Below are 57092 nucleotides of genomic sequence, written 5' to 3' on the forward strand. Positions count from 1 at the left end.
GCACGGTAGCTGTCCCGTACCACCGGCTCGTCGCCCTGCCGGGTGCCGCTGTAGCGCTCCACCGCCTCGCACAGGGCGCTCGTCCGGGCCTCCGTGCCGCTGAGCCCCTTGCCGCCGCTGAGTGCGCGCAGTCCGGAGCGGAGCCCGGCGAGGGTGTGCGGGCTGACCGCGAGATTGTGGCCGGACAGATAGCTGTTGACGAAGTCCGGGGTGTGCGGGGCGCGGCGGATCTCCTTGACGATCCCGGTGACCGGGCTGACCAGGTGTCCGTACCGGTCGAGCATCTCCTCGGGGGTCAGCGCCCGGTCGCCGCCCAGCTCCTGATCGGCCTTGGGCCGCGACACGGGTACGAAGGGGGCGCGTACGGTCCGGGCGACCGTGCCCGGGTCGCCGCAGACCGCGCACTGCGGCAGCCGGCTCACGGGGTGGGTGCGGACCTGGAGGAGCAGGGTGTCCAGGGTGTGGACGAGGTTCTGCGAGGGGTAGCGCATACCGGCCATCCACTTGGCCGTTTCGAGCACCGCGATGTGGACGGCGATGGAACGGCCGGCCGCCAGCGACGCGGTCGGCCGGGCGAGCGGCCCGTCCAGGCCCAGTGCGCGCCGGACGGGCCGCTCGGAACCGCGGTGGCAGCGCAGCCGGGCCGCGAGGCAGGACCAGCACGGGCCCCGGTCCGGCCGGAACACCGGCCCCACCCAGGGATCGGCGCCGGACATCTTCGCGATCAGCCAGGGTGTGCCGCTCGCCCGGTGTTCGGCGTCCACCTCGCGCAGCCCGGGCGCCAGGTAGTCGTCGCACAGGACGAGGGAGAACCCGGCGGGGGCGCCGGGGGCCGCCACCGTGATCCGGGAGTCCCGGCAGGCGTCCCCGACCGACTCGGCGTTCAGATCCCCGACCGTCACGATCCGCACGCTGGACTTCGCCAGTTCCGCGGAGGCCTGGCCGCCGTCGAGGCCGGCCAGGTCCCAGTAGGCCTCGGCCACCGGATCGGAAAGGGCCGCGGGGGAATTCCCGGACGGTGCCGGGCGGAAATTCAGCAGCCCCGAGCCGGTCAGTTCCCGTAACGAGTTGCCGGCCTCCTCGGCGGTGAGCGCCGGTGCCGCGGCGTGCAGCACCGAACGCACACTCCGGGTGCCGTCGAGCAACGGCACCAGAACCTCGGCGTGGACGCCGTGGAGTGCCGTGACATTCCGGGGGGACACCAGGTACGTCGCTTCCCCCGGGACGACGGTGGGGTGCAGATGACGCTTGAACCCCACCAGCGCGTCGTCCGGCATCGCTGCCAGGACGTCTCTTCCCCCCGGCGCGGTCATGCCGCGAGTGGCTCGATCGACTCGGTGCGGATGCACCAGCTCAGCAACGCGACGTGCTGTTCGGAGAAGAGATCGAGATGCTCGATCACAAGATTCCGGGGGCCGGAGCCGGCGGGCGGTGCGGTGATCTCGTCCAGGTTCCGAACGCCGGTCGATATGACGTTGTCCATGGATACACGAACCTTTCCTCTACTAAGGGATGAGGGTCTGTGCTGGAGATGTGAGCCGGTGTTGCTTCGCGACGATTCTGCGATAAAGCGCTCCGGGCCAGACAGTGGCCCCGTCATCCGTGGAGCGTGAAGTTCTCACGCACATGGGGCCGATCGGCCGAACGCCCTTTAGCGCCATCCAAGTCATGTGCGGCATCGTCGGCAGTCCGTCCGCGCCGGCAGAAGAGGTGAGCCCGTCGATGCGTCGTCCTTTGTGCGGATTCGGCGCCCGTCTGGTGCGCAGTTTCTACCGCGCGCTGATCGCGGCCGGCCGGATCTGGGTGCACATCCCCGATTGTCCGCCGCCACCGCCGCACCCGTGTGAACTGGAGCGGCTGCGGCCGGACATTCCGCTGAGCGCGGTGGAGATCGCACTCGACCGCCAGCTCAGCGATCTGGAGCGCTGAGCCGGCGGCCGTTGTGGTGGGGACGGGAGGTCAGACGCCCGCGGGTTCCTTCATCGGGGTGTCGGGGCCGGTGGCGGAGGCCGCCGGAGCCGTGGAGGCGGCCGCGACCGTGGAGCCGGCCGGCTCCTGCGAGACGTTGAACTCCGCCAGCAGGTCCTTGCTGAAGCCGAAGAAGTACGTGGCGACGAAGCCCGCCAGATAGCCGACGACCAGGCCGCCCGCGTAGATCGCGATGGTCACGCCCAGGCCGTGGTTGCCGTCGACTAGCGGGAACAGGGCCCAGCCGGACGGGCCGATGGCCGTGGAGCCCACCGCGTCACCGAGCTGGTTGAAGAAGCCGATGAACGCGCCGCCGAAGGCACCGCCCACGCACGCCGTGACGAACGGACGGCCCAGCGGCAGCGAGACACCGTAGATCAGCGGCTCGCCGACGCCCAGGAAGCCGGCGGGCAGCGCGGACTTGATGGTCCGGCGGATCGACTCGTTGCGCGGCAGACGGAAGTAGACCGCGATGGCCGCGCCGACCTGGCCGGCACCGGCCATGGCGAGGATCGGCAGCAGGACCGTGTAGCCCTGCTGCTCGATCAGGGTGGTGTGGATCGGGATCAGCGCCTGGTGCAGCCCCAGCATGACCAGCGGCAGGAAGAAGCCGCCGAGGATCAGACCCGCGCCCGCGCCGCCGTTGGAGAGCAGCCAGTCGGCGGCCGTGCCGATGGCGGTGGAGACCTCACCGGCCACGTACATCAGACCGAAGATCGTCACCAGGCCGGAGATCAGGACCGTCAGCGTCGGGGTGACGAGGACGTCCAGCGCCTCCGGGACCCAGCGGCGGCACCACTTCTCCACGTACACCGCGAGCACCGCCGCGCCCAGGGCGCCGAGGACGCCGCCCTGGCCGGGGGAGAGCTTCTGGCCGAACGCCTCGATGTTCGCGACGCCCGGGAAGACGATGATGGCCGCGACCGCGCCGCCGAGGATCGGCGTGCCGCCGAACTCCTTCGCCGTGTTGTAGCCGACGAAGACCGCGATCAGCGCCATGAAGCCGGACGCCATGGCCGCCAGGGCCGGGGTGACGGACGTCAGCCAGCCGAGGTTGACCAGCAGCCCGTTGAGGCCCGCGATGATGCCGCAGCCGATCAGGGCCGGGATCAGCGGCACGAAGATGTTGGCGATCCGGCGCAGGAACAGTTTGAACGGGGTGGCGTTCTTCGCCTTCCGGGCCGCCCTCATCTCGGCGCCCTGAGCGGCCAGCTCCTCCGCGGTGAGCGGGGCGGCGGAGGCCGGGGCCGGGGCGGCCGCCGGGGCCGCGGTCTTCCCCTCCTCGACGAGCTTCTCGAACTCGGGGGTGACGCGGGCGACCGTACCGGGACCGAGAACGATCTGGTACGTGTCGTCCTCGACCACACCCATGACGGCCGGAACGGCCTTCAGAGCCTCGTCCTGGACGAGCGAACGGTCATGCAGCCCGAGCCGGAGCCGGGTCATGCAGTGGGCGATGGAGCTGACGTTCGCGGCGCCACCGACGAGCGGAAGGATCGCGGCGGCAGTGGCGCGGTTCTTGTCTTCTGTAGCCATGGTGCGTGGTGCCTTGCTGTGCGGGGGAGGTGGAGCAGGGGGTCAGGTGGTGCGCGGGGCGGCGGCGAGCGCGGCCCGGAGGTGGCCGTCCGACGCGGACAGCAGCGTCGCGGCGGTGGGACCGTCGACCTGGCCGAGGATGGTCAGGATGGCGTTCTTCACCTCGCCGTCGGTCGCGGCGAGCGCGGCCTCGATCTCGGCGTCCGAGGCACCGGTGGCCAGCGAGACGATCCGGCGCGAGCGGGCGCGCAGCTTCTCGTTGGAGGCGCGGACGTCGACCATGAGGTTTCCGTACGTCTTGCCGAGCCGGATCATCGTGATCGTCGAGACCATGTTGAGCACGAGCTTCTGCGCCGTGCCCGCCTTGAGGCGGGTCGAGCCGGTGAGCAGCTCCGGGCCGACGACGACCTCGACGGGGTGCTCGGCGGCCGCGCCCAGCGCGGAGTCCGCGTTGCAGGACAGGCCGATGGTCAGCGCGCCCTTGGTGCGGGCGTGCTCGACGGCCCCGATCGCGTACGGCGTACGGCCGGAGGCGGAGATGCCGACCACCGTGTCGTCGGCGGTCAGGCCCAGCGCGTCGAGGTCGGCTGCGGCCAGCTCCTTGCTGTCCTCGGCACCCTCGACAGCGGTGACCATCGCGGACGGTCCGCCCGCGATCAGACCGACCACGTCGGCGGGGTCGGTGTTGAAGGTGGGCGGGCACTCGCTGGCGTCCAGGACACCGAGCCGGCCGGCGGTGCCGGCGCCCGCGTAGATCAGCCGTCCGCCGCGGGCCATGCGCGCCGCGGTGGCGTCGATCGCGGCGGAGATCTCGGGCAGCCGGGCGGCGACGGCGGCGGGGACGGTCTGGTCCTCGCCGTTCATGATCCGGGCTATCTCCGAGGTGGGCAGCTGGTCGATCTCGGCGAGCTCGGGGCGGAACGCCTCGGTCGTGAGGGTGGCGAGCTGGGCGCGAAGTTCGCCGTATCCGTCGGGAGCGGTGGCGTCGGCGTCGGTGAGGGAGGTCATGGAGAGCGGCTCTGCTTTCTTGAACTCGTGCGGTTCTGCGGGTGCGGGTGCGGGTGCGGGTGCCTCGGTGAGGTCAGCGGGTGCGCGGGTTGTGGCGGTGGGCCAGCGCCTCGTAGGAGGCGGCGAGGGCCGGGGCCGCCGTCTCGTACGTACGCTGCGCGACTCCTATGAACAGGCAGTCGACGACCAGGAGCTGGCTCGTGCGGCTCGACATGGCCGCCGGGCGCAGCTCGCTCTCGCGGGCGGTGGACGTGGTCAGCACGTGGTCGGCGTACTGCGTGACCGGTCCGTCGGGGCGGCCGGTGATCGCGATCGTGGTCGCGCCGCGGTCGAAGGCGACCCGCAGCGGCTCGATGACGTCGCCCGTCGAGCCGGAGTGGGTGATCGCGATGGCCACGTCGCCCGCGCGCATCTGCACCGCGTTGGTCACCGCGAGGTGCGGGTCCATGTGGGAGTGCGCGATCAGGCCGATACGGGCCAGCTTCTGGGCCAGGTCCTGGCCGACGAGCGAGGAGGCGCCCACGCCGTAGATGTCGATCCGGCGGGCGGTGGCGGCTGCGGCCACGGCGGCACCGAGCTGGACCGTGTCGAGCCCGGCGGCCGTGTCGGCGAGGGTCTGCTGCTCGTCGTAGGCCAGCTTGGCGACCACGTCGGCGATCGGGTCGTCGACCGCTATGTCGGCGGTCACGGCGGGGGCCCGGCCGGACTGCTGGTGGGCGGCGAGACCGGCGAGCGCGAGGCGCAGGTCGCGGTAGCCGGGGTAGCCGAGGAGGCGGGCGGTGCGGACCACGGTCGCCTCGCTGGTGCCGGTGAGCTCGGCGAGACCGGTGACCGTCAGGGCAGCGCAGCCGGCCGGGTCACCGGCGACGGCCTCGGCGACCCGCTGCATCGAGCGGGTCATGGACGGCGCGAGCGTCCGCACCTTGGCCGCGAGGGCTGCCGGGGCGGGCGGCGAATCAGCGCTGAAACTTTCCTTCAGGTCATTGGTCACCTTTGAAAGATATTTTCAACCCCGGGGTCCGTCAACCCCCCTTTGGTCCTGACCTCTGGCGGTTTCCGGCCTCCGGCGGCACGGGCGGGGGCTCCGGTGCGCAGGTGGACAATGGAGGTATGGAGCCGAACCCCCTGGAGCAGGCGCTGCACACCGCCCGCGCCCTTGTCATGGCCGACCTGGCCGCCGGAGACGTCGCCGAGGCGCAGATCGTCTCGATGGTCGAGGACGCCGTGACGCACCGGCGATGGTGGGTGGAGCAATGGCCGGAGGGGGTGGAGTTCGTCGTCGGCCTCGTCGCCCAGGACGTCCAGGACGCGCTGCTGGAGGAGTACGGCCGCTGGCCGCTCTGCCCGGTCTGCGACGCGGGCGACCCGCACGCACTCGACGTCGAGCCGGAGCTCGGTCCCGACCCGCACTGGGTCTGCACGAAGGCCACCGTCGCGGTCGCCCCGGTCGGATCGCTCGGCGGGATACCGCGCCCGTGACCGTCTACATCGATCCGCCGGACTGGCCGGGCCACGGACGGCTCTGGTCGCACCTGGTCAGCGACGTCTCGTTCGAGGAGCTGCACGCCTTCGCCGCGTCCATCGGCTGCCCGGAGCGGGCCTTCGAGCGGGACCACTACGACGTGCCGGAGGCCCGGTACGAGGACGCGGTCCGGGCCGGCGCCCGGCAGATCGGCTCCAAGGAGCTGGTCCGCCGGATCACCGATGCGGGCCTGCGCCGCCCGAAGGGCCGGCCGGCGCCGCGGTAGCGCCGGGGGCGAGGACGGCCGACGCCGGTAAGCCCCCATTCCCGAAATCTGACGCCAAGTTACCGGATCAGGGGTGGAATCGCCCGGCGACTTGTCGACCCCTCCAGGCAATCCCCTTTCTGAAGGCGGCAGTTCGGATGATTCGGCCTGCAACTCTCCAGGGCCGTGTCGGGCGTCACGTCCACAACCTCCGGCTTCGGCTGATCCTCCTGATTTCTTCTCTTGCTGCCGGATGTCAACTCCCCGTAAACAGACGGGCGGCGCGACACCCTGCAACCAGGAGATCAACAGCCTTTGAGCGGCAGCACAGTCAAAAGAAGCAGCACGGGAAAAAGAAGCAGAGCGGGAAAACTAAGCACCGTGCCCCTGATCGCGATCGGGGCAGCACTGGCCACCGCGGTACCGCTCGCGGTGGCCCCTCCCGGGGCCTCGGCCGCGGAGAGCCCCAGGTCCACGGCCGCGGCGATACGGCCGGCCGCCGAGGACATCGAGGCCTCCGACCTCGCCTGGGCCGCACGGCACTCCAGGGGCGGCATCCCGTGGGCGCTGGCAGAGGCCGCGAGGACGGGCAGGAAGACCCTCGTCCCGGACGAGACCACACCCACCAGCCTCACCTACGCCAACCCCGACGGGACGCTGACCTCAGAGGTCACCACCGGGCCCGAACGGATGCAGCGCGACGGCAAGTGGATCGACGTCGACGCCACTCTCACCGAGACCGGTGGCATGGTCGCGGCGAAGGCGCACCCCGAGGGCCTGCGACTCGCCCCGGGCGGTGGCACCCGCGCGAAATCGCTGCAGGCCGCCAACGACGCCGCAGGCCGTGACCTGGTCACCCTCGGCACCGGTGCCGAGCAGGTGACGATGCAGTGGAAGGGCGGTCTGCCCAAGCCCGTCCTGGAGGGCACCCGCGCCACGTACAAGGACGCCGTGCCCGGCGCCGACGTGATCGTGGAGGCCACCCGCACCGGCTTCGAGCAGTTCGTGCGGCTCGACTCCGCGCCGGCGGCCGGCGCCTACACCTACACGCTGCCGCTGAAGGCGAAGGGCCTCAAGGCGGCGGCGCAGAAGGACGGCTCGGTGCGGTTCACCGATGCCAGGACCGGTGCGCCCAAGGCCACCATGCCCGCCCCCGTCATGTGGGACGCGAGCGTGGACAAGATCTCCGGCAGGCACGAGAACCGTGCCCGGGTCGGCATGGAGGTCGTCGACAACGGCGGCGGGAACATCGACCTCGTCGTGACCCCGGACGCGGAGTTCCTCGCGGACCCGGCGACGGAGTACCCGGTCACCGTGGACCCGTCGACCTCCGCGCTCGGGAACACGTTCGACACCTATGTGCAGCAGGGCGAGACCACCGACCTGGGCTCGGAGACCGAGCTCGACTTCGGCAACCCCGGCACGGTCAACGCCGACGGCACGCCGCGTACCGCGCGGACGCTGATGACGTGGAACACCGCGCCCTTCGCCGACGCGCTCGTCTCCTCGGCGAGTGTGCAGCTGTACAACTTCCACTCCGGTGCCACCGACTGCAAGGCGCAGGGCTGGACGGTGTGGAACACCGGTGCCGGGTCCTCCGCCTCCCGGTGGACGAAGCAGCCCGAGTGGATGCAGCAGTACGCCACCGGCACCCAGACCGCCGGATACCCGGCGGGATGCCCCTCCACGGCGGACGGCTGGATCAAGGCCGATGTGACCGAGCTGGCGAAGGTGTGGGCATCGGGCAAGCAGACCGCCGGCCACATGGGCGTGCGTGCCGTGTCCGACGACACCAAGGCCTGGAAGCGCGTCAACAGCCGCAACGCGACGGCCAACCAGCCCAAGCTCACGGTCAACTACAACTTCCGGCCGGGTGACGGCAGCGCGCAGCAGGCCGGTGCGCCGTTCAAGTCCTACGCCGGGGTGTGGGCCGTCAACTCCACCACCCCGACCCTGCGGGACAAGTTCGCCGACGCGGACGGCGACAAGGTCAACGGGACCTTCCAGGTCTACGACGCCGCGACGAACAAGCCCATCACCACACCTGCGGGTGACGGCGCGATCGTCTCGGACTACGTCGCCCCCGGCTCCTGGGCGAGCGTGAAGGTCCCGGCCGGTCAGCTGAAGGACGGCAGGACGTACAAGTTCCGCACCAACGCCTACGACGGCACCCACTACAACCTCGGCTGGTCTCCGTGGCGCGAGTTCGCCGTCGACACCATCGCCCCCGGTGAGCCGGCCGCGATCGGCTCCGCGACCTATCCGGACGACGGACGCGGAGGCGGCACGGGAGTCCAGGGCACGTTCGACGTGGACACGGGCGACGACGGCGCGCAGCAGATCCGCTACCGCGTCGACGGCGAACTGCCCGAGGACGACGACCCCGGCCTGCTGGACGGCACCGACGAGTCCCCCGACGCGGAGGGCGGGGACTCTCCCAGGCCGCCGACCCGGCCCACCGCACGCGCGGTCGCCCCGGAGTGGCAGAGCGCGCCGACGACCGGCACCACCGGCTCGTTCACCGCGACCCCCGGCGCGGACGGCGCGCACCACGTCGAGGTGCAGACGGTCGACCGCGCGGACAACGTCGGTGCCACGGGCACCTACGGGTTCCTTGCCGGTGGCCAGGTCCGTACGAACCATGTCGTGGACATCACGCTGCCCGACAAGCCGGCGTACAGCGACGGCAAGTGGAAGGCCACCGGCGAGTGGCAGCAGATCCCCGGATGGGCGACCGCCGCTCTCAGGAGCACGGCACCGAAGTGCACCGACCGGGGTGACGGAACCGTCTCCTGCGGTGTGCTGAAGCCGCGTACGTCCAAGGGCGGTCCGGCCACCGAGCCGTCGGTCGTCACCGAGCGGCTCGACGCCGCACCGGTCGCACCGCGCGCCGGCACGGAACTGCTTCCGGAGTGCTCGGGGGTCAACCCGGACGGGACCCCGAACCCGGACAACGCGCAGTGGGGCTGGTTCAACCGCACGAAGATGTGCATGGCCGCGTACTACGAGTACTACACCTACGACAAGAAGACGAAGAAGCGCCTGACGCAGGCCGACTTCTTCATCGACGTCCAGATCAAGACCGACACCAAGTCACCGGACATCAAGTTCTGGTCGCGGATCCGCCCGAAGACGGCGCCGCCGCCCACCCCGGCGATGAAGAACGACATCGAGATCGGATTCACCCCCCGGTGCGACTTCGGCTGTACCGGCGTCCCGGCCTTCACCTGGGACGGGTCGACGACCTGGAAGGGCGCCAAGGAGTACGACAGCCATGAAGTGACCGGGACCGCCACCATGACGTACGACGTCAAGAACGACCAGAACGGCGGGGCCAACGGCAGTGGCTGGGACGGCAAGTCCCGCAAGGACAACGCTCGCTCCCGCACCATGCCGATCAGCTTCTTCGGCCCCGATTTCAACGGCGCCGCGGCCGACGAGGACTCCGACGTCGGCGTCAGCGGCGACAGCATCTTCGAGGCCGAGGCGCGCTGCGACTTCGCCGACATCGGTATGCCGCCCGGCTGTGTGTTCCCCGACTACGTGCCCGGCTATGTGATCAAGGGCAATGAGTTCCCGGCCGCCGCGGCGCACATCTGGCTGATCACCGGCAAGATCGGGCAGCGCACCGGCACCTACCCGGGCAGCTGGCCGTCCTCCCCGCTGCACTACCTGCCGATGACGGCGAAGGCGGAGCACAAGGCCAACCAGCGCAACGCGTACGACCGGGGGGCCAACGCGAACCGCAACAAGATCTGCGGCCGGAGCGGCGCCAACGGCTTCGAGCCGCACGGCCTGACCAGGAAGGCCGTGAAGCAGTACAACCACCCGAAGCGGGACACGCCGTCCTGCGACGAGTTCTCCTTCAACTCCACCTACGAGTCGGCCGGTATGCCCGCGAACATGGTTCCGTCGGGCATCACCTCGTACGCCGTCGACAACGGGGCCCAGTGCGTCCAGACGTACGAGGGTCTGGCCGACGACGGCAAGATCCATCTGCGGGACGACGGGCGCTACCCCGAGCCGGACTGGAAGAACATCAACTGCGGCCGGTCGTCGATGGCGCTGAGTGTGAACTCCGGCTCGATGGCGCCGTTCGGTGCGTTCGCCAAGGCACACCGCATGCTCGACCAGGACGCGTACTACGTGTACGCACCCATGGCCGACCTCGGCTGCGGGGAAGCCATCAAGAAGGACGTCGTCACGTGCGAGATCACTGATCTGGACCCGGACACCATTCCCTAGGCCCGGCGCACACACCAAGGGTGGAGCGGAACCCCGGCCGAACCGGGATCCGCTCCACCCGCGGTTCCGCCGGGGTGGCGACGGTCAGGGGTGCAGCGGCGTCCAGCCGGGCATCCACACGTCCCGCGGGTCCATCCACACCAGGCCGCCGTCCACGATCCCCGGGGCGCTGGTGCTGCCGATCCTCGGCCCCGTGCCCTCTCGCAGGGCTTCGACGATCTGTGCCAGCATGCCGGGCAGGGTCAGTGCACCACCGGACCCGTCGCCGTGCATCCCCGGTTCGTCCTCCATGTCCTCCATGCCCCAGGAACCGGTCGCTCCGGTGCCGCAGTGGATGAAGTCGCCGCTCCACGGCTCGTCCACCTCGTTCGCGGTGAACGGAAGCCACAGCGGGTCCCAGTCGGGCCAGGCGTCGGACAGGGCGCCGTGAGTGTCCAGGGCGGTCTCGATCGGCAGCGGCCCGTGCCCGTCCAGGAAGGCGCTCGCGCCGGTTCGGCTGTGGACGACGCCGTCGTTCAGTGTCCACAGGGCGCGCAGGGAGGCGGGCAGGGTGAAACCCAGCCGCTGTTCGGCCTGCGCCACGCGGTCATCGGACGCGCCCGGCCGCAGGGACGCGGCGGAGCCCGGGGCGTTCTCGCCCAGCCAGTCCGTGAGCCAGGTCCACGCCGCCCGCACCTGGGCCGCCTCGTCTTCTACATTTTGTTGATCCGGCATGCCGCCCACACTAGACAACGGGGGAGTCCGCCGGGCGGGCATGGCGACAAGAATCCACGGCCGCTGTCCCGCCGCCGCTCACACGGCCTTCTGGCAGGCGGCCTCCGCCGCTCTGCCCTGCACCCCGACGGCGGCCGGCGCACCCGCCACCAGCCGGGACGCCGAGGTGCGGGAGCGCTGCAGCCGCAGCGAGAACACCACCGTCACCAGCGCCACCACGGTCATCGCCGCCCCCGCCCACGCGGTCGCCGCGAAACCGAAGTCCAGGTCGATCACCGTGCCGCCCAGCCACGGGCCACCCGTGTTGCCCAGGTTGAACGCGGCGGTCGTCGTCGCACCCGCCAGGGTCGGGGCGGCGCCCGCGACGTTGAACATCCGGGCGTTCAGCGCCGGAGCGGTGAAGAACGCCGACAGACCCAGCAGGAACGCCAGCACGATCACCGCGACCTGGCTCGACGCGAACAGCGCCAGCGCGGCCAGGAACACCGTCGACGCCGTGATGCCGCTCAGCAGCACCCCGAAGAGGTGCGCGTCCGCGACCCGGCCGCCGATCGTCGTACCGATCAGCGCACCGACCCCGAACAGCGCGAGCACGGTCGGCACCCAGCCCGAGTCGAGACCGGCGACGTCCGTCAGCAGCGGCGCCAGATAGCTGAACGCGCAGAACACCCCGCCCGCCGCGAGCGCGGTGATCACGATGGAGAGCCACACCTGACGGTCGCGGTAGATGGCCATCTCCCGCTTGAGCTGCGGCTTCTCGTCCGGGAGCGGGATGCGGGGGATCATCGTCGCCACCCCGGCCAGGGCCACCGCGGAGGCCGCGCCGACCGCCCAGAACGCCGAGCGCCAGCCCAGGTTCTCGCCGAGGAAGGCCCCCAGCGGCACACCCAGGACGTTCGCGATCGAGAGCCCGCCGATCATCACGGCCATCGCACGGGCGCGCGAGTTCACCGGCACCATCGCGATGGCGACGGCGGCGCCCACCGCCCAGAACCCGGCGCAGGCGAAGGCGCTGATCACCCGGGAGGCGAAGAGGATCTCGTACGTCGGCGCGAGCGCGCCCGCGACCTGCCCGAGGCCGAAGACCGAGATCAGCGCGATGAGCGTGGTGCGGCGCGGCAGCCGGAGCGTGGCGACGGCGAGCAGCGGGGCGCCCACCACCATGCCTATCGCGAACGCGGATATGAGGAGACCCGCGCGCGGGATCGACACGTTCATGTCATCGGCGATGGGCGGCAGCAGCCCGGAGAGCATGAACTCGCTCGTACCGAGAGCGAAGACCGAGAGTCCCAGGATGTACACGGCCAGGGGCATGCGGGAGCGGCTAGCGGCAGAGTCGGGCATGACAGGTGCCAACAGCGGAACAGACCGTCGCATTCCCCGGCCCGTTCCCCGGCCTCGTTCACCGGCTCCTTCCGGCCGGCCGGAAAGAGGCCCCGCCCGCTCAGTGCGAGGCGAGCAGCTCCAGCTCCGTCAGCAGGTTGTGCCGCGCCCTCGGCTCCCACTCCGCCGCCCCGTGCGGCGTACGGAACAGCCGCGGCAGCTCCAGGAGCTGCCGCAGCACCGCCGCCCGCCCCTCCCGGAACGCCTCGTCCGGGACGAAGCCGTACTCCTCGCGCACCCGGGACGCGTACTCCGCGTACTCCTTCGGTGACGCGGCCAGGATCGCGAGGTCCGCGTCGCACAGCACCTCGCCGTTGGTGTCGCCGTCCGCCGGGTCGTGCGAGACCGTGAGCCGGACCAGCCGGGCGACCTCGGTGGTGGTCGTAGCGGGCACCCCGGCCTCGGGCAGGGCGCGCTCGGCGAGCACGGCGCTGCGCTCCTCGTTCTCGGTCCGGTCGGGCCGGTACACCGCGTCGTGGAACCAGGCGGCGAGCCGTACCGCGTCCGCGTCGGCGGCATGACCGGCGAGCGTGTCGATGCGGTCCAGGACCGCCGCCAGGTGCGCGGTGGTGTGGTACCTGCGCTGGGGTTCGGCCCAGCGGGCCAGCAGGTTGTCGGCGTACGGCAACGGGTCGGGGCCCGGCCCGCCGGCCCGCGCGGCGGTCAGGGAGTCGCGCCAGCGGACGCGGAGCCCGGCGTCGTCGGTGCTGCGGGTGCCCTGAGCGGTGTCGTCCATGGGGACGAGCGTAGGGGTGTCCGGTCGCGTCGGGGCCGTGCCGCCCGCCACATCTGTGCGGAACGCCGGTCCGCGCGGGCCCGCGGTGGTTGGCTGGGCCCATGGCTGACGAACGCGATCCCGAGCTGCCCGGTCTCCTGCTGCGCACCGAGCGGGACCTCCTCCTCCCGCTGCTGCGGTCCGCCGCGGCGAGCGACTTCACCCTGCGCACCGCGTGTCCCGGCTGGACCGTGCGCGATCTGCTCGCGCATTGCAGCTCCGCGCTGGACCGGGTGGTGGAGAGCCGGTTCGGGCCCGACGTGTACAGCCCCGAGAGCAACGACCGCGACATCGCCGAACGCGCCGGCTGGACGGACGCGCAGGTGCTGGACGAGCTGGAGCGCGGGATGACCGAGGCCGGTGCGGCGATCGCCGGGGCGGGCGGGGTGCTGGACGCGGTGGCGCTGGGGGAGTGGGTGCACGCCGGGGACGTACGCGAGGCATGGGGGCTCGACGGGGCCTACCGGGGCCCCGGACTCGGACACGCCCTCGGGCTCCTCGGCCCGCGCTCCCGCCGCGAGAAGACACCGCTGCTGATCGCGCGGTTGGAGGACGGCGGCGACGAGCTGGTCCTCGGCGCCGAACAGGACGGCCGCGCACCCGCCCGCTACCGGGGCGACGGAGCGACGCTGATCAGGCTGTACGCGGGCCGGCCGCTGGTGGGGACGCGGTACGAGCTGGAGGGCGCGAAGGAGAGCGAGCTGTGCGTCTTCTGACGGACGGCCGGCCGCGGTGAGCGCTAACGTGCGCAGCGTGACGAATCTGATGCAGCCGGCGGACCGGGGCGACGGACCGGCCGAGGCCGGCCCCATGGATCTCAACGCGGACCTCGGCGAGGGGTTCGGGCGCTGGCCCCTCACCGACGACGAGGCGCTCCTCGCGTGCGTGACCAGCGCCAACGTGGCATGCGGCTTCCACGCCGGCGACCCCTCGGTGATGCGGCGGGTCTGCGACACCGCCGCCGCCCGCGGCGTCCGGATCGGCGCACAGGTCTCGTACCGCGACCTGGCGGGCTTCGGGCGCCGCTCCATGGACGTGCCGTCCGACGAGCTGACCGCCGAAGTGGCCTACCAGATCGGCGCCCTGCGGGTGTTCGCCGAGGCGGCCGGTGCCACCGTCGCGTACGTCAAACCGCACGGCGCCCTCTACAACCGGGCCGTCCACGACGACACGCAGGCCGCCGCCGTGACCGAGGGCGTCCGGCTGGCGGGCGGGGACCTGACCGTGCTCGGACTGCCCGGCTCCCGGCTCCTCGTACGCGCCGCCGAAGCGGGACTGCCCACGGTCGAGGAGGCCTTCGCCGACCGTGCGTACACCCCGCAGGGCACGCTCGTGCCGCGCACCGAAGCGGACGCGGTCGTGCACGACGGGGACGAGGTCGTGCGCCGCAGCGTCGGGATCGCGGTGGACCGGAGCGTGATCGCGGCGGACGGCGTACGGATCCCGGTCGTGGCCCGGTCCCTGTGCGTCCACGGCGACACCCCCGGCGCGGCCCTGATCGCGCGGCGGGTGCGGGCCGCGCTGGAAGAGGCGGGCGTCGCGGTCCGGGCGTTCACGTGAGCACGCCCCGCCCGGACGCGGAGGGGCGCGGACCCGCGCCCCTCGTGCTGACCGCCGGGCCTGCCGCGCTGCTCGTCGAGCTCGGCTCCGGCGAGGAGACGGAGGCCTTCCACGCGGAGCTGCTGCGACGCCGCGGGAAGGGCGAACTGCCCGGCGTGCGCGAGATCGTGCCCGGGGCCAGGACGGTCCTGCTGGACGGCATCGCACAGGACCCGGCCGCGCTCGCCCGCGAGATGGTGACCTGGCGGGTGCCGCCGCTGCGTCGCGACACGGGCGAACCGGTGGAGATCCCGGTCGTCTACGACGGCCCGGACCTGGCCGACGTCGCCGAGGCGTGGGGCGTCGCCGCCGACGAGGTGGGCCCCCTCCACGCCGGGACCGCGTTCCGCGTCGCCTTCTGCGGCTTCGCCCCCGGCTTCGGGTACCTGACCGGGCTGCCCGAGCGCCTCCACGTGCCCCGCCGGGCCACCCCGCGGACCCGGGTCCCGGCCGGAGCGGTGGCCCTCGCCGGCCCCTACACCGGGGTGTACCCGCGGCTGTCGCCCGGCGGCTGGCAGCTCATCGGGCGGATGCCGGACCCGGCCGCGCTGTGGAACCCGGACCGCGAACCGGCGGCCCTGCTGACACCCGGGGCCCGGGTGCGTTTCGTCGAGGCGGCGGCATGAGCGGGCAACTGGAGGTCGTCCGCGCCGGCGTCCTGACCACCGTGCAGGACGAGGGGCGGTTCGGCCACGCGCACCTGGGCGTGGGACGGGCGGGCGCCCTGGACGCACCGTCCGCCCGGCTCGCCAACCGGCTGGCCGGCAACCCCGTGACCGCCGCGCTCCTGGAGACGACCGCCACCGGCTGCGCCGTCCGCCCGGACCGCGCCGTGCGGGTCGTCGTCGGCGGCGCGCCCTGCCGGGTGACGGTCGACGGGCGGCCGGTGGCGTGGGGGGCCGCGGTGCGGGTGCCGGCGGGCGCGGTGCTGGACGCCGGCCCCGCCGCGTACGGGCTGCGCGGCTACCTGGCGTTCGCGGGCGGCCTGCGGCCGCGGCCGGTGCTCGGCAGCAGGTCAGCCGACCTGCTCTCCGGGCTGGGCCCGGCACCCCTGCGCGACGGGGACGTCCTCCCGCTGGGCGCGCCCCCGTCCGGCCGCGTCCACAGCGGCGAGGCGGTGCCGTGGCCGGGCGTGCCCGACACACTCGTGCTCCCCGTCCGTCCCGGCCCCCGCCACACGTGGTTCACGCCCGCCGCCCTGCGTACGTTCACCTCCGCCGCGTACCGCGTCTCCCCGCAGAGCAACCGCATCGGCCTGCGGACCGAGGGCCCGTCCCTGGAGCGCGCCCGCACGGGCGAACTGCCCAGCGAGGGCATGGTGCTCGGCGCCGTCCAGGTGCCCCCGGACGGGCGGCCGGTGGTGTTCCTCAACGACCACCCGACGACGGGCGGATACCCGGTGGTGGGCGTCGTACCGGAATCCGCGCTGGCCGCGGCGGCGCAGGCGGTGGCCGGGACGGTGGTGCGGTTCGTGCGGGCATGAGACGGGACAGGCGCCGTCGCACACCGCGCCGGGCCCGTCCACGCCTGCCCGCAACGCCGGCCCGCGCTTATTCGCGCGACACGGACCGCCGCCTCTGGAACGCTACGTCGCGGACTGTGCCCGAGGACGGAAGCGGAGGGGTGCGCGATGGGGTTCACGCTGGAGGGACCGGTTCTGGAGGGCTCGCGGGTGCGCCTGGAACCGCTGGGGCACCGGCATGCGCGGGACCTGGCCCGGGCGGCGGAGGAGGACCGGGGTTCGTACCGCTTCACCTGGGTGCCCCGCGCCCATGAGATCGAGGGATACCTCGACGAACAGCTGGCCCGCACCGCCACCGGGAAGCTGTTCCCGTACGCGCAGGTGGACCGGGCGTCCGGCCGCGCGGTCGGCGTCACGGCCTACTGGGAACCGCGGCACTGGCTGGACGAGGACATCCTGAGCGCGATCGAGGTCGGCTTCACCTGGCTCGCCGCGTCCGCCCAGGGCTCCGGCATCAACGCCGAGGCCAAGTACCTGCTGTTCCGGCACGCGTTCGAGGTGTGGGGCGTGGCACGCGTCGACCTGAAGACGGACGCGCGCAACAGCCGCTCCCGGGCCGCCATCGAGGCGACGGGAGCGCGCTTCGAGGGCGTGCTGCGCAACTGGTCCCGCTCCTCGGTGCCCGGCGAGGACGGAATGCTGCGGGACTCCGCGATCTTCTCGGTCACCGCGCAGGAGTGGCCGGACCGGCGGAAGGCCATGGAGGAACGCGTCGCACGCGGGCGCAGGACCTGACCCACCGGGCCGGCCCCACTCCCGCGCACGACGGCCTGCACCCCTACGCGGCCGCCCGGAACCCGCGCAGCCGAAGCGAGTTGCCGACGACGAACACCGACGAGAACGCCATCGCCGCACCCGCGATCATCGGGTTCAGCAGCCCCGCCGCGGCCAGCGGCAGCGCTGCCACGTTGTAGGCGAAGGCCCAGAACAGGTTCGTACGGATGGTGCCCAGCGTCCTGCGCGACAGCCGGATCGCGTCCGCCGCGGCCCGCAGGTCCCCGCGCACCAGCGTCAGGTCACCGGCCTCGATCGCCGCGTCCGTGCCCGTGCCCATCGCGAGGCCCAGATCGGCCTGGGCCAGGGCGGCCGCGTCGTTCACCCCGTCACCGACCATCGCGACCGAACGGCCCTCCCGCTGAAGGCGCTTGACGACGTCGACCTTGTCCTGTGGCATGACCTCCGCGTACACCTCCTCGATGCCGACCTCGGCCGCGACCGCCTGCGCCACCGCCCGGTTGTCACCGGTCAGCAGGATCGGCGTCAGACCGAGTCCGCGCAGGCGTCGGATCGCCTCGGCACTGGTGTCCTTCACCGCGTCGGCCACCTCCAGGACCGCCCGCGCCTCGCCGTCCCAGGCGACCGCGATGGCTGTCCGGCCCGCGGCCTCCGCCGCGGCCTTGCGCCGGGACAGCTCCACGGGCAGGCGGATCTCCCACTCGGCGAGCAGCTGTTCGCGGCCGACGAGGACGGCGTGGCCCTCCACGACGCCCTGGACGCCGAGCCCGGGGATGTTGGCGAAGTCCTCGGGGGAGGGGAGCGGGGTGCCGGTCCGCTCGGTGGCTCCGGTGGCGACGGCCTGGGCGATGGGGTGCTCGGATGCGTGCTCCAGAGCGCCGGCGAGGCGCAGGACGTCCGCCTCGGTGGTGCCGTCGGCGGTGTGGACGTCGACGAGCGTCATCCGCCCGGTGGTGACGGTGCCGGTCTTGTCCAGGACGATCGTGTCCACCCGGCGCGTGGTCTCCAGGACCTCGGGGCCCTTGATCAGGATGCCGAGCTGCGCGCCGCGCCCCGTGCCGACCATGAGGGCGGTCGGGGTGGCGAGGCCCAGGGCGCACGGGCAGGCGATGATCAGGACGGCGACGGCGGCCGTGAACGCGGCTGTCAGGCCCGCCCCGTTGCCCAGCCAGAAGCCGAGCGTCCCGAGCGCCAGCGCGATCACGACGGGGACGAACACCGCGGAGATCCGGTCGGCCAGCCGCTGCGCCGCGGCCTTGCCGTTCTGCGCGTCCTCGACGAGCTTCGCCATCCGGGCCAGCTGGGTGTCGGCGCCGATCCGGGTGGCCTCGACGACGAGCCGGCCGCCCGCGTTCAGCGTCGCGCCGGTCACCGGGTCGCCCGCCGTGACCTCGACGGGCACGGACTCACCGGTCAGCATCGACGCGTCCACCGCCGAACTGCCCTCCACCACCGTGCCGTCCGTGGCGATCTTCTCGCCGGGCCGGACCAGGAACCGGTCCCCGACCCGCAGATCGGCCGTGCCCACGGTGACCTCGCGGCCGTCGCGCAGGACGGTGACCTCCTTGGCGCCCAGTTCGAGCAGCGCCTTCAGCGCGGCGCCCGCCTTCCGCTTGGAGCGGGCCTCGAAGTAGCGCCCGGCCAGGATGAACGCGGTCACTCCGGCGGCCGCTTCGAGATAGATGTTCCCGGCGCCGTCGCTGCGGCCGATGGTCAGCTCGAAGGGGTGCGTCATGCCGGTCATCCCGGCGGTGCCGAAGAACAGCGCCCACACCGACCACAGGAAAGCGGCCGATGTGCCGACCGAGATCAGCGTGTCCATGGTGGCCGCGCCGTGCCGCGCGTTGGTCCACGCGGCGCGGTGGAAGGGCCAGGCGGCGTACGTGACGACGGGGGCGGCGAGGGTGAGGGAGAGCCACTGCCAGTTGTCGAACTGGAGGGCCGGGATCATCGCCATCGCGATCACCGGCACCGCGAGGACGACCGCGGTGACCAGCCGCTGCCGCAGCGGAAGCAGCTCGTCCGCCGCCTCGCCCTCCCCGGGCCCGTCGTCGGCCCGTACGGCCGGGGGCGCGGGCTCCTTCGCGGTGTAGCCGGTCTTCTCGACCGTCGCGATCAGGTCCTGTACGGAGACGTCCGCGCCCCGGTAGCTGACCCGGGCCTTCTCGGTGGCGTAGTTGACGGTGGCCTCGACGCCGTCCATCCGGTTGAGCTTCTTCTCGATACGGGCCGCGCACGAGGCACAGGTCATGCCGCCGATGGCGAGCTCGACCTCTGCGGCGGCGCCGTCACCGGTGGGGTCACCGGGGACGGTGGTGCCGGTGGTGGCTGCGGTCTGCGCGGACACGGTGCCTCCTCGTTCACTGGATCATTCATACCCCCTAGGGGTATGCGATGCTGATTCAGGTATACCCCCTGCCCCTATCCGGACGCAAGGGTGATCGGCCGTGGGGCGGTGGCCCGCGCGCGTCCGATTGCCGGTCGGCCGTCTGACCTCGCGTATCTTCACGTTCACGGTGCGGCTGTGCCCCCGGCCGCCCGCCCCGTAGGCTGCCCATTGGACTAGACCTATAGCTGCTTCCTGGAGGATTGGGATCCCATGAGCAACCGTGCAGTCCTGGAGGTGATCGCTCTCGACGCGGAGGACGCGGTCGCTGCCCAGGCGGGTGGTGCCGACCGGCTCGAACTGGTCACCGACATGGCGGCGGACGGTCTCACCCCGTCCTGCGCGACCTTCGCGGCGATCCGGGCCGCGGTGGACATCCCGCTGCGGGTGATGCTCAGAGTGGCGGACGGTTTCGCGGCCGGCGACGTCGGCATACTCGTCCGCAAGGCGCGCGAGCTGCGGGCCGAGGGTGCCGACGAGTTCGTGCTCGGCTTCCTGGACGAGGGCGGCCACGCCGACCTCGTCGCGGTCGAGCGGATCGTCGCCGGACTGGACGGCTGCAACTGGACGTTCCACCGCGCGATCGACCGCGCCGCCGACCGGGACGCACTGCGCAAGTCCCTCGCGGACCTGCCGGGCCTGGACACGTACCTCACCGCGGGATCGCCCGCCGGGGTCGACGACGGCATCCCCACACTGCTGGTCGAGGCGGCACGCAAGGGTGAGCCGGGGTACGAGCCGCAGATCCTCGTCGGCGGCGGCCTGCGGCTGGAGCACCTGCCGGAGCTGCTGGACGCGGGCATCGACGCCGTCCACATCGGCGGCGCCGCCCGGCCGGGCGGCTGGTCGGGACCGGTGGACGCGGCGGCGGTACGGGAGTGGCGGGACGTGCTCGACGCGTAGGGCGGTCGCGTGCGAGGCGGGGCGGGTGCCGGGCGACGGCACCCGCCCCGCCGCCGTTTCCGGCCCGGCCGCACGGGCTGGTGCTGTCATGACCCTGGCGCAACAATCACCCCCGGCGCCACAATGAACCGGCGGTGTGGGAACGCTCCCACGATGCCTCCCCGGCCTTGCGCCTCGCACATGGGAGCGTTCCCACCACGCGCGCCATCTCCACCGTTTCTTTCCCGACGTTCCGCCCGCCCCCTACCGAAAGGCCCCCGGTGAACGCCTCCCCGCCCCCGTCCCCCACCGGCCGCGCCCGCGCCCCGCACGGCCGCCGTGTACTCGGCGCGTTAGCCCTCGCCGCACTGTTCGCCGGTGCCCTCACCGCACCCGGCGCCGCCGCCGATGACGCCGACCCCGCCCCGGAACAGATCACCAACGGCGACTTCTCCGCGGGCACAGCGCCCTGGTGGTGGACGGCCAACACCGCCGCCGCCGTCACCGACGGCCGGCTCTGCACCGACGTGCCGGCGGGAACGGCCAACCCGTGGGACGTGATCGTCGGCCAGAACGACATCCCGCTCGTCGCGGGGGAGACGTACACCCTCACCTACACGGCGACGTCCACCACCCCGCTCTCCATCCACACCAACGTCCAGCTGGCCACCGAGCCGTACACGACCGACCTCTCCGCGACCGACCCGATCGGCACCGATGCGGTGCCCGTCACCCACGTCTTCACCGCGACCGCCGACCGCGACGCCGCCCAGGTCGCCTTCCAGATCGGCGGCGGCGACGAGGCGACCACCTTCTGTCTCGACGACGTGTCCCTGCGCGGCGGCGCCGAACCACCCGTGTACGTCCCCGACACCGGGTCGCCCGTCCGCGTCAACCAGGTCGGCTACCTCCCGCAGGGCCCCAAGGAAGGCACCCTCGTCACCGAGGCCACCGCGCCCCTGACCTGGACCCTGCGCGCCGCCGACGGAACGGCCGCCGCCACCGGCACCACCGTCCCGGGCGGCGTCGACCCGACGTCCCGCCAGAACGTCCACACCTTCGACTTCGGGGCCGTCACCACCCCGGGCGACGGCTACACCGTCGAGGTGGACGGGCAGGTCAGCGAACCCTTCTCGATCGGGTCCGACCTGTACGACTCGCTGCGCGGCGACTCGCTGGCGTACTTCTACCAGAACCGCAGCGGCATCGAGATCGACGCGGACCTCGTCGGCGCGCAGTACGCCCGGCCCGCCGGACACCTCGGCGTCGCCCCCAACAAGGGCGACACGGACGTGCCCTGCCGGCCGGGGGTCTGCGACTACCGGCTCGATGTGCGGGGCGGCTGGTACGACGCCGGTGACCAGGGCAAGTACGTCGTCAACGGCGGCATCGCGGTCGCCGAACTCATGGACACCTACGAGCGGACCCTGACGGCCGACGGGGCGGAGTCCGCCGAACTCGGCGACGGCGCGCTGCGCGTGCCCGAACACGGCAACGACGTGCCGGACATCCTCGACGAGGCGCGCTGGGAGCTCGACTTCCTGATGCGCATGCAGGTCCCGGCCGGGCAGCCGCTCGCCGGCATGGTCCACCACAAGATGCACGACGCCCAGTGGACCGGGCTGCCGATGATGCCCGACCAGGACCCCCAGCAGCGCGAGCTGCACGCGCCGACCACCGCCGCGACCCTCAACCTGGCCGCCACCGCCGCCCAGTGCGCCCGGCTCTTCGCCCCGTACGACGCGGACTTCGCCGCCCGGTGCCGTACCGCCGCCGAGACCGCGTGGACCGCGGCGAAGGCCCACCCGGACGTGCTCGCCGACCCGAACGACGGGACGGGCGGCGGGACGTACAGCGACGACGACGTCTCCGACGAGTTCTACTGGGCCGCCGCCGAACTCTTCACCACCACCGGCGCCGGCACCTACCGCCAGGCCCTCCTCGGCTCCCCGCTGCACGGCGACACCGACGCGGCGTTCCCCGCCGACGGCGGCATGTGGTGGGGCGAGACCGCCGGGCTCGGCGTCCTGACCCTCGCCACCGTCCCCAACGACCTGACCGCCGCCCAACTGGGACAGGTCCGCACGGTCGTCACCACCGCCGCCGACCGCTACGCGGCACAGACCGAGGACCAGGCGTACGGCGTGCCCTACGCCCCGGCCGGCCAGAACTACGTCTGGGGCTCCAACAGCCAGGTGCTCAACAACATGATCGTGCTGGCCACCGCGGCCGACCTCACCGGAAGGGCCGCGTACCGCGACGCCGTCCTGCGCGGCGCCGACTACCTCTTCGGACGCAACCCGCTCAACCAGTCGTACGTCACCGGATACGGCGAGCGCAGCTCCGAGAACCAGCACCACCGGGTCTGGGCCCACCAGAGCGACCCGTCCCTGCCCCACCCGCCCGCCGGCTCCCTCGCGGGCGGACCGAACCTCACCGCCCCCACCTCGGGCGACCCGGAGGCCGCGGCCAAGCTCAACGGGTGCGCGGCGGCGATGTGCTACCTCGACGACAACGGCTCGTACGCCACCAACGAGGTCGCGATCAACTGGAACGCACCGCTGGCCTTCGTCGCCTCCTACCTGGACGACGCCGGAGCCGGCACGGGCCCGGCCCGCGCCTGCACCGTCACGTACTCCTCGCACCCGTGGCGCACCGGATCGACCACCACGGTCACGGTGAAGAACACCGGAACCGAGGCGCTCACCCCCTGGTCCCTGACCTGGCTGCTGCCGGGCGACCAGAAGCTCAGCCACACCTGGAGCGCCGAACTCGCCCAGTACGGACGGACGGTCACCGCGGCGCCGCTGTCCTGGAACCGCACCCTGGCCCCGGGAGCGGCGGTCGACTTCGGGTTCAACAGCAGCCTCTCGGGTCCGGCGGCCGACCCGGGAACGGTCAAGCTGAACGGGAGGGCGTGCACAACGGCCTGAACGGGAGCGGTGTGCGGGGGAGCCCCGCACACCGCCCCATCCCCTCAGCCCAACTGCGCGGGCAACGGGGCCGAGTGAAGGACGATCAGCCCGGACACGGCACGGGTCAGGGCCACGTACAGCCGGCGCAGCCCGGTCCGCTCGTCCGGCTCGCCGTCCACCACGGCCGCCGGCTCGTCCAGCACCACGTAGTCGTACTCCAGACCCTTCGCCAGCGACGCCGGCACCAGGGTCAGCCGGGACTCGGCGGTCGTCTCCTGACCGGGCGAGAGATACGTGTGCCCCGCCGCCGTCAGCGCCTCGGCCAGTGCGGGGATCCGCGCGTCCGCGGCGATCAGACCCGTCGACCCCTCCTGCCGCAGCGACTCCACGCACGCCGCGACCACCGCCGCGTCCAGCCCGTCCGCCGCCTCCCGCACCGACAGCGAACCGGGCGACTCACGTACCGACTCCACCGCGGCCAGACCCGGTGAGATCACCGGCAGCAGCCGCGACGCGTACGCGATCACCTCGCGCGGCACACGGAAGCCCGCCGTCAGCTCCTCCACCATCGCGTCCGGTTTCCCCAGATGGTGCAGCGCCTGCTCCCAGCTCTGCGTCGACCAGGGCGTCGTGCCCTGCGCCAGGTCCCCGAGCACGGTCGCCGAACCGGTCGAGCACCGCCGGCCCACCGCCCGGTACTGCATGGGGGACAGGTCCTGGGCCTCGTCGATGACGACATGACCGAGCGAGTGCGTACGCGCCACCAGGTCGTTCGCCTCGTCGATCAGCACCGCGTCCGCCGCCGACCACTTCGCGGACCTCACACTGCGGGCCGGCCTGGCCCACAGGATCGTCTTCTGCTCGTCCTCGGTCAGCAGCCCGTCCGCCTGCGCGGCCAGGAACTCCGGATCCGACAGCAGCCGCAGCACCAGCTTCGACGGATCGACCGCGGGCCAGGCCGCCTTCACCGCCGCCTTCACCGCGGGATTCCGCGCCACCGCGTTCTGCACCCGGTCGTCGGGCGCCTCGCCCGCCTCCTCCATCCGCACCAGCACGGCATGCGCGATGCGCTGCGGCAGAGCCTCGTGGGCGGCTCCGTACCGCATGTCGCGGTCCAGCAGCTCCTTGACCATCTCCTCGATCTCGTACGCCGGAACGCGCCAGCGGCGGGACCCCCGCACCACCATCACGGGCTCCGTCGGCATGGTCACGTGCGAACGGATCGCCCGCCGCAGCACCTCCGCCATCCGGGCATCGCCCTTCACCACGGCGGCCCGCGCCTCGTCCGTGCCCCGGACCTCGACCTGTGCCGTCACCAGGTCGTCGACGGTCGCCTGCTTCACCTCCAGCTCACCGAGCGCCGGCAGCACCTGCTCGATGTAGTGCAGGAACGACTTGTTCGGCCCGATGACCAGGGTCCCGGTGCGGGCCAGCCGCTCCCGGTGCGCGTACAGCAGATACGCGACCCGGTGCAGGCCCACGGCCGTCTTCCCGGTGCCCGGCCCGCCCTGCACGCACACCGTGCCGCCGAGCCCGCTGCGGACGATCTCGTCCTGCTCCGGCTGGATCGTCGCGACGATGTCACGCATCGGACCGACACGCGGCCGCTCGATCTCCGCCTGGAGCAGCTTGCTGGTCTGCGCCGCCTCCGAGGGGTCGGTGAGGTGCTCGTCCTCGTACGCGGTCAGCTCACCGCCCGTGTAGCCGAAGCGGCGCCGCTGGCCCACGTCCAGCGGATCCTTCCGGGACGCCCGGTAGAACGGCTGGGAGACCGGCGCGCGCCAGTCGATCACCATCGGGTCGCCGCCGGCGTCATGGACGTGGCGCCGCCCGATGTAGAACTGCTCGCCCTCCGCGCCCTCGGCCTGCTCGGCGCCGACCACGTGGAGGTAGTCCAGCCGCCCGAAGAACAGCGGGGTGTGGGCGAGGTCGGCGAGCGACTTGATGCGGTCGGTGATCTGCGCCTGAAGGACGGCGGCGTTCACCCAGTTCGCCGTGACGTCGCGGATGTCGAGGGCCTGGGCGTCCTCGCGCATCGCGCGCAGCGCGGCGCGCGATGCGGCGAGGTGGGCGCGCTCGTGCGCGAGGGGGTCGGTGGTGGTGTCGCTTTCGTGTTCGTGCGCGGGCACGGTGTTGCCTCCGGCATTCAACGCAGGACGGCGGACCGCATCGCCCCGTGTACGTGGGGTGCGGTCCGCTCGGGAATCGATCACTGGCTGTCGGCCGGTTTCCGTCCGGTCGGCGGCGCTCCCCCGGCTGCCGGACAGGCCCTTGCGGGCGGCCGGTACCACGGTGCGGGAGGCGGGCAGACCGGCGATTCTAGCGACCACCCGTCCCGGGCGCGAACGAATACCGGCACGCCTCCACCCCGTAGGGGACGCCGTGCGACCACAGAGGGAGACGGCCGCCCCCGGGCTTCCGTCTCCGGACCGACGCGGTGACGCGCCCGTCCGGAGCACCATGGAAGACATGAGCACCGTCACCCTGAACCCCAGAAGGACCGGCCCCGCGCACGGCGCCACCGCGGCCACCGGTCACCCCCACAGCCACCGGGCCGGAGACGCCCTGCGCGCCGTCAGGATCTTCGCCCGGGCCGCGTTCGGCGTCGTCGTCCTCGGCGAGTACGCGGAAGAGGCGGGCGTCCGCCGCTGAGTCAGCCCTCCGCCAGCAGCTCGTCCGCGTCCATGATCCGGTACGCGTAACCCTGCTCCGCCAGGAACCGCTGGCGGTGCGCCGCGAAGTCCTGGTCGATCGTGTCCCGCGCGACCACCGAGTAGAACCGCGCCTCGTGCCCGTCCGCCTTCGGACGCAGCACCCGGCCCAGCCGCTGGGCCTCCTCCTGACGCGAGCCGAACGTACCCGACACCTGAATGGCGACGGTGGCCTCCGGCAGGTCGATGGAGAAGTTCGCCACCTTCGACACGACCAGCACGCTGATCTCACCCTCCCGGAAGGCGCCGAACAGCTTCTCGCGCTGGGCATTGGTGGTCTCGCCCTTGATCACCGGGGCGTCCAGATGCTCTCCCAGCTCGTCGAGCTGGTCGATGTACTGCCCGATGACCAGCGTCTGCTCACCCTTGTGCTTGCGCACCAGCGCCTCGGTGACCTTCCGCTTCGTCGCCGTCGTCGCGCAGAACCGGTACTTCTCCTCCGCCTCGGCGGTCGCGTACGCCAGCCGCTCCGAGTCCGTCAGATTGACCCGCACCTCGACACAGTCGGCCGGAGCGATGTAGCCCTGCGCCTCGATCTCCTTCCACGGAGCGTCGAACCGCTTCGGCCCGATCAGCGAGAAGACGTCCGACTCGCGGCCGTCCTCCCGCACCAGCGTGGCCGTGAGCCCCAGCCGGCGCCGCGCCTGCAGATCGGCGGTGAACTTGAACACCGGCGCGGGCAGCAGATGCACCTCGTCGTAGATCACCAGACCCCAGTCGCGGGAGTCGAACAGCTCCAGGTGCGGATAGATCCCCTTACGCCGGGTCGTCAGCACCTGGTACGTCGCGATGGTGACCGGCCGGATCTCCTTGCGCGTACCGCTGTACTCGCCGATCTCCTCCTCCGTCAGCGACGTCCGCTTCACCAGCTCGTGCTTCCACTGCCGGGCCGACACCGTGTTCGTGACCAGGATCAGCGTCGTCGCCTTCGCCTGCGCCATCGCGCCCGCCCCGACCAGCGTCTTGCCCGCGCCGCACGGCAGCACGACCACACCCGAACCGCCGTGCCAGAACCCCTCGACCGCCTGCTGCTGATACGGCCGCAGCGCCCAGCCGCTCTCGTCCAGCTCGATCGGGTGCGCCTCGCCGTCCACGTACCCCGCGAGGTCCTCGGCGGGCCAGCCCAGCTTCAGCAGCGTCTGCTTGACCTGCCCGCGCTCGGACGGGTGCACCGCCACGGTGTCCGGATCGATCCGGGCCCCCACCAGCGGCTGGACCTTCTTCGACCGCAGGATCTCCTCCAGGACCGGCCGGTCCGTGGACGTCAGCACCAGCCCGTGCACCGGATGCTTGGACAGCGTCAGCCGGCCGTAGCGGTCCATCGTCTCGGCGATGTCGACGAGCAGCGCGTGCGGTACGGGGTAGCGGGAGTACTTCACGAGCGCGTCGACGACCTGCTCGGCGTCGTGCCCCGCCGCCCGCGCGTTCCACAGCCCGAGAGGGGTCAGCCGATAGGTGTGGATGTGCTCGGGCGCACGCTCCAGCTCCGCGAAGGGGGCGATCACACGACGGCAGGCGTCGGCCTGCTCGTGGTCGACCTCCAGGAGCAGCGTCTTGTCGCTCTGGACGATGAGGGGTCCGGTCACGCGCTTCGGCCCTTTCTGCGGGGCCGCCCACGGGGGCGGCGGGTTGGCCAAACCTCCAGTGTGCCGCATCTGTGGTCGTGGTGCGGGGTGCTGTGGTGCGGGGTTCCGTCCTCAATCGCCGGACGGGCTTGGTGTGTGCGGGTTCCCCGCGACCCGGGGGCGCCTGCCCGGTGGGTGGGGGTCCGGTGCCCCTCCGGGGCGTCTCCTCAAACGACGAACGTTTCCAGTCCCACGCGGCGGGAGCCCGGTATCCGTTCGTCGTCCTGCGGGGACTCCCCTGCACGGCCCCGGACCCGGCCGCCGAGCGTCTGCGGCAGTCGTCTCGTCGGCGTTCAGACGCATGGCGGGCCGGGTGGGGGCGTGCAGGGGGGTCCCCGCAGAAAAATGGCGTACTACCCGGCCCCTGCAACGTGTCGGGTTGCCACGCCAGTTTTTGAGGAGACGCCCCGGAGGGCCCCCACCCCCACCCACCGGGCATTCGCGCCCCACGGGGGACCCGCGCAAAAGCCTGTCGAGGGGGTCCCCCCATGCCCTTAAGGCTATGGGGGAGATTGAGGACGGAACCCCGTCAGCTCTGGTCGTCCGCCAGTTCTGCGACGCCCGTGATCCGGTGGAGCGGGTACGTGCGGACCTCGTCCGCCGTGTGGTCGTACGCCGTCACGTAGCCGCCCTCGACGCGGACCGGGGCGATCACCCGCTGGCTCGCCGCGCCCTCCGCGTTGACGTAGCCGATCCAGATCGCGGAGCCCGTCATCGCCGCGGCCTGGACGGTGACCAGGGTCTCCGCGGAGGTCGTGCGGGGCAGGGCGCCGGCGGGCGAGGAGGGGCCCGTCTCCTTGTGGACGACCGTGGCCGCCGTGTCCCCGGCCCGGATCGCCCGGACCGCCGCGCCCAGCAGCGTGGGGTCGGGCAGGGGCGGGCCCTCGGGGACGGGGACGGGGGCGGTGCGCGGCGGTGTGCGGCGGGCGCCCGCGCGGGTGATCAGGACGTCGCCGTCGGCGGACTCCGCGGCGGGCGCGTAGCCCATGTCGCGCAGGCCGTCGAGGAGGGAGGCCGGGTCGGTCTGGGCGGCCAGGGCCGTGGGCGCGAGCCGCCGCAGCCGCAGTGTGGCGGAGCGCTTGTCGGCGAGGATCTCGTTGAGGACGGCCTCGTCGTCGCAGCGTACGTACGCGGAGGCGGCACCGATCCGCAGGTGCCCGTGGCGCCGGGCGACGTCGTCGATGAGGTAGCTGAGCGGCTGGGGGACCGGCGTGCGGCTGTGCGCGGCGAGGAAGGCGTGCAGGTCGGCGGCGGACTGCCCGGCGTCGAGGGCGCGGCGTACGGAGCCGGGGGTGAAGCGGTAGACCGTCGCGCCGCCCTTGGACTCGACGTCGGCGAGGACGCCGAGCGTGTCGGCGAGGGGGCGTTCCAGCGGGCCGGGCGCGACGGCTGTCAGGTCGGCCTGGAGGAGGACGTGGTCGAGGGGTTCCGGGATGAGCGGGGCGAGCCGGGCGGCGGCCTCGGCGGGCCCGCCGGAGAGCAGGGCGCGGGTCTGCGAGGCAAGGGCGCCGCGGCCGGTGATGCCGAGGAGCTCGGACTCGTTCAGCGTCCACAGGGCGAGCCGGGACCGCAGGTCGGTGGTGTCCCCGGCGGAAGTGGAGGCGCCGCGCAGCGGGCGTTCCCAGCGGAGCCGGGCGAGGAGCGTTTCCGGGTCGGGGGCGGTGCCGGGCGGCAGCGTGGCGAGGAGGGCGAGGACCCGGTGGCGTACCTCGGGCGCGGCGGAGCGGTCCAGTTCGGGGCCGAGGGTGGACAGGGCGCGGCCCTTGGCGTCCTGGCCGCCGACGAGCCCGGAGGTGCGGGTGGCGGCGAGCCAGGCGGCGGCGAGCCGCACCCAGCGGTCCTGGGCGGAGAGTTCGGTCCAGTCGTCGTACGCGGGCGTCGGCGCGTACCGTTCGTCGGCCTCGCCGTCGGAGGCCAGCAGCCCGGCCGCGTAGGCGAGTTCGATCCAGAACGCGGCGAGGGGTTCGGAGACGTCGAGGACGGCGGCGGTCTTCTTGAGTTCGCGGACGCTGAGGCCGCCGGCCCGCAGTATGGCGGGGCCGCCGCCGTTCCAGCTCTTCAGTAGTTCCTCGACGGTGGAGACGGCGAGGAACGCCTGGCCGGCCGCGGCGCTGTCCACAGCCTGTGGATCACGTTCGGCGACGGCCACGACGGCGGGCGGCTGCGGTTCGGGCACGCGGTGGGCGCGTCCGGCCCGCAGGTGCAGGGCGGCCTCGCGCGGCAGGACGACGGTGCGGGTGGACACGGGCAGCAGGAGCCCGCGGTCGCGCAGCCACTTCACGGGCGGGGTGGGGTTCGGCGTCACCTCGCCGTACGGCGGGCCCCAGACCAGCCGGTCCAGTACGGCCAGCGCCTCCACCGGCGCGGTGTCGAGGAGTTCGCCCATCCGGGTGCGGTCGGTGAAGAGCGCGGACAGGGCGGTCACCGCGGACACCGGGTCGTAGGTGGCGGGCAGTCCGGCGGCCGTGAGGATCTCCTGGAGGCGGCCGGGCGACATGCCGGCCGTGGCCTCGGCGATGGTCGGCCCGAGGCCGGTGGGGGAGGGGTGCTGCGGCGTGGGCGACAGCAGTTCGCGGGCGGTGCGCACCAGGCGCAGCCGGTCGTCCTCCCCCCAGACGAGGGCCTGTTCACGCAGGGTGCCCAGGGCGCGGGGCAGCGCGGCCACGATCGCGGCGCCCGCGTCGTCCCGGTGCTCCCCGTCGTCGCGGCCGTCGCCCGTGAGCAGGCCGAGCAGCGTGTCGTACGGCGCCGGGTCGGGCGCGACGGCCAGCGCCTCGGCGGTCTGCAGGGCGAAACGGTCGAGGTGTTCCAGGGCGCGGACGACGGAGGCACGGGTGCCGGCGCGCGTCGCGAGCTGGGTGATGTCGCCGGGCACGGGGCTGAGGAGGTCGGGACGGGCACGCAGCAGCCCGGCCAGTGACTCGTCGTCCCGGGCGCGCAGAGCCTCGGCGAGCGTCCGCGGTGGTGTGGTCATCCCCATCCGTCCCACGGTAGTCGCTCCGGACAGGCCCGAGGGCGCTACCGTCGGTGCAGGGCCGTAGAGGGGAACCATCGCGTGGGGATCGAGAGCGACCAGCTGGTCTACGACTACCTGAGCCGGGTCGGGGACCTGGCGCAGCAGCAACAGCTGTCCTCGGGCACCCGGATGAGGCTCGTCTCGGCGTTGCGGAGCGAGATCGACCGGCAGCGGGTGAAGCAGGCCGCGGACACGCCCGGGGCGGTGCGCCGCATCATCGGGGGGCTCGGAACCCCGGACGAACTCGTCGCGGCGGCGGCCCTGTCGGGGGACGGTACGCCGTTGTTGCCGCAGGAGCCGGAACAGGGTGCCGCGAAGCCGGCGGGGGTCCCGCGCCCGCGCCGGGCGAAGCTCCGGAAAGACAGTTCGCGCAAGGGCGCGTCGGAGGCCGCAAGAGCGGTGCCGGCGCCGTCCCCGCCGCACCGTGCGGGTTCGGAGGAGCTCGGCCCGTCCTCGGGGGACGGCACGGACTGGTGGAGCGTCGCCCCGGGCCCGTTCGGCGAGTTCGGCGCGGGCACGGACGTGCCGGGTTTCCGGGGCGGGGTGGAGATCCCGGCGGTGCTGCGGCCTCCGGTGCCGGACGACGAGGACGAAGAGGAAGCCGAGGCCGAGGCCGAGGAAGAGGACGACGAGGAGTACGACGACGAGGCCGCGGAGGAGGCCGCCGTGCCGCGCCGGCGGCTGCCGCGGCTGCGCCGGGTCCGGGTCCGTGAGGAGGGGGCGCGGCGCGGCTTCTCGCACCCGCTGCTTCTGCTCGCCGCCGTGCTGCTGGTGGCCGGTGCGGTGCTGGACACCCCGCAGGCCGCCGTGCCGGTGCTGGCGGCCGGCTGGGGGCTCGCGTACGGCACGCGCAAGCTGTCCCGGGCGCAGGCGAAGTGGGCGGCGATGGGGCTGCCCGGTGCGGTCGCCGTGGCGGCCCTGGTGTGGCTGTGGGGCCGGATGGACGGCCGGTGGGGCGCGCCCATCCCGGAGGGGCAGATGGGCCCGGCGATCGGCCAGACGTGGCCGTGGGTGGTGCGGGGGGCGGCCGTGGCCTCCGCGCTCTACCTGGTGTGGCGGGCGCGGGGCCCTCGGCCGGGCGGGCGTTGAGGTCCAGCGGTGGGTGCTCCGGGGTTCGCCTCTGTCCGGTAGGTGGGGGTGGGGGCCCTCCGGGGCGTCTCCTCAAAAACTGGCGTGGCAACCGGAGACGTTGCGGGGGCCGGGTATTACGCCATTTTTCTGCGGGGACCCCCCTGCACGCCCCCACCCACTCTCACGTGCGTCTGAACACCGACGAAACGACTGCCGCAGACGCAAGGCGGCCGGGTCCGGGGCCGTGCAGGGGAGTCCCCGCAGGACGACGAACGGATACCGGGGTTCGTTCGCGTGGGACTGGAAACGTTCGTCGTTTGAGGAGACGCCCCGGAGGGGCCCCGGACCCCCACCCACCGGGGAACGGCGCACCCCGGGTCGCGGAGCACCCGCACCCAAGCCCGTCCGGCGATTGAGGACGGAACCCCGCACCACAGCACCCCGCACCCCGCACCCCGCACCACGGCGGCTACGGCCGCCAGGGCGCTCCCGGTACGACGAGCGGCGAGCCCGTCACCGGGTCGGGGACGATCACGGCCTCGAGGCCGAAGACCTCGCGGACGAGCTCGGCGGTGACGACGTCCTCCGGGCGGCCCTCGGCGACGATCCGGCCGGACTTCATGGCGACCAGGTGGTCGGCGTACCGGGCGGCCTGGTTCAGGTCGTGCAGGACCGTCACCACGGTCCGGCCGCGGGTGCCGTCCGCCGCCGGGGTGGCGAGCCGGCGGACCAGGTCGAGGACCTCCACCTGGTGGGCGATGTCGAGGTAGGTGGTCGGCTCGTCGAGCAGCAGCAGGTCGGTGTCCTGGGCGAGGGCCATCGCGATCCACACGCGCTGGCGCTGCCCGCCGGAGAGCTCGTCCACCGACCGGGAGCCGAGGGCGGTGATGTCGGTGCGCTCCATGGCCTCGGTCACCGCCCGCTCGTCGTCCTGCGACCACTGCTGCCACCAGTGCTGGTGGGGCTGGCGGCCGCGGGCGACGAGGTCGGAGACGGTGATGGCCTCGGGCGCCACCGGGGTCTGCGGGAGCAGCCCGATCGACTGGGCGATCTTCTTGGTGGGGATGCCGGACAGTTCGCTGCCGTCCAGGAGGACCGCCCCGCCGCGCGGTTTGAGGAGCCGGCCGAGTGCGCGCAGCGTCGTCGACTTGCCGCAGGCGTTCGGCCCGACGATGACGGTCACCTTCCCGTCGGGGACGGCGAGGTCCAGCTCGTGGACGACGGTGCGGTCCTCGTACGCGAGCGTCAGCTCCCGTGCCCGCAGCCGGCTGGGTACGGCGTCCTGCTGCCGGGTCGTGGTCATGCGTTGCCTCCCCTGCGGCCACCGTGACCGCGGATGATCAGCCAGATCAGGTACGGGGCGCCGACCGCCGCCGTCAGGACGCCCACCGGGAGTTCGGTGGGGGAGAAGAGTCTGCGGGCCAGCAGGTCCGCGAAGACGACGATCACCGCGCCGAGCAGCGCCGAGCAGAGCAGCGGGATCTGCGCGGTGCGGGTCATGCGGCGGGCGATCTGGGGGGCGAGCAGCGCGACGAAGTCGACGGGCCCGGCCGTGCCGGTGGCCACGGACGCCAGGATCACGCCGAGGGCGACGAGCCCGAGCCGGGTCCTGCCCAGCCGGACCCCGAGCGCGGTCGCGGTGTCGTCGTCCATGGAGACGCTGCGCTGGGCGCGTGCCGCCCACAGGACGGCGGGCAGCAGGATCAGCAGCGTCCAGCCGATGGGCGCGGCCTCGTCGTAGCCGCGGCCGTTGAGGGAGCCCGTCATCCAGATCTGCGCCTGCTGGGCGACGAGGTAGTCGCCCTTGGTCAGGAACAGGGTGGTGACCGAGCGCAGCGCGATCGCGAAGCCGATGCCGATCAGGACGAAGCGGGTGGCGTGCAGCCCGCCGCGCCAGGCGAAGAGGTAGACGAGCGCGGCCGCCGCGACCCCGCCGATCACCGAGAGGTAGGGCAGCACGGTGTACGAGGTGATGCCGTACGTCATCGCGCCGACGGTGAGCGCGCTCGCGCCCTGGCTGATGCCGATGATGTCGGGGCTGGCGAGCGGGTTGCGGGCCACGGTCTGGATGAGCGCGCCGGCGATCCCGAAGGCGAGGCCGACGAGGAGACCGACGACCATGCGGGGCAGCCGCAGCGTGCCGACGACGAGTTCGTCCGGGGACGGCCGCCCCAGGACGACGTTCACGACCTCGGACGGCGCGACGAAACTCTCGCCGACACAGAGGTACGCGACACAGACGACGGCCAGCAGCACGACGAGGACGGCGGCGACGACCGCGGCCCGGCGGTGCAGCAGGAACCGTCCGCGCGACCCGATCCGTACGAGGCCGTAGCCGGCGGGCCGCACGGCGGCCGTCGGGGCGCTCATGCGGGCACCGCCTTCCGGCGCACCAGCGTGACCAGGAACGGCACCCCGATCAGGGCCGTCATGACCCCGGCGGGCACCTCGCTCGGCGGGAAGACGATCCGGCCGATGACATCGGAGACGAGCAGCATCACGGGTCCGATCAGGGCGGCCATCGGGAGCACCCAGCGGTGGTCGCTGCCGACGATCGCGCGGGCGATGTGCGGGACGGCGAGCCCGATGAACGCGATCGGGCCGGCCGCGGCGACCCCGGCGCCGGTCAGGACGGTGGCTCCGATGCCGCCGACGATCCGTACGGTCGCGACCTTCTGGCCGAGGCCCTTCGCCATGTCCTCGCCGAGCGCGAGCGCGTCGAGCCCGCGCGCCACACAGAGCACGAGGACCGTCCCGATCAGGAGGAACGGCCAGATCTGCTGGGCGACCTGGGCCTCGCGGCCGGCGATCGAGCCGACCTGCCAGAACCGGAACTCGTCGAGCGCGGACGCCTTCGTGGTCAGCACGGCCATGGTCACGGACACCAGCAGCGCGTTGATCGCGGCGCCGCCGAGCGCGAGCTTCACCGGGGTCGCGCCGCCGCGCCCGCTGGAGGCGATGGCGTACACGGCGACGGAGGCGATGGCGGCGCCCGCGAAGGCGAACCACACGTATCCGGTGAGCGTGTGGATGCCCGCGTACGCGATGGCCAGCACCACACCGACCGAGGCGCCCTGGCTGATGCCGAGGATGCCGGGATCGGCGATGGGGTTACGGGTGATGCCCTGGAGCACCGTGCCGGCGAGGGCGAGCGAGGCGCCGACCATCAGGCCGATCAGGGTGCGGGGCACCCGCATGTTCCGGATGACCTCGGCGGCGTCGGAGTGGCCGCCGTGCAGCAGGGCGTCGAGGACGGCGGACGGGGCGATGGAGCGCGCCCCCACGGCGAGGCTGAGCAGTACGGCGAGCAGCAGCGCCACGACGGCCGCCGCCGTCGCGAGAGCGCGTCTGGAACGGCGTGGTGCGGCGGCTGACATCGATCCTCATAGACAGGCGGGCAAGCGGGACAAGGCAGAGCGAAGTAAGGCTTGGCTAGCCTATGCGGAGGCTGTGCGGGGTCGAACAGGGGTACGCCGCGCGCGGGCGCTCGGCACAATGGAGGGCATGGCTTCCCACGCGCTGACGGTCGGCTTCGACCTGGACATGACGATCATCGACTCCCGGCCCGGCATCAAGGCCGTCTACCAGGCACTCGCCGCCGAGACGGGGGTGTGGATCGACACCGACCTGGTGGTGACCCGGCTCGGTCCGCCCCTTGAGGAGGAGCTCGCGAACTGGTTCCCGGCGGCCGCGGTGCCCGCGATGACCGACCGCTACCGCGAGATCTATCCCACATACGGGATCGGCCCGACGCTGGCGATGCCGGGTGCGCGGGAGTCGGTCGAGGCGATCCGCGCGCTCGGCGGCCGGACGATGGTCGTGACCGCGAAGTACGAGCCGAGCGCGAAGCTTCACCTCACGCACCTCGGCATAGAGCCCGACGTGATCGTGGGCGGCCTGTGGGCCGAGCGGAAGGCGGAGGCGCTGCGGGAGCACGGGGCGGGGATCTACGTGGGCGACCACACGGGAGACGTGCGCGGCGCACGGGCGGCGGACGCGCTGTCGGTGGGCGTGACCACGGGCCCGTGCGACGAGGCCGAGCTGCGTGCTGCTGGCGCGGACGTGGTGCTGACGTCGCTGACGGAGTTCCCGGCGTGGCTGGAGAGCTACCGGGCGTAGGGCGTACGCCCCGTCGTCACCGGCGCTGGGGCGACCCGGCCCGCACCGACCGGACCACGCCCGCCGCGGCGATCAGGAAGCCGACGCCCATCAGCATGCAGAGCGACCAGGCGACCGACGGCAGCGGGTCCGTGCCCAGGAAGAGCGGGGCCATCGTGACCAGGGTGCACACGGCGCCGACGAAGAAGACGATCGCGCCGATACGGACCAGCCGGTCACCGGCGCCGGAAGTGGGAGTACTCACCCCGCCAGGGTAGTTCCCGGCGGCGGAGCACCCGAGGGCGGCCGGTCGAAGAAGCAGGTGCCGTTTCCGGACAGAGTCCGGATGACCAGGCTTGACGAGGGGTACTTCACCTGTGGAGGCTTCTGCCAGCAGGGGAGCACGACCACAGGACGGCCTGACCTGCTGAGGCTCTGTTCCGGCATACGGGTTGAGATGGGGTGCGTGCTTTGCCGACTGGCAAGGTCAAGTGGTTCAACAGCGAGAAGGGCTTCGGCTTTCTCTCCCGCGACGACGGCAGCGACGTCTTCGTGCACTCGTCCGTGCTTCCCGACGGAGTCGACGCACTCAAGCCCGGCCAGCGCGTCGAGTTCGGCGTGGTCGCCGGACAACGCGGTGACCAGGCGCTTTCCGTGGCGATCCTCGACCCCACCCCGTCCGTCGCGGCGGCCCAGCGCCGCAAGCCGGACGAGCTGGCGTCGATCGTCCAGGATCTGACGACCGTGCTGGAGAACATCACGCCGATGCTGGAGCGCGGCCGCTACCCCGACAAGGCGGCGGGCGCCAAGATCGCCGGTCTGCTGCGCGCGGTCGCGGACCAGCTCGACGTGTAGCCGGCGGACGCGGGCGGATCAGACGAACGACAGCGCGTCCGGGCCGAGGGGCGGAACCAGTCCCTCGGCCGCGGCGCGCGTCAGCAGACCGCGGATCGCCGCGTAGCCGTCCTCGCCGAGGTCGGCGGTGAACTCGTTCACGTACAGACCGATGTGCTGGTCGGCGACGGACGGGTCCATCTCCTGCGCGTGCTCCAGGACGTAGGGGCGGGAGGCCTCCGGGTCGTCCCACGCCATCCGCACCGAGGTGCGCACCGACTCGGCGAGCAGCTTCAGCGTGTCCGCGCCCAGGGAGCGCTTGGCGATGATCGCGCCGAGCGGGATCGGCAGCCCGGTCGTGTCCTCCCAGTGCCGCCCCATGTCGGCCAGGTTGTGGAGTCCGTAGTTCTGGTACGTGAAACGGGCCTCGTGGATGACGAGACCGGCGTCCACCTTGCCGTCGCGCACCGCCGGCATGATCTCGTCGAACGGCATGACGACGATCTCGCCGACCCCGCCGGGCACCTGGTCGGCGGCCCAGAGGCGGAACAGCAGATAGGCGGTGGAGCGCTCGCTGGGCACGGCGACGGTCCTGCCCGTCAGGTCCGTGCCCGCCTCCTTCGTGAGCACGAGCGGTCCGCAGCCCCGCCCCAGCGCCCCGCCGCACGGCAGCAGCGCGTACTCGTCGAGGACCCAGGGCAGCACCGCGTACGACACCTTGAGCACATCCAGCTCACCGCGCTCGGCCATGCCGTTGGTGATGTCGATGTCCGCGAACGTGACGTCGAGCGCGGGCGCGTCGGGGACCCGCCCGTGCGCCCAGGCGTCGAAGACGAACGTGTCGTTCGGGCACGGCGAGAAGGCGATCCGCAGCGGGTCAGGAGTCGTGTCGGTCATGGTGGATCCAGCCTTCCAGTACGGGGGTGAGCTGCCCGAACGCCTCGGTGAGCGCGCTCAGCGCGTCGCCGATGCGCCAGGCGTCGCGGTCGCGCGGGCCGACGGCGTTCGAGACGGCCCTGATCTCCAGGACGGGGACACCGAGCCGGTCGGCCGCCTCCGCGACCCCGAAGCCCTCCATGGCCTCGGCGACCGCGCCGGGGTGCGCGGCGAGGAGGGCGGCGGCGCGCCCTGCGCTGCCGGTGACGGTGGAGACGGTGAGGACGGTGCCGGTCCGCGCGCCGGTGGCCGCAGCCGTCTCCCGTACGAGCGCGGGGGGCGGGGTGAAGCGGTCGCGCCCGAAGCCGAGCGCGGTCACGGGGACGAAGCCCCCGGCGGTCTCGGCGCCCAGGTCCGCGGCCACGACCGCGTCCGCGACGAGGAGCGTGCCGACCGGAGCGGCACCGGCGAAACCGCCGCCGATGCCGGCCGAGATCACCAGGTCGTAGCGGTCGGCGGCCAGGGCGAACGCGGCGGAGGCGGCCGCCGCCGACGGTCCCGCACCGCCCGCGAGGACGTCGAACGGTCCCGCGCGGTGGATCTCCGCGCCCGGCACCGTACGGACGGACACCGCGTCAGCGGGCCCGAACGCGCGCGTGACCGCGTCCCGTTCCACCGGGACAGCGGTCACGACGAGCACACGCACGGGAGGAGTCCTCCGAGGTCGGGAGGGGGTCAGTCGGTCTTCTTGAGCTCGAAGTGCCAGATGCCCAGCAGCTCCTTGCCCTTGGTCTCCACGATGCTGAGCTGCGTCTTGTCCGTGGTCTCGCCGGTCTGGCTGGCGAAGAAGGCGCTGCCCGCGATGGAGCGGTAGGTCTTCTTGTTGGGCGCCTGCTCGGCCTGCTGGCCGTTGATGAAGATGGTCCAGCCGTTGTCCGCGACCTCGGGGTCGACACCGAAGTGGACCTGGTCCTCCATCGAGACCTTGACGGTCTTCTCGGCCTTCTTGTTGAGGCAGCCCTTGATGTCGGCTTCCTTGAGGGCCTTGCCGTCGTTGTAGCAGGACGCCTCGGTACTCACCGAGTTGTCGCCGACCGTCACGGTGGCGAGCGGCGTCGGCTTGTCGCAGGCGGAGAGGACAAGGAGTCCCGCGGACACGGCACCAAGAGCGACGCCGATTCGACGGCCCTTACCGGAGAAGAACGCAACGGTCATGGGCCGAAGGCTATCGGTCGCTCCGGCTCACGCCACGCGGGGGTGCGGCGAGCCGCGCCGCGCGGCGCCCAGCAGACCCCGTACGGACGCCGCCGCGCCGAGGGCGAGGATGCTCGCGGCGACCGACATGCCCAGTACGCCGTTGAGGGGGAGGGCGATCCCGATCGCCCCGCCGGCCACCCAGGCCATCTGGAGCAGCGTCTCCGAACGGGCGAAGGCGGAGGTCCGCACCTCCTCCGGCACGTCGCGCTGGATCATCGCGTCCAGCGACAGCTTCGACAGTGCCTGGGTGAACCCGGCCATGGCCGCCAGCGCGGCGACCATCACCGTGCTGAAGAAGACGGCGGCCAGCACGGCGACGCCCAGGGCCAGGCCCAGCACCGAGGCGATGATGATCTCGGGGCCGCGGGCCCGGATCCAGGAGCCGACCGCCGTGCCCAGCGCGTTGCCCACCCCGGCCGCCACGCCGACGATGCCGAGGGAGATCGCGGCGCTCTGCCCGGCGAGCGGGTGCTCGCGCAGCAGGAACGCCAGGAAGAAGATCAGGAAGCCGGAGAGCGCCCGGTGCGAGGCGTTGGCCTGCAGTCCGTGCAGGACGGACGGGCCGACGGAGCGCAGCCCGGGCCGCTTCTCGCCGCTCTTCTCCTTGGCCGGCTTCTTCCCGCTCTTCGGCGTGGCGGTCTTCCGCAGCGGTTCGGGCCGGCCGGGGCCCTCGCCGTGCGGCGGCACCAGCTGCGCCTTGCGCTCGCCCTTCGCGGAGTCCACCTTGGGCGGCAGCGTGAACGCGAGGACGGCACCGCCGACGAAGATCGCGCAGGCGCCGTACAGCGGCCACGGCGGCCCGATGGTCTGCAGCCCCGCCCCGACGGGCGCGGCCGCGCCCGTCGCCAGGAGACCGGCGAGGGTGACCCGCGAGTTCGCCTTCACCAGCGAGAAGCGGGGTGGCAGCAGCCGCGGCACGACGGCGCTGCGCACCACCCCGTACGCCTTCGAGCAGACCAGGACGCCCAGGGCCGCCGGATACAGCTCCAGGCCGCCGGTGGCGACCGCGCCCGACATGGTGAGCGCCAGCACGGCCCGGGCCAGCATGGAGCCCGCCATCGCGGCGCGGCGGCCGTGCGGGAGGTGGTCCAGGAGCGGGCCGATGACCGGGGCGAGCAGGATGAACGGTGCCATCGTGACGGCCAGGTACAGCGCGACGCGGCCGCGGGCCTGGTCCGTCGGCACGGAGAAGAACACCGTCGACGCGAGCGCGACCGTGATCATCACGTCGCCCGCGCCGTTCACCGCGTGCAGTTCGATCAGCTTGCCCAGGCCGGATTCGCCCGCCCCGTGGGCGTGCGTCGCCTTCCGGATGCCCCTGGCGGTTCCGGTGAACGGGGTGTGGAGGGCATGACCGATCGTCCGGCCCGTTCTGCGGAGCGGGCCGGATTCGTCGTGCGACCTGGCAGAAGCCACTTGGTCATAGTGCCCCAGTCCCCGGCATCGCGAACCGAGATCGGCGCGGGGCGCGTGGTCCACCGCCCTGTCGGGTGAGTGATCGGGCAGGTCGCAGGGGGTGCGGCGGCCCGGATCAAGAGGGCAGCGGAGCGCGCTTCCCGCGCAATACGGTGTCGGATACGGCGTCGTTTGGGACGGGCAGGTGGGCGGGGAGCGGCGGAGAGGGTAGCGTGCGTAGCGCGCCACCGGCGGTTGTTCTTGGCCGCGCGCCTCTCGGCGATCCCGCAGAATGGATCGAAGAAGGTGCGCCCGAGGCAGGCACAAACGGGTGTGGACGTCGACGCGGCCCCCAGGTCCGCTCCGCCCGCAACCGAATGGCCGAAATCGATGGATGTGCTGGCGCGCTCGTGAGACTGGCGTAGGAGAGAAGCGAGACCTGTGAGTGCTGCGACGACGCGAAGCCGTACGGCCCGTACCCCCGTTCCCGACCGTCTGTGCGCCGAGGCGGTAGACCTCGCCCGCGCGGCGGCCGAGGAAGCGGCCGCGCCCGGGGTGGTGGGCGAGCATGTGGCCGTGATCCCCGAGGGGGACCGGGTCGTCACGCACTACTTCGAGTGCAAGGACCCGGCCTACCGGGGCTGGCGCTGGGCGGTGACGGTCGCCAGGGCCTCCCGCGCGAAGAACGTCACGCTGGACGAGACGGTCCTGCTGCCGGGCACCGACGCGCTGCTCGCGCCGGAGTGGGTGCCGTGGAGCGAGCGGCTGCGGCCGGGCGACATGGGGCCGGGCGACCTGCTGCCCACCGAGGCGGACGACCTGCGCCTGGAGCCGGGCTACACCGGCGAGGACGAGGTGCCGCCGAACTCCGCGGTCTCGGGCGAGCTGGCCGACCTCGTCGAGTCCGAGGACGCGGAACTGACGACGCGCCCGGAGCCGCCGCGCCGCGGTTCGATCGCGGCCGTCGCGGACGAGCTGGGCATGCGGCGTGCGCGGGTGCTGTCCCGGTACGGGCTGCACGCGGCGGCCGACCGCTGGGACGAGGGCTTCGGCGCGAAGACGCCGATGGCCCAGGCGGCCCCGGCGACGTGTGTGTCGTGCGCCTTCCTGGTGCCGCTCGCGGGTTCCCTGAAGCAGGCCTTCGGGGTCTGCGCGAACGAGTTCGGTCCGGCGGACGGGCACGTGGTGTCCCTGTCGTACGGCTGCGGTGGGCATTCGGAGGCCGCGGTGATGCCGAAGCCGCCGAAGCCGGCGCCGCATGCGCTGGACACGATGCAGGTGGACGAGTACCCGCTGCGACCGGCGCGGGACTCCGGCTCGGTGCCGGCGGAACCGGACGCCCCGACGGCGGACCTCGGCCACTCCTGAGGCGGGGCCCTTGGGCGGGCGGCAGCGTGCGCCTTCCGTGCCCCGGTCCTTGGTGCGGGGTTCCGTCCTCAATCGCCGGACGGGCTTGTTGGTGCGGGTTCCCCGCGACCCGGGGCGCCGTTCCCCGGTGGGTGGGGGTCCGGTGCCCCTCCGGGGCGTCTCCTCAAACGACGAACGTTTCCAGTCCCACGCGGCGGGAGCCCGGTATCCGTTCGTCGTCCTGCGGGGACTCCCCTGCACGGCCCCGGACCCGGCCGCCGAGCGTCTGCGGCAGAAAGCTGGGCCGGTGTTCAGACGCATGGCGGGCCGGGTGGGGGCGTGCAGGGGGGTCCCCGCAGAAAAATGGCGTACTACCCGGCCCCCGCTACGTCTCCGGTTGCCACGCCAGTTTTTGAGGAGACGCCCCGGAGGGCACCCACCCCCACCCACCGGACGAAGGCGCACCCCGCGGGGCACCCGCACACAAGCCCGTCCGGCGATTGAGGACGGAACCCCCAGCCACGAAACCCCGCACCGGCGAAGAGCCGGTAGCTTCGGGCGCACAATGGGCAGCGCTGGGTACGCGTAACCGGATCCAGGGACCACGGATGAGGGAGTCACGGCGTGAGCATGAATGCGACCGAGGGGGCCGACCCGTTCGGGACCGCACGGCTGCGACGCGGCGTGCTCGATGCCTGGGGCGCCGGCCCCGCCCGCTTCCGCGAGGACGCCAACGCCGAGGAGGACCTCGCGCTCGGCGGCTACCGCGACCGCCTCGTCGTCGAGCTGGCCCAGAACGCCGCCGACGCCGCCGCCCGCGCCCGCGTGCCCGGCCGGCTCCGGCTGACCCTGCACCCGGCGACCGCGATCGCCCCGGCGGTCCTCGCCGCCGCGAACACCGGCGCCCCCCTGGACGCCACCGGCGTGGAGTCGCTGTCCACCCTGCGGGCCTCCGCCAAGCGCGAGGGGCACGAGGGGGCCGTCGGACGGTTCGGCGTCGGGTTCGCCGCCGTGCTCGCGGTGAGCGACGAACCGGCCGTCGTCGGCAGGCACGGCGGCGTCCGCTGGTCCCTCGCCGAGGCCCGCGACCTCGCCCGCGAAGCGGCCGTCGGCAGCCCCGGCCTCGGCGACGAGCTGCGCCGCCGCGACGGACACGTACCGCTGCTGCGGCTCCCGCTGCCCGCCGAGGGCACCGCCCCCGACGGCTACGACACCGTCGTCGTCCTGCCGCTGCGCGACGGCGTCGCCGAGGACCTGGTGGGCCGGCTGCTCGCCGCCGTGGACGACGCGCTGCTGCTCACGCTCGGCGGCCTGGACGAGATCGTCATCGAAACCCCGGACGCCGTACGGACGTTGCGCCGCGCGCAGCACGGCCCGTACACGCACGTCGAGGACTCCGCGCACGGCACGAACCGCTGGCGCACCGTCACCCACCACGGCCCCGTCGAGCCCGCGCTGCTGGCCGACCGTCCGCTGGAGGAACGGCTGCGCCCGCACTGGTCGGTGACCTGGGCCGTCCCCGTGGACGCGGAGGGCGCCCCGGTCCACCCCCGTACCGCCCCCGTCGTGCACGCCCCGACGCCCACTGACGAACCCCTCGGCATCCCGGCGCTGCTCATCGCCTCGCTGCCGCTGGACACCACCCGGCGCCACCCCGCGCCCGGCCCGCTCACCGACTTCCTGGTGCAGCGCGCGGCCGACGCGTACGCGGAACTGCTCGCCGACTGGCAGCCGGTGACCGTCGCCACGATCGGCCTGGTGCCCGGACCGCTCGGCAAGGGCGAGCTGGACGGTGCGTTGCGGGGTGCCGTGCTGGAGCGGCTGCCGCGCGTCGCGTTCCTGGAGCCCGCCGCCCCGCGCGACCCCGCCGCCGAACCCGACCGGTGGGACGACTGGGACGCGGGCGTCGGGAGCGCCCGCAAGGCCACCACCGCGCTGCGGCCGATCGAGGCCGAGGTGCTGGAGGGCGTCGGCGCCGAGACGGTCGCCGTGCTCGCCGAGGTGCTGCCCTGCCTGCTGCCGGCGGGGCTTGAGCGCCGCAGCGAGCTGCGGACGCTCGGCGTCGCGCGCGTCCCGCTGACCGAGGCGATCGACCGGCTCGCGGGTCTGGAGCGCGACCCCGGCTGGTGGCGGCGGCTGTACGACAGCCTGGCCGGTGTCGACCCGGACCGGCTCTCCGGCCTTCCGGTGCCGCTCGCCGGAACGGAGTCGCCGGGCCCGGACCCGGAGGCCCCGGCCGTCCCCCGGACGACGATCGGCCCCCGGCAGATCCTGCTCCCGCTGCCCGACGCGCTGACCGGCCCGGTCCTGGACCGGCTCGGCCGGCTCGGCCTGAAGGTCGCCCATCCGGACGCCGCGCACCCGCTCCTGGAGAAGCTGGGCGCCCTGCCCGCCACCCCGCGCGCCGTGCTGACGACCCCGCAGGTGCGGGCCGCCGTCGCCGGTTCGCTGGACGCGGGCGAGATCTGGGACGAGGACGCGCTGGACGGCGACGAGCTCGTGGAGACCGTCCTGACCCTGGTCCGGGACGCCGACCTGGCACCCGGCGACGAGCCCTGGCTCGGCGCGCTCGCCCTGCCCGACGAGGACGGCGAGCTCGCACCGGCCGGGGAACTCGTGCTGCCCGGCAGCCCGTTCGCCGCCGTCATGCGCGAGGGCGAACTCGCCCACTGCGACGCGGACCTGGCCGCCCGCTGGGGCAAGCAGGCGCTCACCGCGTGCGGGGTGCTCGCCACGTTCGCGCTCGTCCGGGCCACCGACGTGGTGCTCGACCCGGACGAACTGGAGCCCCGCGACAGTGACTTCGCCGAACCCGACGACGCCGGACTGCTGGACGCCGTCGACGTGTGGTGCGAGGACATCCTCGACCAGCTGCCCGACACCCCCGTGCCGCCGGTCGCCACCGAACTCGTCGCCGTCCGCGACCTCGACCTCGTCGACGACGACGCCTGGCCGCAGGCGCTCGCCCTCCTCGCCCAGCCACCGCTGCGCGACGCGCTGACCCAGCCGGTGCGCGTGCTGCTCCCGGACGGCACGACGCAGTCCGTGCGCCCCTACACGGCGTGGTGGCTGCGCGACCACCCGGTGCTGGACGGCCGTCGCCCCGCCGGTCTGCGCGCCCACGGCGGCGATCCCCGGCTCGCGGGCCTGTACGACTCCGCCGACGCGACCGGTTTCGACGACGCGCAGGTGCTGCGCGCCCTCGGCGTGCGGACCTCGGTCGCCGCGCTGCTGGACGAGCCCGGCGGTGCGGCCGAACTCCTCGGCCGGCTCGCGGACGAGGAGCGCCCGGTCTCTCCCGTACAACTGCACTCCCTGTACACGGCGCTGGCCGACCTCGACCCGGAGCAGGTCACGCTGCCCGACGAGCTGCGGGCCGTCGTCGACGGCGAGGTGCGGGTCGTCGACGCGGCGGACGCGATGATCGCGGACGCCCCGGACCTGCTGCCGCTGACCGGCGGTGTGGCACTCCTGCCGGTCGCCCCTGCCAACGCGGCGGAGCTGGCCGATCTCTTCCAGGTGCGGCGGCTCGGCGAGAGCGTCGAGGCGGCGGTGACGACCGAGGGCGAGGAGCACCGGGTCCCGGAGCCGGTCCGCATCCTGCTCGGCGCCGGCACCCCGGACACGTACGTCGAGCACGGCGAACTGCGGGCGGGCGGCGTCGAACTGGACTGGCGCCGCACCCCGGACGGCGTCGTCCACGCCTCGACCCTGGAGGGCGTCGCCGCGGGCCTGGCCTGGGCGGCCGGTCAGTGGCCGCGCCGCTTCGAGGTCGCGGCCCTGCTGGAGGACCCGTCCCGCACGGAGGAACTGGCCCGGGACCGCTGGTTCGACTGACGGCCGGGACGCTTCCCGGCCCGCCGCGGGCGGACCGATATGGGCGGCCTCCGCAAAATCTTCATACTCTCGCACAACCCTTCACATGTGTTCCTCGTCTGGTCTGTCGAGTCACCGACTCGACAGACCGACCGGCCCCAGCCGCCCGCCCGCGGACCGGGGCCCTTTCCTCCGGGGACACACACATGCGCATGCGCACCTCTGCCGCCGTCGCGATCGGCGCCCTGGCCCTGACGGCCCTCGCCGTGCCGGCCGCCCAGGCCGACGGCGGGTACGGCGACACCGCCATCACCAAGGTCACGGTCAACGGCGGCAAGAACGTGGTCGTCGGCACGAGCCTCGTCAAGAAGTTCACCGTGTCCGTGACCGCCAGGGACGACTCGGGGATCGCGGCAGCCGACATCTCCCTGCACGGACCGGGGTTCGGCTACCTCGACACGAGCAGCACCCGCTGCTCCGGCAGCACCTGCACCGCGACGTTCACGGTCGACCCCAAGGTCGACCTCATGTACTCCAACGACTACGCCGGCACCTGGTACGTCGACGCGTGGGTGGACGCCCGGGACGGCGACTACATCTGGACGCAGAAGGCCCGCTCCTTCAAGTTCCAGCGGGCGGCGACGCAGAGCGTGAACGCCTCCCCCGAGCCGGTGAGGAAGGGGAAGACCCTCACCGTCACGGGCAAGCTGGCCCGGGCCAGCTGGGACGACTTCAAGTACCACGGCTACACCGCCCAGTCGGTCAGGCTGCAGTTCTGCAAGAAGGGCAGCAAGACGTACACCACGGTGAAGACGGTGAAGACGAACAGCACCGGCAGCCTGAAGACCACGGTCAAGGCCTCGGCCGACGGCTACTGGCGCTACAGCTTCGCCGGTACGGCCACCACCCCGGCGGCGACCTCCGCGGCCGACTTCGTCGACGTGAAGTAGCCCGCGCGCGCCGGTGCTTCCCGCTACACCGGGAAGCGCCGGCCCACCAGGCGCCAGGTGTACTCCAGGGCGACCGAGGCGACCACGGCGATGCCCACCGCCGTCCACGGCATCGTGGTGCCCACCAGCTTCAGGGCGAAGAAGTCCTGGAGCCACGGCACCACGAGCACGACCAGGAACGCCAGGCCCATCGCGGCCACCAGGCAGATCCGCCACCAGGTGTAGGGGCGGGCGATGATCGCCAGGACCCACATCGAGACCAGGAACAGCGTGAGGGTCGCCGCGCTGGTCTCCGCGTCGAGTGCACCGGTGCCGGAGTAGTGGTGCCGGGCGATCAGGTACATCACGAAGGTGGCGGCGGCCGCGATGGTGCCGGACGGGATCGCGTACCGCATGACGCGGCGCACGAAGTGCGGATGGGCCCGCTCCTTGTTGGGGGCCAGCGCCAGGAAGAACGCCGGGATACCGATCGTCAGCGTCGACAGCAGCGTCAGATGGCGGGGCAGGAACGGGTACTCGACCTGGAAGCAGACCACCAGGACGGCCAGCAGCACCGAGTACACGGTCTTCGTCAGGAACAGGGTGGCGACCCGGGTGATGTTGCCGATGACGCGGCGCCCCTCGGCGACGACGGACGGCAGCGTCGCGAAGCTGTTGTTCAGCAGCACGATCTGGGCGACCGCGCGGGTCGCCTCCGAGCCCGAGCCCATCGAGACGCCGATGTCGGCGTCCTTCAGGGCGAGGACGTCGTTGACGCCGTCGCCCGTCATCGCGACGGTGTGGCCGCGCGACTGGAGGGCGGCGACCATCTCCCGCTTCTGCTGCGGGGTGACCCGGCCGAAGACCGTGTTCTCCTCCATGGCGGTGGCCATCGCGTCCGGGTCGGTGGGCAGCTTGCGCGCGTCCAGGGTGTGTTCGGCGCCCGGCAGCCCGAGCTTCGCGGCGACGGCGCCGACCGAGACGGCGTTGTCGCCGGAGATCACCTTCGTGGCGACCCGCTGGTCGGCGAAGTAGGCGAGGGTCTCCCCGGCGTCGGGCCGCAGCCGCTGCTCCAGGACGATCAGCGCGCCCGGCGCGGCCCCGGCGGCGATGTCCGGTGCGTCCAGCTCGCCCCGCACCCGGGCCAGGAGCAGCACCCGCAGGCCCTGTTCGTTGAGCTGCTCGATCTCGGTGAGTGTCGGGTCGGCCTCGGGCAGCAGCACGTCGGGGGCTCCCAGCAGCCAGGACGACGACCGCCCCCCGCCCTCGTCGAACGCGGCGCCGCTGTACTTGCGGGCCGAGGAGAACGGCAGGGCCTGGGTGACGTCCCAGCTCTGCCCGTCGGGGGACGGGTACGCGTCGATGATGGCCTGGAGGCTGGCGTTGGGCCGGGGGTCGGAGGCGCCGAGCGCGCCCAGCACCCGGTGCAGGTACGCCTCGTCCGACCCGTTCAGCGCGCGGACCTCGGTGACGTCCATGCCGCCCTCGGTGAGGGTGCCGGTCTTGTCGAGGCAGACGACGTCGACCCGGGCCAGGCCCTCGATGGCGGGGAGTTCCTGGACGAGGCACTGTTTGCGCCCCAGCCGTACGACTCCGATCGCGAAGGCGACCGAGGTGAGCAGGACCAGCCCTTCCGGGATCATCGGGACGATGCCGCCGACGGTCCGGGCGATCGAGTCCTTGAAGTTGTTGTCCTTGACGACGAGCTGGCTGATGATCAGGCCGATCGCGGTCGGGATCATCATCCAGGTGACGTACTTGAGGATGGTCGAGATGCCGCTGCGCAGCTCGGACTGGACGAGCGTGAAGCGGGAGGCCTCCTCGGCGAGCTGTGCGGCGTAGGCCTCGCGGCCGACCTTGGTGGCGGTGAAGGCGCCGCCGCCCGCGACGACGAAGCTGCCGGACATGACGGGGTCGCCGGCCCGTTTCAGCACCGGGTCGGCCTCGCCGGTGAGCAGGGACTCGTCGATCTCCAGGCTGTCGGCCTCGGCGACGGCGCCGTCCACCACGACCTTGTCGCCGGGGCCGAGTTCGACGAGGTCGCCGAGGACGATCTCGGAGGTGGAGATCTCGGCGGCCACGCCGTCGCGGCGCACCGTGGGTTTCGCCTCGCCGATGACCGCGAGGCTGTCCAGGGTCTTCTTGGCCCGCCACTCCTGCACGATGCCGATGCCGGTGTTGGCGATGATCACGAACCCGAACAGGCTGTCCTGGATGGGCGCGACGAACAGCATGATCACCCAGAGCACGCCGATGATCAGGTTGAACCGGGTGAAGACGTTGGCGCGGACGATCTCGGTCACGGACCGGGAGGAGCGCACGGGCACGTCGTTGACCTCGCCCCGGGCGATCCGCTCGGCGACCTCGGCGGCGGTGAGCCCGCGGCCGTCGGCGGGCAGCTCGACCGGGTGGACCGGGTCGAGCTCGGAACCGGCGTCGATCAACACCGGCCGGTCGGCGCCGGGAGGTCCTGAGGAGCCGTCCGGCTCATCCCCTGAGGGGTCGGGTGCCCGCTGAGTCATGGTTCCGACGGTACGGGCGGAACGTCCGGTTCACCCGCCGGGGGGCCGGAAGATCAGACCGGGGGAGGAGGCGAATGGTCCCGTGGCAGTACGGCCCCGGTGCGGGCGTCCCCGCACGGGTGGTGGTGCCGGGTCTCAGGCGGTGGCGCCCGGGGTCTCCGCGGAGTCGTCGCCCGCGGCGGCGGCGCGCTTGAGTGCCGCGTCGCGGCCCCGTACGTACCAGATGCCGATCAGTCCGAGCCCCGCACCGGCCAGGCAGGTCCACACCCACCACAGGTGTCCGTGGTCGTCGAACCAGCCGTAGAAGGGGAGCTGGACCAGGAAGAGGACGAACCAGAGGATCGTGCCGCCGGTGATGGTCGCGACGACCGGCCCCTCCAGGGGCTCGGGTGCCTCGTGCTTCGGTGTCCACTTCGCCATGCCGCCAGTGTATGCGGCGCGTACGTAAAGGCCGTCGGGCCAGTCGGCCCAAGGGTCTACGCGCGGAGATAGCGATCTTCGCCTTATGTATTCATACTGAATCTGCTTACGACTGTCTCGAATTATTCGTGTGAACGTCCAAAGCTGACCGCATTTACCCCCTCTACGTACGACTGAGGTCATACATGTCCCCCTCGGCCACCGCTCCGGTCGACTCCACCCCGCCTCCGTCCCCCGGGTCCGCCGGCGGCCTGGACGGTTTCTTCAAGATCTCCGAGCGGGGGTCGTCGGTCGCGCGTGAGATCCGCGGCGGATTCGCGACCTTCTTCGCGATGGCCTACATCATCGTGCTGAACCCGATCATCCTCGGCAGCGCGAAGGACATGTACGGCCACCAGCTCGACAGCGGCCAGCTGGTCACCGCGACCGTGCTGACGGCGGCGTTCTCCACGCTCCTCATGGGCGTCATCGGCAACGTGCCGATCGCGCTGGCCGCGGGCCTCGGCGTCAACACCGTCGTCGCCCTCCAGCTCGCCCCCCGGATGAGCTGGCCCGACGCGATGGGCATGGTCGTCCTCGCCGGCATCGTGGTCATGCTGCTGGTCGCGACCGGGCTGCGCGAACGCGTCATGAACGCCGTACCGACCTCGCTCCGCAAGGGCATCGCGATCGGTATCGGCATGTTCATCCTGCTGATCGGTCTGGTCGACTCGGGCTTCGTCTCCCGCATCCCGGACGTCGCGCACACCACCGTGCCGCTCCAGCTCGGCAACGACGGTCACCTCAACGGCTGGCCGGTCCTGGTCTTCGTCCTCGGCGCGCTGCTCACCCTCGCGCTGATCGTCCGCAAGGTGCCGGGCGCGATCCTGATCTCCATCGTGGCGATGACGGTCGTCGCGCTGATCATCGACGCGATCGCCGACCTGCCGGGCGCGGCCTGGGGCCTGACGGTGCCGGAGTGGCCGGGCAATCCGGTCGCCTCGCCGGACTTCGGGCTGATCGGCGACGTCAGCCTGTTCGGCGGCTTCGACAAGGTCGGTGTCCTCACCGGTGTCCTGTTCGTCTTCACCGTGCTGCTGTCCTGCTTCTTCGACGCGATGGGCACCATCCTCGGTGTCGGCGACGAGGCCAAGCTGACGGACAAGGACGGCAACTTCCCCGGCATCAACAAGGTGCTGTTCGTCGACGGCATCGCGGTCGCCGCGGGCGGTGCGAGCTCCTCGTCCGCCTCGACCTGCTTCGTGGAGTCCACGGCGGGTGTCGGTGAGGGAGCCCGCACCGGCTTCGCGAGCGTGGTGACGGGTCTGCTGTTCACGGCGGCGCTGTTCCTCACCCCGCTGGCGACCATGGTCCCCTCGCAGGCGGCCACTCCGGCGCTGCTGGCGGTCGGCTTCCTGATCATCGCGGGCTCGGTCCGGGACATCGACTGGAGCGACTACACGCTCGCGATCCCGGCCTTCCTCGCCATGGTCATGATGCCGTTCACGTACTCGATCACCAATGGCATCGGCATCGGCTTCATCGCGTTCTGCGTGCTGCGGCTGGCCGCCGGCCGCGGTCGCGAGGTGCCGGTCGCCATGTACGTGGTGTCGGCGGTCTTCGTCTTCTACTACGCGATGCCGGCGCTCGGCCTCACGTGATCCCCGGGGTACGCGGGCGCCCGGCCCGGGAGGTCTCCGTCAGGTGACCTCCTCGGCCCGGGCCCCCTCCGCCCCGTAGAACTTCTCCGTCTCGTCGACGGCCGCCTGGAAGCGCTCGTCGAAGTCGTCGCGAATGAGCGTCCGGACCACATAGTCCTGGACGCTCATTCCGCGTCTGGCGGCGTGCTGCTTGAGCCGGTCGAGCAGCTCACCGTCTATCCGCAGGCTGAGCACTGTCGATCCCATGGCATGCAGGGTTACGTCCCCCGGGCCCGGCGCGCGTGACTTTCCGCAGCCGACTCACTCGTTTGGGTGATCGATTGGTGATTCCGCTCTCGCGCGTGTACCACCGAGTGGTCTTTAGGGTAGGTAATGAGTTACGCTAACAAACATGCCTGACCTGATCCACGACAGCGACAGTGCCGCCGCCGTGAGCTCCCTTCGTTCCGCCGTCATGCTGCTCGGCCGGCGCCTGAAGCACCAGCGCGTCGACGAGTCGCTGAGCCCGACCGAGATGTCGGTGCTCGGCACACTCGCCCGTTGCGGTTCCGCCACCCCCGGTGAGCTGGCCCGCAAGGAGCATGTGCAGCCGCCGTCGATGACCCGCATCGTCGCGCTGCTGGAAGCGAAGGGTCTTGTCAGACTGGAACCGCACCCCGATGACCGTCGCCAGAAGATGGTCAGCCAGACCGAGCAGGCCGAGGCCATGCTCGCGGAGAGCCGCAACAAGCGGAACGCCTGGCTGACCACCCTCGCCGAAGGCCTGGACGAGGACGAGTGGGAAACGCTGCGCAACGCGGCGCCCGTGCTGGAGAAGCTCGCCCACCTGTAGCGGAGCCGGCCGCGCCGGACAGAACCGGCGCACCGCCCCCACCGCCGCATCCTTGTCAGTCAGCGCAATGTCCACGCCCGAGGAGGCGAACCCTTTTGAGTACGGGATCCGGAGCAGACTCCGCCCCCGCACCGACTTCCACCCACGAGAGCAAGCCCGGCGGGACCTTCTCGTCGCTGAAGATCCGTAACTACCGCCTGTTCGCAACCGGCGCCGTGATCTCCAACACCGGTACCTGGATGTCCCGCATCACGCAGGACTGGCTCGTCCTGAGCCTCACCGGGTCCGCCGCCGCCGTCGGCATCACCACGGCACTCCAGTTCCTCCCGATGCTTCTCTTCGGCCTGTACGGCGGCGTCATCGCCGACCGTCTCCCGAAGCGCAAGCTCCTGCTCTTCAGCCAGGCGGCACTCGGCCTGTGCGGGATCGCGCTCGCCGTCCTCACGCTCTCCGGCGTGGTCCAGGTGTGGCACGTCTACCTGATCGCGTTCCTGCTCGGCATGGTCACGGTCGTGGACAACCCGGCCCGCCAGTCGTTCGTCTCCGAGATGGTCGGCCCCGCCCAGCTGCGGAACGCGGTCAGCCTGAACTCGGCGAACTTCCAGTCCGCCCGGCTCATCGGTCCCGCCGTCGCGGGTGTGCTGATCACCTCGGTCGGCAGCGGCTGGGCCTTCATGTTCAACGGACTGTCGTTCCTCGCGCCGCTCGTCGGCCTGATGATGATGCGGACCAGCGAGCTGCACAAGGCCGTCGTCGTGCCGCGTGCCAAGGGGCAGCTGCGCGAAGGCCTGCGGTACGTCTCCGGCCGCCCGGAGCTGATCTGGCCGATCGTCCTCGTCGGCTTCGTCGGTACGTTCGGCTTCAACTTCCCGATCTGGCTGACTGCCTTCGCGGACGAGGTCTTCCACGGCGGCGCCGGGATGTACTCGTTCTTCAACATCCTGATGGCGGCCGGCTCCCTGGTCGGCGCCCTGCTCGCAGCCCGCCGCCGCTCCTCGCGGCTGCGGATGCTGGTGGCCGCCGGTACGGCGTTCGGTCTGCTGGAGATCATCGCCTCCGTCTCGCCGTCCGTCTGGCTGTTCTCGATCCTGCTGGTCCCGATCGGCATGATCGGCCTGACGACCAACATCAGCGCGAACACCAGCGTGCAGATGGCGGCCGACCCGGCCATGCGAGGTCGGGTGATGAGCCTGTACATGATGGTCTTCGCCGGGGGTACGCCGGTGGGCGCCCCGATCGTCGGCTGGATCAGCGACGCGTACGGCGTCCGGACCGGAATGGCGGTCGGCGGGGCGTTCTCGCTGGTGGCCGCGCTCGGTGTCGGCCTCATGCTGGCCCGCGTCGGCGGCCTGCGCCTCAAGGTCGACCTGCGCCCGGGCCGCCCGCACGTGCGGTTCGTCCCGCGCGAGCAGCTGGCGACGGCGGCCTGAGAGCCGCCCGTACGGACGTGACACGGCCCCGCCCGGGGAATCGGGCGGGGCCGTACGCGCAGGACGGCGCGCCGGGTCCTGCCAGACTCGCCGCATGAGACTCTTCGCCGCCGTCCTGCCACCGGCCCCCGCGGTCGAGGAGCTGCGCCGTGCCGTGGTCCGGCTGCGCTCCCTGCCCGGCGCCGACACCCTGCGCTGGACCGGGACCCCGGGCTGGCACTACACGCTGGCCTTCCTCGGGGAGGTCGACGAGGACCTGCTGCCGGACCTGTACGGCCGGCTGGAGCGGGCCGCGCACCGGACCGAGGCGTTCGGGATGCGCGTCCACGGCGGCGGCCGGTTCGACGGACGGGCGCTGTGGGCGGGGGCCGCGGGCGCGCTCGACGCCCTGCGGCTGCTGGCCGAGCGCGCCCACGCCGCCGCGCGCCGGGCCGGGGTACCGATGGAGGAGCACCGCCGCTACACCCCGCACCTGACCCTGGCCCGCAGCCGCGTCCCGGCGGACCTGACCCCGTTCACCGCTGCCCTGGAAGGCTTCGAGGGCCTGCGCTGGGAGGCCGGTGAGCTCAGTCTCGTACGCAGTCATCTGCCGGTGGACGGGGTGCCGGGGGAGCAGCCGCGGTACGAGGTGGTGCGGGCCTGGCCGCTGGGACGGTGAGCGGGGCGGTTACGCTCGACGGGTGGACCCGCAGACCAGAAACCGCATCATGGCCGCCGTGCTTGTGCTGATGTTCGCCGTCGTCGCCGTGGCGGCCGCGGTCGGCTGATGACGGCCCGCCTCAGCTGAACCCCCGCGCCGTCTCCTTCGCGAACGCCCCGGGGTTGTCGAGCATGATGTTGTGCCCGCAGTCCGGGACCGCGATCACGCGTACCCCGCCCGCCGTGAGCGCGTCCTCGCCCGGCAGCGGACCGTCGCTCTCCGGGCGCAGGTACGTCACCGGGATCGGCAGCTCCAGCAGGAGTGCCCGCATCGTCGGCGTCGTCCCGCGCGCCAGGTGGACCGCGCTGCGGTGCAGGGCCTCGGGCCCGGCGAGCCGCATGGTCGACCACCAGTGCGCGCCCACCCGCTCACGGACCTCGTCCCGGCCGTGGGCCAGGAACTCCTCCTCCGTATACGCGGCGATGCCGCTGCTGCCCGCCGGCGGCACCGGCGACGGGACGACCGGGTCGAGATTCGCGTCCACCAGCACCAGCCGTGCCACCAGGTGCGGGTGGCGGGCCGCGAGGACGATCGCCACCGCGCCGCCCATGCTGTGCGCGACGACTTCCGCGTCCCGGACCCCGGCCGTCTCCAGCGCGTTCGCGACGGCGTCCGCGTGGTCCTCCAGGGTGTAGACGAAGTCCGTGGGCCGGTCGCTGATGCCGAAGCCGAGCAGGTCCATCAGCAGGGCGCGGCCGCCGGCGAGCAGCGGGTGGGTGGCGCTCGCCGTGAAGTAGGGGCCGCTGGAGGCACCGAGTCCGTGCAGATAGAGCCGGGGCGGCGCGGTGGTGTCGTGGCCCGCGATGTCCACCCACCGGATACGCGCGCCGCCGGCCGTCACCTGTGCGTCCTGCATGTCTCCTCCTCGGATCCCGATGCCTCGCCTAAGTATCGATGGGACTATATATCGATGCCGAGGTATAACGACATGGGGGAAGATACGGGAATGCTGGAACTGGCCATCCTGGGATTTCTGTACGAGCAGCCGCTGCACGGGTACGAACTGAAGCGGCGGGTCGCCCACCTCACCGGCCATGTGCGCCCGATCGCCGACGGCACCCTCTACCCCGCGATCAAGCGGCTGGAGCGCGCCGGCCTGCTCGACCGCCGCACCGAACCCGGTACCAGAGCCGCGCCCCGGCACACCCTCACCCTCACCGGCGGGGGCCGCGACGAGCTGCTCCGCCGGCTGCGCGATGCCGGTGAGCTGGACATCAGCGACGAGAACCGCTGGTTCACCGTCCTCGCCTTCCTGCGCCACCTCGCGGACCCGGCCGGGCAGGCCGCCGTGCTGCGCAGGCGGCTGACGTTCCTGGAGGAGCCCAGCAGTTTCTTCTACGAGGGGGAGCGGCCGCTCGGCGCCGAGGCGTTCGACGACCCCTTCCGCCGGGGCCTGCTGAGGATCGCCCGCGCGACCAGTGAGGCGGAGCTGGGCTGGCTGGCCGAGACCCTGGCCGGACTGGAGGACTGACCGTTCGCGCGGATGCGGACGAGTGCTTGCTTCGAGCGGACTCGAAGGCGTTGGCTTGGGTCCCATGAAGTACACACATCTGGGACGCACGGGACTCGAAGTCAGCCGCCTCGTACTGGGCACGATGAACTTCGGTCCGCAGACCAATGAGCCGGACAGCCACACCATCATGGACGCGGCGCTCGACGCGGGCGTCAACTTCTTCGACACCGCCAACGTCTACGGCTGGGGCGAGAACAAGGGCCGCACCGAGGAGATCCTCGGCACCTGGTTCGCCAAGGGCGGCGACCGCCGGGACAAGGTGGTCCTGGCCACGAAGGTGTACGGGAACATGGCCGCCGAAGGCGACGCCTGGCCCAACCACCACAAGCTCTCCGCGCTGAACATCCGGCGTGCCGTCGACGCCAGCCTCAAGCGGCTCCAGACGGACCACATCGACCTCTACCAGTTCCACCACATCGACCGTGACACCCCGGTCGACGAGATCTGGCAGGCCGTCGACGTCCTGATCCAGCAGGGCAAGATCCTCTACGCGGGCTCGTCCAACTTCGCCGGCTGGAAGATCGCCCAGACCAACGAGACGGCCCGCGCCCGCGGTTCGTTCGGTCTGGTCAGCGAGCAGTGCCTCTACAACCTCGCGGAGCGCCGCGCGGAGATGGAGGTCATCCCGGCCGCGCAGGAGTACGGCCTCGGCGTCATCCCGTGGTCGCCGCTGCACGGCGGTCTCCTCGGCGGTGCGATCCGCAAGGAGAGCACGGGCGGCGGGTCCGCGCGCTCGACCTCCGGCCGGTCCGCCGAGACGCTCGCCGACCCCACGGCCCGGAAGCAGATCCAGGCGTACGAGGACCTGCTCGACAAGCACGGCCTGGAGCCGGGCGAGGTGGGCCTGGCCTGGCTGCTGACCCGGCCGGGTGTCACGGGTCCGATCAGCGGCCCGCGCACGCTGGAGCAGCTGGAGTCCGCGGTGCGCGCGGTCGACCTGGAACTCTCGGACGAGCTGCTCTCCGCGCTCGACGAGATCTTCCCGGGCCCGGGCCCGTCGCCGGAGGCCTTCGCCTGGTAGACCCGGCCGGCCGGGCGGTCCCGGGTGCCGCGCGCACTCAGACCGTCCGGCCGTTCCGGTGCCCGGACGGGGCCAGGATCTGGCCCAGCAGGGCCGCGGTGACGATCCAGATGCCGCAGGCGACGGGCAGCGCGCCGATGGTCTCCAGCGGGGAGCGGTAGGCGAGCATCCCCCAGGCCACGAGGCCGTTGACCCAGCCGCTCATGGACAGGATGAGCGCCGCCCGCGGCGAGAGGCCCAGCCGGGCGATGAGCTGGTCCGCGAGCAGCACGCCCAGCGTCAGCGCCGCGAGACAGGCCACGAAGGCGAACCCGATGAAGCGCGTGGAGACCTCGTCCGTCGCCGCCTGGTTCATCGCCGTCCCGGCGATACCGAGGGGCAGAGCGAGCAGGAGCGCGGACACGAACCGGTGGAACAGCGACTTGTCCTGCGGGTCGAAGATGTTGGTGAATCCCTGGGCGGCGGCCATGCCACCCAGCCCGGCGGCGACGGTCCCGAGGAGAGCCGCCTGCGGCCCGGCCGGTGTGCACGTCATCAGGAGCAGCCCCATGACCAGGGCCGTGCCCGCACCGGCGAGCCAGGTGGCCGCGACCGTACGGGTGGAGACCGTGCCGTCGCGCGACGTCCGCCCGGCGATCCGCAGC

Annotated in this window: 49 protein-coding genes (2 of these 49 cut by a window edge); 24 read left to right on the top strand and 25 right to left on the bottom strand. The window is 72.5% G+C overall.

Going from position 1 to position 57092, the window contains the following annotated elements; translation table 11 throughout:
- On the bottom strand, positions 1-1313 hold the 5' portion of the coding sequence (locus tag OG408_RS22155) for a TOMM precursor leader peptide-binding protein (RefSeq protein ID WP_326671544.1). The gene continues 1015 nt to the left of window position 1, outside the view; 1313 of the gene's 2328 nt are visible here — the first part of the coding sequence; it begins with the start codon at positions 1311-1313; its stop codon lies off the left edge, out of view.
- Entirely contained in the window at positions 1310-1483 is a 174-nt protein-coding gene (locus tag OG408_RS22160) for a hypothetical protein (RefSeq protein ID WP_266781135.1), read from the bottom strand. Before OG408_RS22160 ends, OG408_RS22155 begins: the two co-directional genes overlap by 4 nt.
- Positions 1484-1602: 119 nt before the next feature.
- Between OG408_RS22160 and OG408_RS22165 the strand changes: the two genes are divergently transcribed.
- Positions 1603-1929 carry a DUF6059 family protein gene (locus tag OG408_RS22165; RefSeq protein WP_285572999.1) on the top strand — a complete coding sequence of 109 codons (327 nt, stop codon included), beginning with the start codon at positions 1603-1605 and terminating at the stop codon, positions 1927-1929.
- A gap of 30 nt (positions 1930-1959) precedes the next feature.
- On the opposite strand, the gene OG408_RS22170 is transcribed toward OG408_RS22165, so the two are convergent.
- The 3 genes from OG408_RS22170 to OG408_RS22180 all read right to left on the bottom strand — a co-directional run bounded on the left by OG408_RS22170 (position 1960) and on the right by OG408_RS22180 (position 5503).
- Complete coding sequence (locus OG408_RS22170; protein WP_326671548.1) at positions 1960-3504, bottom strand: PTS transporter subunit EIIC; 1545 nt, start codon at positions 3502-3504, stop codon at positions 1960-1962.
- 42 nt (positions 3505-3546) lie between these two features.
- Positions 3547-4512: an N-acetylmuramic acid 6-phosphate etherase gene (gene murQ, locus OG408_RS22175; RefSeq protein WP_266781140.1), complete on the bottom strand. Its 966-nt coding sequence runs from the start codon at positions 4510-4512 to the stop codon at positions 3547-3549.
- A 73-nt stretch (positions 4513-4585) separates the two neighbouring features.
- On the bottom strand, positions 4586-5503 hold the full coding sequence (locus OG408_RS22180; protein WP_266781142.1) for a MurR/RpiR family transcriptional regulator: 918 nt from the start codon (positions 5501-5503) through the stop codon (positions 4586-4588).
- 119 nt (positions 5504-5622) lie between these two features.
- On the opposite strand from OG408_RS22180, the gene OG408_RS22185 reads away from it, so the two are divergent.
- The 3 genes from OG408_RS22185 to OG408_RS22195 all read left to right on the top strand — a co-directional run bounded on the left by OG408_RS22185 (position 5623) and on the right by OG408_RS22195 (position 10484).
- The gene (locus OG408_RS22185; RefSeq protein ID WP_266781144.1) at positions 5623-5991 is read left to right on the top strand and encodes a hypothetical protein; all 369 of its coding nucleotides are present in this window, start codon (positions 5623-5625) and stop codon (positions 5989-5991) included.
- Positions 5988-6260 (top strand): DUF4031 domain-containing protein, encoded by a 273-nt coding sequence (locus tag OG408_RS22190; protein ID WP_266781146.1) that lies wholly within the window; start codon positions 5988-5990, stop codon positions 6258-6260. The genes OG408_RS22185 and OG408_RS22190 overlap by 4 nt, the downstream gene beginning before the upstream one ends.
- Before the next feature lie 360 nt (positions 6261-6620).
- A complete protein-coding gene (locus OG408_RS22195) occupies positions 6621-10484 on the top strand; it encodes a DNRLRE domain-containing protein (RefSeq protein WP_326671551.1) in 3864 nt (1287 codons plus the stop codon).
- 84 nt (positions 10485-10568) lie between these two features.
- Here OG408_RS22195 and OG408_RS22200 read toward each other — a convergent pair whose 3' ends face one another.
- The 3 genes from OG408_RS22200 to OG408_RS22210 all read right to left on the bottom strand — a co-directional run bounded on the left by OG408_RS22200 (position 10569) and on the right by OG408_RS22210 (position 13317).
- Positions 10569-11198 (bottom strand): SMI1/KNR4 family protein, encoded by a 630-nt coding sequence (locus tag OG408_RS22200; protein ID WP_326671553.1) that lies wholly within the window; start codon positions 11196-11198, stop codon positions 10569-10571.
- A gap of 78 nt (positions 11199-11276) precedes the next feature.
- Positions 11277-12512, bottom strand: a complete 1236-nt coding sequence (locus OG408_RS22205) for a Cmx/CmrA family chloramphenicol efflux MFS transporter (RefSeq protein WP_266781152.1) — start codon at positions 12510-12512, stop codon at positions 11277-11279.
- A gap of 130 nt (positions 12513-12642) precedes the next feature.
- Positions 12643-13317 (bottom strand): HD domain-containing protein, encoded by a 675-nt coding sequence (locus OG408_RS22210; protein ID WP_326671556.1) that lies wholly within the window; start codon positions 13315-13317, stop codon positions 12643-12645.
- 101 nt (positions 13318-13418) lie between these two features.
- Between OG408_RS22210 and OG408_RS22215 the strand changes: the two genes are divergently transcribed.
- The 5 genes from OG408_RS22215 (at position 13419) to OG408_RS22235 (ending at position 17212) form a co-directional block, all read left to right on the top strand.
- Complete coding sequence (locus tag OG408_RS22215) at positions 13419-14072, top strand: maleylpyruvate isomerase family mycothiol-dependent enzyme (protein ID WP_266781156.1); 654 nt, start codon at positions 13419-13421, stop codon at positions 14070-14072.
- 94 nt (positions 14073-14166) lie between these two features.
- A complete protein-coding gene (locus tag OG408_RS22220) occupies positions 14167-14916 on the top strand; it encodes a LamB/YcsF family protein (RefSeq protein ID WP_326674575.1) in 750 nt (249 codons plus the stop codon).
- Between the two features lie 44 nt (positions 14917-14960).
- Positions 14961-15581 (top strand): 5-oxoprolinase subunit B family protein, encoded by a 621-nt coding sequence (locus tag OG408_RS22225; protein WP_266786333.1) that lies wholly within the window; start codon positions 14961-14963, stop codon positions 15579-15581.
- A complete protein-coding gene (locus OG408_RS22230; protein ID WP_266781158.1) occupies positions 15578-16438 on the top strand; it encodes a biotin-dependent carboxyltransferase family protein in 861 nt (286 codons plus the stop codon). Before OG408_RS22225 ends, OG408_RS22230 begins: the two co-directional genes overlap by 4 nt.
- Positions 16439-16585: 147 nt before the next feature.
- A complete protein-coding gene (locus OG408_RS22235) occupies positions 16586-17212 on the top strand; it encodes a GNAT family N-acetyltransferase (RefSeq protein WP_285573018.1) in 627 nt (208 codons plus the stop codon).
- Between the two features lie 43 nt (positions 17213-17255).
- On the opposite strand, the gene OG408_RS22240 is transcribed toward OG408_RS22235, so the two are convergent.
- Positions 17256-19559 carry a heavy metal translocating P-type ATPase gene (locus OG408_RS22240; RefSeq protein WP_442806056.1) on the bottom strand — a complete coding sequence of 768 codons (2304 nt, stop codon included), beginning with the start codon at positions 19557-19559 and terminating at the stop codon, positions 17256-17258.
- Positions 19560-19811: 252 nt separating this feature from the next.
- On the opposite strand from OG408_RS22240, the gene OG408_RS22245 reads away from it, so the two are divergent.
- Together OG408_RS22245 and OG408_RS22250 are read left to right on the top strand one after the other, a co-directional pair.
- Positions 19812-20501: a copper homeostasis protein CutC gene (locus tag OG408_RS22245; RefSeq protein WP_266781162.1), complete on the top strand. Its 690-nt coding sequence runs from the start codon at positions 19812-19814 to the stop codon at positions 20499-20501.
- A 260-nt stretch (positions 20502-20761) separates the two neighbouring features.
- Entirely contained in the window at positions 20762-23413 is a 2652-nt protein-coding gene (locus OG408_RS22250) for a glycoside hydrolase family 9 protein (protein ID WP_326671559.1), read from the top strand.
- Positions 23414-23457: 44 nt separating this feature from the next.
- Here OG408_RS22250 and OG408_RS22255 read toward each other — a convergent pair whose 3' ends face one another.
- Positions 23458-25524 (bottom strand): HelD family protein, encoded by a 2067-nt coding sequence (locus OG408_RS22255; protein ID WP_266781164.1) that lies wholly within the window; start codon positions 25522-25524, stop codon positions 23458-23460.
- A 340-nt stretch (positions 25525-25864) separates the two neighbouring features.
- On the opposite strand from OG408_RS22255, the gene OG408_RS22260 reads away from it, so the two are divergent.
- Complete coding sequence (locus tag OG408_RS22260; protein WP_266781166.1) at positions 25865-26047, top strand: hypothetical protein; 183 nt, start codon at positions 25865-25867, stop codon at positions 26045-26047.
- A 1-nt stretch (position 26048) separates the two neighbouring features.
- On the opposite strand, the gene OG408_RS22265 is transcribed toward OG408_RS22260, so the two are convergent.
- Together OG408_RS22265 and OG408_RS22270 are read right to left on the bottom strand one after the other, a co-directional pair.
- Positions 26049-27692: a DNA repair helicase XPB gene (locus tag OG408_RS22265; protein ID WP_266781168.1), complete on the bottom strand. Its 1644-nt coding sequence runs from the start codon at positions 27690-27692 to the stop codon at positions 26049-26051.
- Between the two features lie 568 nt (positions 27693-28260).
- Complete coding sequence (locus OG408_RS22270) at positions 28261-30711, bottom strand: helicase C-terminal domain-containing protein (protein ID WP_285573031.1); 2451 nt, start codon at positions 30709-30711, stop codon at positions 28261-28263.
- 75 nt (positions 30712-30786) lie between these two features.
- Here OG408_RS22270 and OG408_RS22275 point away from each other — a divergent pair, with 75 nt between their 5' ends.
- Positions 30787-31836, top strand: coding sequence for a hypothetical protein (locus tag OG408_RS22275; protein ID WP_326671561.1), 1050 nt, complete (start codon positions 30787-30789; stop codon positions 31834-31836).
- 451 nt (positions 31837-32287) lie between these two features.
- On the opposite strand, the gene OG408_RS22280 is transcribed toward OG408_RS22275, so the two are convergent.
- Genes OG408_RS22280 through OG408_RS22290 form a run of 3 tightly spaced genes read right to left on the bottom strand, consistent with a single transcriptional unit; the run spans position 32288 to position 35195 of the window.
- Positions 32288-33121, bottom strand: a complete 834-nt coding sequence (locus tag OG408_RS22280) for an ABC transporter ATP-binding protein (protein ID WP_266781174.1) — start codon at positions 33119-33121, stop codon at positions 32288-32290.
- Positions 33118-34188 (bottom strand): FecCD family ABC transporter permease, encoded by a 1071-nt coding sequence (locus tag OG408_RS22285; protein ID WP_266781176.1) that lies wholly within the window; start codon positions 34186-34188, stop codon positions 33118-33120. The genes OG408_RS22280 and OG408_RS22285 overlap by 4 nt, the downstream gene beginning before the upstream one ends.
- Positions 34185-35195: a FecCD family ABC transporter permease gene (locus OG408_RS22290; protein WP_266781178.1), complete on the bottom strand. Its 1011-nt coding sequence runs from the start codon at positions 35193-35195 to the stop codon at positions 34185-34187. The genes OG408_RS22285 and OG408_RS22290 overlap by 4 nt, the downstream gene beginning before the upstream one ends.
- Before the next feature lie 127 nt (positions 35196-35322).
- Between OG408_RS22290 and OG408_RS22295 the strand changes: the two genes are divergently transcribed.
- A complete protein-coding gene (locus OG408_RS22295) occupies positions 35323-35937 on the top strand; it encodes an HAD family hydrolase (RefSeq protein ID WP_442806057.1) in 615 nt (204 codons plus the stop codon).
- A gap of 16 nt (positions 35938-35953) precedes the next feature.
- Here the strand turns inward: OG408_RS22295 and OG408_RS22300 are convergent, their stop codons facing one another.
- Positions 35954-36181 carry a hypothetical protein gene (locus OG408_RS22300; protein WP_266781182.1) on the bottom strand — a complete coding sequence of 76 codons (228 nt, stop codon included), beginning with the start codon at positions 36179-36181 and terminating at the stop codon, positions 35954-35956.
- Between the two features lie 206 nt (positions 36182-36387).
- Between OG408_RS22300 and OG408_RS22305 the strand changes: the two genes are divergently transcribed.
- Positions 36388-36771 carry a cold-shock protein gene (locus OG408_RS22305; RefSeq protein WP_285574602.1) on the top strand — a complete coding sequence of 128 codons (384 nt, stop codon included), beginning with the start codon at positions 36388-36390 and terminating at the stop codon, positions 36769-36771.
- Between the two features lie 18 nt (positions 36772-36789).
- Here the strand turns inward: OG408_RS22305 and OG408_RS22310 are convergent, their stop codons facing one another.
- The 4 genes from OG408_RS22310 to OG408_RS22325 are packed head-to-tail and all read right to left on the bottom strand — an operon-like array spanning position 36790 to position 40299.
- On the bottom strand, positions 36790-37647 hold the full coding sequence (locus tag OG408_RS22310; RefSeq protein WP_266781184.1) for a 1,4-dihydroxy-6-naphthoate synthase: 858 nt from the start codon (positions 37645-37647) through the stop codon (positions 36790-36792).
- A complete protein-coding gene (locus OG408_RS22315) occupies positions 37628-38332 on the bottom strand; it encodes a futalosine hydrolase (protein ID WP_266781186.1) in 705 nt (234 codons plus the stop codon). Before OG408_RS22315 ends, OG408_RS22310 begins: the two co-directional genes overlap by 20 nt.
- 29 nt (positions 38333-38361) lie before the next feature.
- Positions 38362-38841 carry a DUF2771 domain-containing protein gene (locus tag OG408_RS22320; protein WP_266781188.1) on the bottom strand — a complete coding sequence of 160 codons (480 nt, stop codon included), beginning with the start codon at positions 38839-38841 and terminating at the stop codon, positions 38362-38364.
- 27 nt (positions 38842-38868) lie between these two features.
- Positions 38869-40299 carry an MFS transporter gene (locus tag OG408_RS22325; protein WP_326671568.1) on the bottom strand — a complete coding sequence of 477 codons (1431 nt, stop codon included), beginning with the start codon at positions 40297-40299 and terminating at the stop codon, positions 38869-38871.
- Between the two features lie 420 nt (positions 40300-40719).
- Here OG408_RS22325 and OG408_RS22330 point away from each other — a divergent pair, with 420 nt between their 5' ends.
- The 3 genes from OG408_RS22330 (at position 40720) to OG408_RS22340 (ending at position 46391) form a co-directional block, all read left to right on the top strand.
- On the top strand, positions 40720-41646 hold the full coding sequence (locus OG408_RS22330; RefSeq protein ID WP_266781192.1) for a DUF3027 domain-containing protein: 927 nt from the start codon (positions 40720-40722) through the stop codon (positions 41644-41646).
- Positions 41647-42255: 609 nt separating this feature from the next.
- Positions 42256-45462 (top strand): sacsin N-terminal ATP-binding-like domain-containing protein, encoded by a 3207-nt coding sequence (locus OG408_RS22335; protein ID WP_326674577.1) that lies wholly within the window; start codon positions 42256-42258, stop codon positions 45460-45462.
- Between the two features lie 185 nt (positions 45463-45647).
- The gene (locus OG408_RS22340; RefSeq protein ID WP_326671570.1) at positions 45648-46391 is read left to right on the top strand and encodes a calcium-binding protein; all 744 of its coding nucleotides are present in this window, start codon (positions 45648-45650) and stop codon (positions 46389-46391) included.
- A 23-nt stretch (positions 46392-46414) separates the two neighbouring features.
- Here the strand turns inward: OG408_RS22340 and OG408_RS22345 are convergent, their stop codons facing one another.
- Positions 46415-48892 (bottom strand): HAD-IC family P-type ATPase, encoded by a 2478-nt coding sequence (locus OG408_RS22345; protein ID WP_266781196.1) that lies wholly within the window; start codon positions 48890-48892, stop codon positions 46415-46417.
- A gap of 135 nt (positions 48893-49027) precedes the next feature.
- The gene (locus OG408_RS22350) at positions 49028-49312 is read right to left on the bottom strand and encodes a DUF2530 domain-containing protein (RefSeq protein ID WP_266781198.1); all 285 of its coding nucleotides are present in this window, start codon (positions 49310-49312) and stop codon (positions 49028-49030) included.
- 185 nt (positions 49313-49497) lie between these two features.
- Between OG408_RS22350 and OG408_RS22355 the strand changes: the two genes are divergently transcribed.
- Positions 49498-50952 carry an NCS2 family permease gene (locus tag OG408_RS22355; RefSeq protein ID WP_266781200.1) on the top strand — a complete coding sequence of 485 codons (1455 nt, stop codon included), beginning with the start codon at positions 49498-49500 and terminating at the stop codon, positions 50950-50952.
- A 39-nt stretch (positions 50953-50991) separates the two neighbouring features.
- Here the strand turns inward: OG408_RS22355 and OG408_RS22360 are convergent, their stop codons facing one another.
- Positions 50992-51198, bottom strand: coding sequence for a ribbon-helix-helix protein, CopG family (locus OG408_RS22360; RefSeq protein WP_266781201.1), 207 nt, complete (start codon positions 51196-51198; stop codon positions 50992-50994).
- Between the two features lie 145 nt (positions 51199-51343).
- Here OG408_RS22360 and OG408_RS22365 point away from each other — a divergent pair, with 145 nt between their 5' ends.
- The 3 genes from OG408_RS22365 to thpR all read left to right on the top strand — a co-directional run bounded on the left by OG408_RS22365 (position 51344) and on the right by thpR (position 53872).
- Positions 51344-51784: a MarR family winged helix-turn-helix transcriptional regulator gene (locus OG408_RS22365; RefSeq protein ID WP_123524412.1), complete on the top strand. Its 441-nt coding sequence runs from the start codon at positions 51344-51346 to the stop codon at positions 51782-51784.
- 95 nt (positions 51785-51879) lie between these two features.
- Positions 51880-53214 (top strand): MFS transporter, encoded by a 1335-nt coding sequence (locus OG408_RS22370; protein WP_266781204.1) that lies wholly within the window; start codon positions 51880-51882, stop codon positions 53212-53214.
- Positions 53215-53308: 94 nt separating this feature from the next.
- Positions 53309-53872, top strand: coding sequence for an RNA 2',3'-cyclic phosphodiesterase (gene thpR / locus OG408_RS22375; RefSeq protein WP_266781206.1), 564 nt, complete (start codon positions 53309-53311; stop codon positions 53870-53872).
- A 121-nt stretch (positions 53873-53993) separates the two neighbouring features.
- On the opposite strand, the gene OG408_RS22380 is transcribed toward thpR, so the two are convergent.
- Positions 53994-54770, bottom strand: a complete 777-nt coding sequence (locus OG408_RS22380; RefSeq protein WP_266781208.1) for an alpha/beta fold hydrolase — start codon at positions 54768-54770, stop codon at positions 53994-53996.
- Positions 54771-54860: 90 nt separating this feature from the next.
- Here OG408_RS22380 and OG408_RS22385 point away from each other — a divergent pair, with 90 nt between their 5' ends.
- Together OG408_RS22385 and OG408_RS22390 are read left to right on the top strand one after the other, a co-directional pair.
- Positions 54861-55385 carry a PadR family transcriptional regulator gene (locus tag OG408_RS22385; protein ID WP_326674578.1) on the top strand — a complete coding sequence of 175 codons (525 nt, stop codon included), beginning with the start codon at positions 54861-54863 and terminating at the stop codon, positions 55383-55385.
- Between the two features lie 64 nt (positions 55386-55449).
- Complete coding sequence (locus tag OG408_RS22390) at positions 55450-56448, top strand: aldo/keto reductase (RefSeq protein WP_266781210.1); 999 nt, start codon at positions 55450-55452, stop codon at positions 56446-56448.
- A gap of 37 nt (positions 56449-56485) precedes the next feature.
- Here the strand turns inward: OG408_RS22390 and OG408_RS22395 are convergent, their stop codons facing one another.
- Positions 56486-57092: the final stretch of a serine/threonine-protein kinase gene (locus OG408_RS22395; protein WP_326671576.1), read on the bottom strand. It continues 1085 nt past the right edge of the window; only the last 607 of its 1692 coding nucleotides appear in the window; its start codon lies beyond the right edge, outside the window; the stop codon is at positions 56486-56488.

Source organism: Streptomyces sp. NBC_01257, assembly GCF_035917255.1.
Classification (GTDB): Bacteria; Actinomycetota; Actinomycetes; order Streptomycetales; family Streptomycetaceae; genus Streptomyces.

Bases quoted from the DNA above. Each gene is read 5' to 3' on its own strand.
- OG408_RS22320 (WP_266781188.1), bottom strand. From the start codon at position 38,841: ATGACCGTTGCGTTCTTCTCCGGTAAGGGCCGTCGAATCGGCGTCGCT.
- OG408_RS22340 (WP_326671570.1), top strand. From the start codon at position 45,648: ATGCGCATGCGCACCTCTGCCGCCGTCGCGATCGGCGCCCTGGCCCTG.
- OG408_RS22295 (WP_442806057.1), top strand. From the start codon at position 35,323: ATGGCTTCCCACGCGCTGACGGTCGGCTTCGACCTGGACATGACGATC.
- OG408_RS22360 (WP_266781201.1), bottom strand. From the start codon at position 51,198: ATGGGATCGACAGTGCTCAGCCTGCGGATAGACGGTGAGCTGCTCGAC.
- OG408_RS22285 (WP_266781176.1), bottom strand. From the start codon at position 34,188: ATGAGCGCCCCGACGGCCGCCGTGCGGCCCGCCGGCTACGGCCTCGTA.
- OG408_RS22390 (WP_266781210.1), top strand. From the start codon at position 55,450: ATGAAGTACACACATCTGGGACGCACGGGACTCGAAGTCAGCCGCCTC.
- OG408_RS22245 (WP_266781162.1), top strand. From the start codon at position 19,812: ATGAGCAACCGTGCAGTCCTGGAGGTGATCGCTCTCGACGCGGAGGAC.
- OG408_RS22235 (WP_285573018.1), top strand. From the start codon at position 16,586: ATGGGGTTCACGCTGGAGGGACCGGTTCTGGAGGGCTCGCGGGTGCGC.
- murQ (WP_266781140.1), bottom strand. From the start codon at position 4,512: ATGACCTCCCTCACCGACGCCGACGCCACCGCTCCCGACGGATACGGC.
- OG408_RS22205 (WP_266781152.1), bottom strand. From the start codon at position 12,512: ATGCCCCTGGCCGTGTACATCCTGGGACTCTCGGTCTTCGCTCTCGGT.
- OG408_RS22210 (WP_326671556.1), bottom strand. From the start codon at position 13,317: ATGGACGACACCGCTCAGGGCACCCGCAGCACCGACGACGCCGGGCTC.
- OG408_RS22220 (WP_326674575.1), top strand. From the start codon at position 14,167: ATGGATCTCAACGCGGACCTCGGCGAGGGGTTCGGGCGCTGGCCCCTC.
- OG408_RS22380 (WP_266781208.1), bottom strand. From the start codon at position 54,770: ATGCAGGACGCACAGGTGACGGCCGGCGGCGCGCGTATCCGGTGGGTG.
- OG408_RS22310 (WP_266781184.1), bottom strand. From the start codon at position 37,647: ATGACCGACACGACTCCTGACCCGCTGCGGATCGCCTTCTCGCCGTGC.
- OG408_RS22280 (WP_266781174.1), bottom strand. From the start codon at position 33,121: ATGACCACGACCCGGCAGCAGGACGCCGTACCCAGCCGGCTGCGGGCA.
- OG408_RS22185 (WP_266781144.1), top strand. From the start codon at position 5,623: ATGGAGCCGAACCCCCTGGAGCAGGCGCTGCACACCGCCCGCGCCCTT.
- OG408_RS22345 (WP_266781196.1), bottom strand. From the start codon at position 48,892: ATGACTCAGCGGGCACCCGACCCCTCAGGGGATGAGCCGGACGGCTCC.
- OG408_RS22230 (WP_266781158.1), top strand. From the start codon at position 15,578: ATGAGCGGGCAACTGGAGGTCGTCCGCGCCGGCGTCCTGACCACCGTG.
- OG408_RS22260 (WP_266781166.1), top strand. From the start codon at position 25,865: ATGAGCACCGTCACCCTGAACCCCAGAAGGACCGGCCCCGCGCACGGC.
- OG408_RS22385 (WP_326674578.1), top strand. From the start codon at position 54,861: ATGCTGGAACTGGCCATCCTGGGATTTCTGTACGAGCAGCCGCTGCAC.
- OG408_RS22200 (WP_326671553.1), bottom strand. From the start codon at position 11,198: ATGCCGGATCAACAAAATGTAGAAGACGAGGCGGCCCAGGTGCGGGCG.
- OG408_RS22355 (WP_266781200.1), top strand. From the start codon at position 49,498: ATGTCCCCCTCGGCCACCGCTCCGGTCGACTCCACCCCGCCTCCGTCC.
- OG408_RS22160 (WP_266781135.1), bottom strand. From the start codon at position 1,483: ATGGACAACGTCATATCGACCGGCGTTCGGAACCTGGACGAGATCACC.
- OG408_RS22215 (WP_266781156.1), top strand. From the start codon at position 13,419: ATGGCTGACGAACGCGATCCCGAGCTGCCCGGTCTCCTGCTGCGCACC.
- thpR (WP_266781206.1), top strand. From the start codon at position 53,309: ATGAGACTCTTCGCCGCCGTCCTGCCACCGGCCCCCGCGGTCGAGGAG.
- OG408_RS22365 (WP_123524412.1), top strand. From the start codon at position 51,344: ATGCCTGACCTGATCCACGACAGCGACAGTGCCGCCGCCGTGAGCTCC.
- OG408_RS22290 (WP_266781178.1), bottom strand. From the start codon at position 35,195: ATGTCAGCCGCCGCACCACGCCGTTCCAGACGCGCTCTCGCGACGGCG.
- OG408_RS22170 (WP_326671548.1), bottom strand. From the start codon at position 3,504: ATGGCTACAGAAGACAAGAACCGCGCCACTGCCGCCGCGATCCTTCCG.
- OG408_RS22270 (WP_285573031.1), bottom strand. From the start codon at position 30,711: ATGGGGATGACCACACCACCGCGGACGCTCGCCGAGGCTCTGCGCGCC.
- OG408_RS22335 (WP_326674577.1), top strand. From the start codon at position 42,256: ATGAATGCGACCGAGGGGGCCGACCCGTTCGGGACCGCACGGCTGCGA.
- OG408_RS22350 (WP_266781198.1), bottom strand. From the start codon at position 49,312: ATGGCGAAGTGGACACCGAAGCACGAGGCACCCGAGCCCCTGGAGGGG.